This is a genomic window from Nocardia goodfellowii, assembly GCF_017875645.1.
Taxonomy (GTDB): domain Bacteria; phylum Actinomycetota; class Actinomycetes; order Mycobacteriales; family Mycobacteriaceae; genus Nocardia; species Nocardia goodfellowii.
Genome location: NZ_JAGGMR010000001.1, coordinates 4218360 through 4274193 on the forward strand (window position 1 = coordinate 4218360; position 55834 = coordinate 4274193).

The 55834-nt window shown below is 66.9% G+C and carries 59 protein-coding genes (2 of these 59 only partly in view); 31 read left to right on the plus strand and 28 right to left on the minus strand.

The features are described 5' to 3' along the window. Positions 1–29, plus strand: the end of a protein-coding gene (locus BJ987_RS19340; protein WP_209891916.1) for an SDR family oxidoreductase. It extends 748 nt beyond the left edge of the window; 29 of the gene's 777 nt are visible here — the last part of the coding sequence; its start codon lies off the left edge, out of view; the stop codon is at positions 27–29. After that, entirely contained in the window at positions 26–490 is a 465-nt protein-coding gene (locus BJ987_RS19345) for a nitroreductase family deazaflavin-dependent oxidoreductase (RefSeq protein ID WP_209891919.1), read from the plus strand. The genes BJ987_RS19340 and BJ987_RS19345 overlap by 4 nt, the downstream gene beginning before the upstream one ends. 63 nt (positions 491–553) lie before the next feature. On the opposite strand, the gene BJ987_RS19350 is transcribed toward BJ987_RS19345, so the two are convergent. The 6 genes from BJ987_RS19350 to BJ987_RS19375 all read right to left on the minus strand — a co-directional run bounded on the left by BJ987_RS19350 (position 554) and on the right by BJ987_RS19375 (position 6922). Further along, positions 554–1462: a LysR family transcriptional regulator gene (locus tag BJ987_RS19350; protein WP_209891922.1), complete on the minus strand. Its 909-nt coding sequence runs from the start codon at positions 1460–1462 to the stop codon at positions 554–556. Between the two features lie 83 nt (positions 1463–1545). Then, positions 1546–2421 carry a membrane protein insertase YidC gene (gene yidC, locus BJ987_RS19355; protein WP_209891925.1) on the minus strand — a complete coding sequence of 292 codons (876 nt, stop codon included), beginning with the start codon at positions 2419–2421 and terminating at the stop codon, positions 1546–1548. 82 nt (positions 2422–2503) lie between these two features. Further along, positions 2504–2803, minus strand: coding sequence for a DUF6412 domain-containing protein (locus BJ987_RS19360; protein ID WP_209891928.1), 300 nt, complete (start codon positions 2801–2803; stop codon positions 2504–2506). Positions 2804–2854: 51 nt separating this feature from the next. Continuing rightward, complete coding sequence (locus tag BJ987_RS19365; protein ID WP_209891931.1) at positions 2855–3658, minus strand: helix-turn-helix domain-containing protein; 804 nt, start codon at positions 3656–3658, stop codon at positions 2855–2857. Positions 3659–3827: 169 nt separating this feature from the next. Beyond that, positions 3828–5051, minus strand: a complete 1224-nt coding sequence (locus tag BJ987_RS19370; protein ID WP_209891933.1) for a PucR family transcriptional regulator — start codon at positions 5049–5051, stop codon at positions 3828–3830. A 41-nt stretch (positions 5052–5092) separates the two neighbouring features. Beyond that, positions 5093–6922, minus strand: coding sequence for an AMP-dependent synthetase/ligase (locus BJ987_RS19375; protein ID WP_209891936.1), 1830 nt, complete (start codon positions 6920–6922; stop codon positions 5093–5095). A 357-nt stretch (positions 6923–7279) separates the two neighbouring features. On the opposite strand from BJ987_RS19375, the gene glnA reads away from it, so the two are divergent. After that, complete coding sequence (glnA, locus tag BJ987_RS19380; protein ID WP_209898721.1) at positions 7280–8713, plus strand: type I glutamate--ammonia ligase; 1434 nt, start codon at positions 7280–7282, stop codon at positions 8711–8713. 32 nt (positions 8714–8745) lie between these two features. Here the strand turns inward: glnA and BJ987_RS19385 are convergent, their stop codons facing one another. From BJ987_RS19385 to BJ987_RS19415, 7 genes are all read right to left on the minus strand, one after another. After that, positions 8746–9501, minus strand: coding sequence for an aminoglycoside phosphotransferase family protein (locus BJ987_RS19385; RefSeq protein WP_209891939.1), 756 nt, complete (start codon positions 9499–9501; stop codon positions 8746–8748). A 48-nt stretch (positions 9502–9549) separates the two neighbouring features. Further along, positions 9550–11109, minus strand: coding sequence for an MDR family MFS transporter (locus BJ987_RS19390; RefSeq protein WP_209898723.1), 1560 nt, complete (start codon positions 11107–11109; stop codon positions 9550–9552). A 37-nt stretch (positions 11110–11146) separates the two neighbouring features. After that, positions 11147–11641: a MarR family winged helix-turn-helix transcriptional regulator gene (locus tag BJ987_RS19395; RefSeq protein ID WP_209891942.1), complete on the minus strand. Its 495-nt coding sequence runs from the start codon at positions 11639–11641 to the stop codon at positions 11147–11149. Positions 11642–11775: 134 nt separating this feature from the next. Then, positions 11776–12312, minus strand: coding sequence for an NUDIX hydrolase (locus BJ987_RS19400; RefSeq protein ID WP_209891945.1), 537 nt, complete (start codon positions 12310–12312; stop codon positions 11776–11778). Continuing rightward, positions 12309–13796: an alkaline phosphatase family protein gene (locus tag BJ987_RS19405; protein WP_209891949.1), complete on the minus strand. Its 1488-nt coding sequence runs from the start codon at positions 13794–13796 to the stop codon at positions 12309–12311. Before BJ987_RS19405 ends, BJ987_RS19400 begins: the two co-directional genes overlap by 4 nt. Positions 13797–13974: 178 nt before the next feature. Continuing rightward, complete coding sequence (locus tag BJ987_RS19410) at positions 13975–14415, minus strand: hypothetical protein (RefSeq protein WP_209891952.1); 441 nt, start codon at positions 14413–14415, stop codon at positions 13975–13977. A 106-nt stretch (positions 14416–14521) separates the two neighbouring features. Next, the gene (locus BJ987_RS19415; RefSeq protein ID WP_209891955.1) at positions 14522–15727 is read right to left on the minus strand and encodes a DUF418 domain-containing protein; all 1206 of its coding nucleotides are present in this window, start codon (positions 15725–15727) and stop codon (positions 14522–14524) included. A gap of 198 nt (positions 15728–15925) precedes the next feature. Between BJ987_RS19415 and dop the strand changes: the two genes are divergently transcribed. The 5 genes from dop to BJ987_RS19440 all read left to right on the plus strand — a co-directional run bounded on the left by dop (position 15926) and on the right by BJ987_RS19440 (position 20855). Then, positions 15926–17425, plus strand: coding sequence for a depupylase/deamidase Dop (gene dop, locus BJ987_RS19420; RefSeq protein ID WP_209891958.1), 1500 nt, complete (start codon positions 15926–15928; stop codon positions 17423–17425). Positions 17426–17571: 146 nt separating this feature from the next. After that, entirely contained in the window at positions 17572–17766 is a 195-nt protein-coding gene (locus tag BJ987_RS19425; RefSeq protein WP_194813738.1) for a ubiquitin-like protein Pup, read from the plus strand. A 14-nt stretch (positions 17767–17780) separates the two neighbouring features. Beyond that, positions 17781–18659, plus strand: a complete 879-nt coding sequence (prcB, locus tag BJ987_RS19430; protein WP_209891961.1) for a proteasome subunit beta — start codon at positions 17781–17783, stop codon at positions 18657–18659. Next, positions 18656–19438 (plus strand): proteasome subunit alpha, encoded by a 783-nt coding sequence (gene prcA, locus BJ987_RS19435; RefSeq protein ID WP_209891964.1) that lies wholly within the window; start codon positions 18656–18658, stop codon positions 19436–19438. Before prcB ends, prcA begins: the two co-directional genes overlap by 4 nt. 499 nt (positions 19439–19937) lie before the next feature. Beyond that, a complete protein-coding gene (locus BJ987_RS19440) occupies positions 19938–20855 on the plus strand; it encodes a helix-turn-helix domain-containing protein (protein ID WP_245366043.1) in 918 nt (305 codons plus the stop codon). A gap of 64 nt (positions 20856–20919) precedes the next feature. On the opposite strand, the gene BJ987_RS19445 is transcribed toward BJ987_RS19440, so the two are convergent. Continuing rightward, a complete protein-coding gene (locus tag BJ987_RS19445; RefSeq protein WP_209891970.1) occupies positions 20920–21141 on the minus strand; it encodes a DUF397 domain-containing protein in 222 nt (73 codons plus the stop codon). 89 nt (positions 21142–21230) lie between these two features. On the opposite strand from BJ987_RS19445, the gene BJ987_RS19450 reads away from it, so the two are divergent. The 4 genes from BJ987_RS19450 to BJ987_RS19465 all read left to right on the plus strand — a co-directional run bounded on the left by BJ987_RS19450 (position 21231) and on the right by BJ987_RS19465 (position 26740). Next, positions 21231–22220 (plus strand): AfsR/SARP family transcriptional regulator, encoded by a 990-nt coding sequence (locus tag BJ987_RS19450; RefSeq protein ID WP_209891973.1) that lies wholly within the window; start codon positions 21231–21233, stop codon positions 22218–22220. Positions 22221–22921: 701 nt separating this feature from the next. Next, positions 22922–24265 carry a hypothetical protein gene (locus tag BJ987_RS19455; protein ID WP_209891976.1) on the plus strand — a complete coding sequence of 448 codons (1344 nt, stop codon included), beginning with the start codon at positions 22922–22924 and terminating at the stop codon, positions 24263–24265. Continuing rightward, on the plus strand, positions 24262–25404 hold the full coding sequence (locus BJ987_RS19460; protein WP_209891979.1) for a hypothetical protein: 1143 nt from the start codon (positions 24262–24264) through the stop codon (positions 25402–25404). Before BJ987_RS19455 ends, BJ987_RS19460 begins: the two co-directional genes overlap by 4 nt. Beyond that, positions 25394–26740 carry a DUF4407 domain-containing protein gene (locus BJ987_RS19465; protein WP_209891982.1) on the plus strand — a complete coding sequence of 449 codons (1347 nt, stop codon included), beginning with the start codon at positions 25394–25396 and terminating at the stop codon, positions 26738–26740. Before BJ987_RS19460 ends, BJ987_RS19465 begins: the two co-directional genes overlap by 11 nt. A gap of 26 nt (positions 26741–26766) precedes the next feature. On the opposite strand, the gene BJ987_RS19470 is transcribed toward BJ987_RS19465, so the two are convergent. Next, positions 26767–26934 (minus strand): transposase, encoded by a 168-nt coding sequence (locus BJ987_RS19470; RefSeq protein ID WP_209898726.1) that lies wholly within the window; start codon positions 26932–26934, stop codon positions 26767–26769. A 215-nt stretch (positions 26935–27149) separates the two neighbouring features. On the opposite strand from BJ987_RS19470, the gene BJ987_RS19475 reads away from it, so the two are divergent. From BJ987_RS19475 to BJ987_RS19485, 3 genes are all read left to right on the plus strand, one after another. Further along, positions 27150–27296, plus strand: a complete 147-nt coding sequence (locus BJ987_RS19475) for a hypothetical protein (RefSeq protein ID WP_209891985.1) — start codon at positions 27150–27152, stop codon at positions 27294–27296. Positions 27297–27628: 332 nt separating this feature from the next. Next, complete coding sequence (gene pafA, locus BJ987_RS19480; RefSeq protein ID WP_209891988.1) at positions 27629–28987, plus strand: Pup--protein ligase; 1359 nt, start codon at positions 27629–27631, stop codon at positions 28985–28987. 28 nt (positions 28988–29015) lie between these two features. Further along, positions 29016–29381 (plus strand): nuclear transport factor 2 family protein, encoded by a 366-nt coding sequence (locus BJ987_RS19485; RefSeq protein ID WP_209891991.1) that lies wholly within the window; start codon positions 29016–29018, stop codon positions 29379–29381. A 22-nt stretch (positions 29382–29403) separates the two neighbouring features. Here the strand turns inward: BJ987_RS19485 and BJ987_RS19490 are convergent, their stop codons facing one another. Together BJ987_RS19490 and BJ987_RS19495 are read right to left on the minus strand one after the other, a co-directional pair. Continuing rightward, complete coding sequence (locus BJ987_RS19490) at positions 29404–30210, minus strand: dihydrofolate reductase family protein (protein ID WP_245366044.1); 807 nt, start codon at positions 30208–30210, stop codon at positions 29404–29406. Between the two features lie 66 nt (positions 30211–30276). Next, positions 30277–30573 (minus strand): MTH1187 family thiamine-binding protein, encoded by a 297-nt coding sequence (locus tag BJ987_RS19495; protein WP_209891997.1) that lies wholly within the window; start codon positions 30571–30573, stop codon positions 30277–30279. A 67-nt stretch (positions 30574–30640) separates the two neighbouring features. Between BJ987_RS19495 and BJ987_RS19500 the strand changes: the two genes are divergently transcribed. The 7 genes from BJ987_RS19500 to BJ987_RS19530 all read left to right on the plus strand — a co-directional run bounded on the left by BJ987_RS19500 (position 30641) and on the right by BJ987_RS19530 (position 38744). Then, on the plus strand, positions 30641–31636 hold the full coding sequence (locus tag BJ987_RS19500; protein WP_209892001.1) for a helix-turn-helix transcriptional regulator: 996 nt from the start codon (positions 30641–30643) through the stop codon (positions 31634–31636). Positions 31637–31680: 44 nt separating this feature from the next. Beyond that, complete coding sequence (locus tag BJ987_RS19505) at positions 31681–32715, plus strand: helix-turn-helix transcriptional regulator (protein WP_209898729.1); 1035 nt, start codon at positions 31681–31683, stop codon at positions 32713–32715. Beyond that, on the plus strand, positions 32712–33752 hold the full coding sequence (locus tag BJ987_RS19510) for a 2-dehydropantoate 2-reductase (protein ID WP_209892004.1): 1041 nt from the start codon (positions 32712–32714) through the stop codon (positions 33750–33752). The genes BJ987_RS19505 and BJ987_RS19510 overlap by 4 nt, the downstream gene beginning before the upstream one ends. Before the next feature lie 106 nt (positions 33753–33858). Then, the gene (gene tatA / locus BJ987_RS19515; protein WP_209892007.1) at positions 33859–34116 is read left to right on the plus strand and encodes a Sec-independent protein translocase subunit TatA; all 258 of its coding nucleotides are present in this window, start codon (positions 33859–33861) and stop codon (positions 34114–34116) included. Between the two features lie 79 nt (positions 34117–34195). Next, the gene (gene tatC / locus BJ987_RS19520; protein WP_209892010.1) at positions 34196–35140 is read left to right on the plus strand and encodes a twin-arginine translocase subunit TatC; all 945 of its coding nucleotides are present in this window, start codon (positions 34196–34198) and stop codon (positions 35138–35140) included. A 21-nt stretch (positions 35141–35161) separates the two neighbouring features. After that, positions 35162–37882 carry a DEAD/DEAH box helicase gene (locus tag BJ987_RS19525; RefSeq protein WP_372446946.1) on the plus strand — a complete coding sequence of 907 codons (2721 nt, stop codon included), beginning with the start codon at positions 35162–35164 and terminating at the stop codon, positions 37880–37882. Between the two features lie 148 nt (positions 37883–38030). After that, positions 38031–38744, plus strand: coding sequence for a DUF4333 domain-containing protein (locus BJ987_RS19530; RefSeq protein ID WP_209892014.1), 714 nt, complete (start codon positions 38031–38033; stop codon positions 38742–38744). A gap of 59 nt (positions 38745–38803) precedes the next feature. Here the strand turns inward: BJ987_RS19530 and BJ987_RS19535 are convergent, their stop codons facing one another. Next, positions 38804–39760, minus strand: coding sequence for a 5'-3' exonuclease (locus BJ987_RS19535; RefSeq protein ID WP_307869678.1), 957 nt, complete (start codon positions 39758–39760; stop codon positions 38804–38806). Positions 39761–39817: 57 nt separating this feature from the next. Then, a complete protein-coding gene (locus tag BJ987_RS19540; protein ID WP_194813723.1) occupies positions 39818–40069 on the minus strand; it encodes a hypothetical protein in 252 nt (83 codons plus the stop codon). 120 nt (positions 40070–40189) lie between these two features. Here BJ987_RS19540 and BJ987_RS19545 point away from each other — a divergent pair, with 120 nt between their 5' ends. After that, on the plus strand, positions 40190–41317 hold the full coding sequence (locus BJ987_RS19545; protein WP_209892019.1) for a M24 family metallopeptidase: 1128 nt from the start codon (positions 40190–40192) through the stop codon (positions 41315–41317). 20 nt (positions 41318–41337) lie between these two features. Here the strand turns inward: BJ987_RS19545 and BJ987_RS19550 are convergent, their stop codons facing one another. Next, positions 41338–41913: a dienelactone hydrolase family protein gene (locus BJ987_RS19550; RefSeq protein WP_209892022.1), complete on the minus strand. Its 576-nt coding sequence runs from the start codon at positions 41911–41913 to the stop codon at positions 41338–41340. Positions 41914–42000: 87 nt separating this feature from the next. Further along, complete coding sequence (locus BJ987_RS19555) at positions 42001–43098, minus strand: sulfatase-like hydrolase/transferase (RefSeq protein ID WP_209892026.1); 1098 nt, start codon at positions 43096–43098, stop codon at positions 42001–42003. A gap of 224 nt (positions 43099–43322) precedes the next feature. On the opposite strand from BJ987_RS19555, the gene BJ987_RS19560 reads away from it, so the two are divergent. Next, positions 43323–44249 (plus strand): LysR family transcriptional regulator, encoded by a 927-nt coding sequence (locus BJ987_RS19560; RefSeq protein ID WP_307869679.1) that lies wholly within the window; start codon positions 43323–43325, stop codon positions 44247–44249. Here BJ987_RS19560 and BJ987_RS19565 read toward each other — a convergent pair. Beyond that, the gene (locus tag BJ987_RS19565; protein ID WP_307869904.1) at positions 44215–44493 is read right to left on the minus strand and encodes a VOC family protein; all 279 of its coding nucleotides are present in this window, start codon (positions 44491–44493) and stop codon (positions 44215–44217) included. The genes BJ987_RS19560 and BJ987_RS19565 overlap by 35 nt on opposite strands. A 266-nt stretch (positions 44494–44759) precedes the next feature. On the opposite strand from BJ987_RS19565, the gene BJ987_RS19570 reads away from it, so the two are divergent. Further along, complete coding sequence (locus BJ987_RS19570; protein ID WP_307869680.1) at positions 44760–45443, plus strand: cyclodityrosine synthase; 684 nt, start codon at positions 44760–44762, stop codon at positions 45441–45443. Then, positions 45427–46629: a cytochrome P450 gene (locus BJ987_RS19575; RefSeq protein WP_209892033.1), complete on the plus strand. Its 1203-nt coding sequence runs from the start codon at positions 45427–45429 to the stop codon at positions 46627–46629. The genes BJ987_RS19570 and BJ987_RS19575 overlap by 17 nt, the downstream gene beginning before the upstream one ends. Before the next feature lie 147 nt (positions 46630–46776). Here the strand turns inward: BJ987_RS19575 and BJ987_RS19580 are convergent, their stop codons facing one another. Then, positions 46777–47187 carry a PPOX class F420-dependent oxidoreductase gene (locus BJ987_RS19580; RefSeq protein ID WP_209892036.1) on the minus strand — a complete coding sequence of 137 codons (411 nt, stop codon included), beginning with the start codon at positions 47185–47187 and terminating at the stop codon, positions 46777–46779. Positions 47188–47236: 49 nt separating this feature from the next. On the opposite strand from BJ987_RS19580, the gene dprE2 reads away from it, so the two are divergent. The 4 genes from dprE2 to BJ987_RS19595 all read left to right on the plus strand — a co-directional run bounded on the left by dprE2 (position 47237) and on the right by BJ987_RS19595 (position 50716). Further along, entirely contained in the window at positions 47237–48001 is a 765-nt protein-coding gene (gene dprE2 / locus BJ987_RS19585) for a decaprenylphospho-beta-D-erythro-pentofuranosid-2-ulose 2-reductase (protein ID WP_209892039.1), read from the plus strand. 31 nt (positions 48002–48032) lie between these two features. After that, on the plus strand, positions 48033–49274 hold the full coding sequence (gene cbiE, locus BJ987_RS19590) for a precorrin-6y C5,15-methyltransferase (decarboxylating) subunit CbiE (RefSeq protein ID WP_209892043.1): 1242 nt from the start codon (positions 48033–48035) through the stop codon (positions 49272–49274). A gap of 99 nt (positions 49275–49373) precedes the next feature. Continuing rightward, positions 49374–49973, plus strand: coding sequence for a DUF8020 domain-containing protein (locus BJ987_RS37340; RefSeq protein ID WP_245366045.1), 600 nt, complete (start codon positions 49374–49376; stop codon positions 49971–49973). Continuing rightward, complete coding sequence (locus tag BJ987_RS19595; RefSeq protein ID WP_245367265.1) at positions 49970–50716, plus strand: cobalt-precorrin-6A reductase; 747 nt, start codon at positions 49970–49972, stop codon at positions 50714–50716. Before BJ987_RS37340 ends, BJ987_RS19595 begins: the two co-directional genes overlap by 4 nt. 12 nt (positions 50717–50728) lie before the next feature. Here BJ987_RS19595 and BJ987_RS19600 read toward each other — a convergent pair whose 3' ends face one another. The 5 genes from BJ987_RS19600 to BJ987_RS19620 form a co-directional block, all read right to left on the minus strand. Then, positions 50729–51259 carry a PadR family transcriptional regulator gene (locus BJ987_RS19600; RefSeq protein WP_209892049.1) on the minus strand — a complete coding sequence of 177 codons (531 nt, stop codon included), beginning with the start codon at positions 51257–51259 and terminating at the stop codon, positions 50729–50731. Between the two features lie 81 nt (positions 51260–51340). After that, positions 51341–52159, minus strand: a complete 819-nt coding sequence (locus tag BJ987_RS19605) for a MerR family transcriptional regulator (protein ID WP_209892052.1) — start codon at positions 52157–52159, stop codon at positions 51341–51343. 55 nt (positions 52160–52214) lie between these two features. Beyond that, positions 52215–53759, minus strand: coding sequence for a precorrin-2 C(20)-methyltransferase (locus BJ987_RS19610; protein WP_245366046.1), 1545 nt, complete (start codon positions 53757–53759; stop codon positions 52215–52217). Further along, a complete protein-coding gene (locus tag BJ987_RS19615) occupies positions 53756–54391 on the minus strand; it encodes a precorrin-8X methylmutase (protein ID WP_209892055.1) in 636 nt (211 codons plus the stop codon). Before BJ987_RS19615 ends, BJ987_RS19610 begins: the two co-directional genes overlap by 4 nt. A 32-nt stretch (positions 54392–54423) precedes the next feature. Then, positions 54424–54861 (minus strand): Lrp/AsnC family transcriptional regulator, encoded by a 438-nt coding sequence (locus BJ987_RS19620; RefSeq protein WP_209892058.1) that lies wholly within the window; start codon positions 54859–54861, stop codon positions 54424–54426. 138 nt (positions 54862–54999) lie between these two features. Here BJ987_RS19620 and ddaH point away from each other — a divergent pair, with 138 nt between their 5' ends. After that, positions 55000–55834, plus strand: the 5' portion of a protein-coding gene (gene ddaH / locus BJ987_RS19625) for a dimethylargininase (RefSeq protein WP_209892061.1). 14 nt of this gene lie beyond the right edge of the window; 835 of the gene's 849 nt are visible here — the first part of the coding sequence; it begins with the start codon at positions 55000–55002; its stop codon lies off the right edge, out of view.

Here is a 55834-nt window from a genome sequence, read left to right on the forward strand (position 1 = left end):
TGCCGGTCCCGGCCCGAGCCACGCTATGACGCAGCAGCACCTCGGTCCCACGGTGCACGACAGTCCGGATCCCTTGGTCGCCGAACACGTGCGGCGCTATCTGGCCACCGACGGGGCCAGCGGTTACCGAGAGGGTGGTGTCACCAACCTGGTGCTCACCCACCGCGGCCGTAAGACCGGAAAGCTACACCGCACCGGCTTGTTCTACGGACGCGACGACGACCGCTACATTCTCATCGCCTCGGGTTCGTCCATCACCCACACCCACCCACAGTGGTATCTCAACTTGATGGCGAATCCCGAGGCCGAGGTGCAGATTCTCGCCGAACGATTCACCGTCCGCGCTCGCGGCGCCGAAGGCGCTGAAAGACAACGTCTCTGGGGGCTGATGACCGAGCTCGCACCGGTCTATCACACCTACGAGGCCCGCAGCCGCCGGGTCATCCCGGTGGTTGTCCTCGAGCGGGGAGAATCCGCGCAACCCGGATGATCGGCCCGCACCGACGACACCCACCCGGCCCATCAGGGCTGGGCGCTCCACCCTAGGTCGCCGTCAAGATATCCGGAGGCGCTGAGGCTCTCGTCGCGCGATCCGGTGGACGGTGTCGACGAAAGCACGGACGGCCGCGGTTTCTCGCTCCGCCGGCCACAGCAACGCGTATTCGAATGGCGGCGCCTCGGTCAGCGGCAGGTAGGCTACGTCATGGCGGGTGTGGTAATCCTGTGCTGCGCGGGCGACGACGGTCATGCCCTTGCCCTCGCCGATAAAGCAGAGCGCTTCGGGGAAATGCATTTTCACCGGTAAGTGGTGGACGACGGCGCCCAGGGGCGTCCGGTGCGGATAGTGCAGGTCGCGGAAAGACTGTGACAGGCCGGAGAAAGTGATCAGCGGAGCGCGCGCGAAGTCCTCCGGCGAGGCCGAATCCTGCTGCGCCAGCGGATGTTCGGCTGGTACCAGCAGTGCCGGCGGCTCGGAGAACAGAACCGGGCCGACAGCCATGTCCGGCTCGTCGCAGGGGTATTCGCTCAGTTGTACCTGGACCTCGCCGGCTCTGATGGGCCCATAGGAGTCGACGAGCGACATTTCCCGGATCAGCACCTCGCAGTCCGGGTACTGCGCCCGAAAGGCATCGGCGGCCTGGACTACCAGTTTGCCGGACCAGGGACCGGAGAATGCCACCCGGACCGGGCCCTCGACGCGCCGCGCGGCATCGGAAGCGTTTCGAATCGCGCGTTGGATTTGGCGGCAACCGGGAAGCAACTCATCGCGGAAACGCTGTCCGACCTCCGTGAGGGTGACCTGGCGACTGGTGCGCACGAAAAGTGAGCTGCCGAGACGGCGTTCCAACTGCTTGATGGTCTGGCTGACCCGGCCAGGGGAAATCCGAAGCCGTTCGGCGGTCCGGGCGAAATGCAGTTCTTCGGCGAGGGTGAGAAACGTTTCGATCTCGTACCGCTCCACCAATACCCCTCAGTCCAACCGCAGGCCGCCCACCCTATCGCCGCCTTTCTCGCTTGTCGACAGTTCGCTCGCGGAGTTCCCGCCTAGCGGCGGCGCGGTTTCACTCCCGGTTTCGGCGCCGTCGCTTTCCGGACCACCACTTCCGTTGTCGCGGCGGCTGATTCGGCGTCCAGCCGCCGGTAGACGAAATGCTGCTGGGCCAGTGTCCACGCGTTGTTCGAGACCCAGTACAGCAGGATCGCCACCGGCAGCAACGCGCCACCGACCAGCACGCCCGCCGGGAACACCCAGAGCATGAGCGTGTTCATCATGGGTATCTGCTGTGCGGCCGGGTCCTGCCGGGCGATCGACGCCCGAGCCGTGAAATGCGTTGCGACCGCGGCGATCAGCATCAATGTGACCACGACCGCGCCCATGGCGACGGTCGGATGCCCGGCCGGCGTGCCGGACAGCGGCGCGCCGAACAGCTCGGCCTGTAGGAACGATCGCACCTCGGCGGCGTCGAAGAAATAGTTGGCGGTGGCGGCGTTCTGCTCCACCGTCATCGGCGCCGGGGTCGAGCCGAACGGCAGATGTCCGGCGGTACCGGTGCGGTCGAACGAACGCAGCACGTGGAACAGGCCGAAGAACACCAAGCCCTGGCCCAGCGCGGGCAGGCAGCCCGCGAGCATGCTGACACCGTGATCTTTGCGCAGCTTCCGCGTTTCGAGGTACTGCTGTTGCTTGTCCTCGGGATATTTCTGCTGGATGGCCCGCAGCTGCGGCTGCAACCGCTGCAGCACGGCCTGCGTGCGCGCCTGTTTCACGAACGGGAACAGCAGCACCGCGCGCAGCGAGGCGACCAGGAACACCACCGCGAGCACCCAGGCCAGGCCGCTGGCCGGGCCGAGCACGGCGGCGAACGCGGTGTGCCACAACCAGAGCACAGCCGATACGGGGTAATAGACGAAATCGAACATGAGAGAGCACCTGACTGCGGGCGTGCGTGAACCGCACGGAATCGGAAATGGTCAGCGAGCCGACGACCCCGCGGGGGAGCCGTCAGGCGATGACCAGACCGGGTGCTCGAGGACGCGGACGACCGGGGGTGTCCGGATTGCTCTGCCGCAGATACGAACCACGACGGCGACGCTGCGCGGACGGCGGCGGCCCGCAGCGGGCGAGACGGACAGGCCGCAGGCGGGCCGACCGCAGCGAGACCAGCGCGAGCAGCGCGGACGCGGCGACGACACCCAGAACCGCCAGTGCGGCGGACTCGTTCGCGGGGGCCGCGAGCAGCGCCAGCGCGGGCAGCAGGCAGGCGAGAACCGCCAGCACCCTCAGCTGCGACCGCGTGACCATGAGCCCGAGCCTACCGGTTGGCCGGCGACGCGGCCGGGCGACGGCGAACGGCTAACCGCCGTTGGCGGATTGAGCGACCTGCTGCCATGCGCCGTCGCCCAGGTCCCACTGAGCGGCCCGGTTCAGGGCGGCCGGGAAGAAGCCGAAGGTGCGGCGGCAGGTCCGGGTGAGGTGGGCGGTGTCGTCGAAACCGGCGGCCGCGGCGGCGGCGGCGAGGTCGTCGCCGGCGTGCACGCGGATGATGGCCACGCGAAGGCGCAGCCAAAGAATGTAGGGGCGCAACGGAATTCCGACCTGGGCCGCGAAGAGGTGGGACAGGCGGGCGGGGGAGAGACCGACCCGGCGGGCCACGTCGGCCCCACGGATCGAGCGGTCCGGCACCAGCGTGGGCAGCACGCGCAAGGCCTCGGTGACGGCGGGGTGGCGCGCGCCGCCGGCGGGTACGGAGTTGCGCCGTAACTCGCCGATGATGGCGGCGACCTGGTCGGCCAGCGCGGCACGGGCGAGGTCGACGGGCAGCGGGTGCTGGGCTGGGGCCCAGCCACTTTCGTGCGCCCGGCGATCGGCGGCGGCCCCGGCGACGGTTTCCGGATCGAGGTAGAGGGCGGCACCGTGGTCGGCGCCCGCGTCGATGCGGTGCGGGGCGTCGGCGGGGACGATGACCTGGGTGCCGCGGTGCCGGGTGCCACTGGCGTCCATCACGGTGATCGGCGTGGACGCGGTGAGGACCTGGACGGCGTGATGGGCGTGCAGATCGGACGGGGCGATGGCGCCGCCGAATGCGAGGATGCCGGGGCGCAGCAAAGCCGTCGCGGTCCGCGCGGACACCCCATCGGTGACCAGAGCCTTCTCCATCGGACGCTCCCGGAAGATGCCGCGAATCCAGAATCGGATCCATGGCTGAGACTATCGGGACGTTCCGGGCTCGGTGCGGGTTTCGGTGAGCTGAGGGGGAATTCGCTATTCTTCGAAAAGTCCCTGGCGGAAACCCGCCAGCGATTTCCGTGCGACGCACAACGCGCGGCTAGGGCGCGAAGGACGCGGACTCGAGCCGCCGCGCGAGCCGGGCCGCGGACAGCGTCATGGCGTCGGCGGGGCGATGCGGATCGAGTCCGGTGAGTTCGTTCACCCGGGAGAGCCGATAGGTGACCGTATTGCGGTGCACATTGAGCTGGCGCGCGGTGGCCAGTTGATTGAATCCGCTGTCGACGAACACCTCGAGCGTTTCGGCGAGCATCGGCTGCGCGTCCAGCGGCGCCAGCACCGCGGCCAGTCCCGGACGGGCCGCGTCACTCACCGCGACCGTGTACTCGAACTGCAACTGGGTGCGGCGGCACAAGATATCGCGCCGACCGAGACAGCGGCCGAGTTCGGCGAGCACCCGGGCCTCGGCGTACATCGCGGGGATCTCCGCACGGCTGCGGGAAGCACCGACCCCGACCCAGTACGGCGGGGCCTGCCCGGACTGCTGGGCGGGCAGACGGGCGGTGAGGCCCGCCAAGGTGCCGGCACCGTCGTCGCCGGGCTGCAAGGGGATCAGCGCCGTCCAGCCGCCCGCGTCCAAACGCAGGAACACCCCGGGGATCGCCTCGACCCGGTGGCGTAGCGCCGAGGCGGGTCCGCCGTTGGTGCCGCACAATCGGAAGACCGCGACCAGGAACGCTTCCGCCACCGGAATCACCGGATCGTTGGCCCACTCGACCGGGTCCTGGCCGGTGAGCAGCGCGTCGGCGATGCCGCGGCGGCGTTCCAGCAGTTCCCAGCGCGGATCGTGCGAGCGCTGGGTGGCGGCCGCGGCGATCCGGGCGGTCACCAGCGTGACGTACTTCATCAGCGTCAACGACACATCCAGCAGCGCCTCGAGTTCACCCGGCCCGGCCGTCTCCCGCAATCGCTCGAACAGGAAGGTCGCGCCGAGCCGGTAGCGGTCGAGCACATCGGGCAGCGGCGTGCCGTCGCGGACCCGCTCCATCGCGATCTCGACCAGCTCACGGGTGTCTTCGTCGGAAGGTTCCGCGCCGTGACGCAGATAGTCGAAGAACAGATCCACGTTGAGTTTCGTACCGCGGGCGAAGTCGGTCTCCACCAACGACTGTGGCATCTGGTCGTAGGGCGGAAGCGCGGAGTAGAAGCCGTCGACCATCGCAGCGGCCCGCCGATGCAGTTCGTCGAAGAGACGGATGCCCGCGGGCGACGTCACGCGCACCCGGTCGGCGCCGCGGCGCGGGGCCTCGCCAGTACTACTCATCCGGACCTCCAGGTGCGCGATAGCTCATTGCCGTCCCCCGCTCACTTGGCGTAAAGATCCTCGATGGTAGCGGTGTACCGGGCCGAAATCGGGTTCCGCTTCAATTTGCCGGTGGCGGTGAGGCAATCCCCGCCGTTCTCCCACACCTCCGGCAACACAAGGTACTTCTTGACCTGCTCCACCCGGGACAGTTTGCTGTTGGCCGCGCTGACGCCCTGCTCGATCGCGGCCAGGACCCGCGGATCCTCGGCCAGTTCGGCGGTCGAGGTAGCGGTGCTGCCGTGCCGCCGCGCGAAGGCGGCGGCCAGCTCCGGATCCAGGCAGATCAGCGCGGTATTGAACGGGCGCTGCTCACCGATGACCACCACGGTGCCCGCGAGCGGGGTCGCGGCGGCGATGGTGTTCTCGATATTGGACGGCGACATGTTCTTGCCGGCCGCGTTGATGATGAGTTCTTTCTTGCGGTCGATGATGGACAGGTAGCCGTCGGCGTCGATGGTGCCGATGTCGCCGGTGTGCAGCCAGCCGTCCGCGTCCACGGTTTCGGCCGTCTGCACCGGATCGCCGCGATAGCCGCGCATCACCATCTTGCCGCGGACCAGCACCTCGCCGTCGTCGGCGAGTGTGATCTCCGCACCCGGCAGCGGTGTACCGACGGTGCCGATCTTCACCCGGTCGGGGCCGTTGAGCGTGGCGCCCGCGGTGCACTCGGTCATGCCGTACCCCTCACACAACGGCAGGCCGAGGCCGAGGAAGAACTCGTGCACCTCCGGCGGGATGGCTACCGAGCCGGTGACCGCGACGCGCACCTTGTCCAGACCCAGCTGCTCCCGAATGGGCAGCAGGACAAGCCTTTCCGCGATCCGGTACCGGAGTCGCTCGATCGCGCCGAGCTCTCGTCCGTCGGAGGCGGCGCGGGCGCGGGCCCGGCCCACGCCGACGGCCCAGTGGATGAGGCGGCGCTGCGGCGGCTTCGCGCCGGCGAAGCGTTCCTCCAGCGCCCCTTTGACTTTCACCCACACCCGGGGCACGCCCAGGAACACCGTCGGATGCACCTCGGTCAGTGCGGCCGCGACCTGTTTGAAGTCCGGCACGGTGGTGATCTGGCCGCCCTCGAGCATGGTCAGGTAGTGCGCGAACCAGCGGTTGGCGGCATGCGCGTCGGGCAGGTAGGAGATCACCCGGTCGTCCAGGCCGCCGCCACCGAATTGTTTGATGACCCGGGCGTTTTCGATGAAGTTGGTGTGCGTGAGCTCCACGCCCTTGGGTGGCCCGGTGGTCCCGGAGGTATATACGATGGTGAGCAGGCTCTCGGGATCCACCGCCCGCCAGGTCGCCTCGAAATCGAAGTCCGCCTTGGGATTCGCCGTCACCTCGGCCAGCGACAGCGTGCCCTCGACCGCTTCGTCGACGCAGAGCACATGCTCGACCCGCGCGCCCTGCCCGGCCGCCGCGGCCACGGCGGCCAGAACCTGTGGCGCGAACTGCTTTTCGCAGATCACCACCTTGTTGCGGGCGTTGCCGAACTGGTAGGCCAGCAGATCGACCGGGTTGGTGTTGTACACCGAGAACGGGGTCGCGCCCGCGTGCAGCACACCGGTATCGCAGAGATGGAACTCGGGCCGGTTGGTCATCATCAGCGCGACGGTGTCGCCCGGCTCGACGCCCAGCCCGGCCAGTCCCGCCGCGATCGCGCGGACCCGATCTCCGTACTCCCGCCAGGTCAGCGACTGCGCACCGCCCATGGTGCGCAGGGCGACCGCGTCGCCGTACTTCGCCACGTTCGCCTGGAAGGCGGCGCACAACGTGGCCGGACGGGGTCTGGCCGCCGGGACTGTCGATGAAACCAAAACTCGAACCTGTCTACTCATCGTGGTCGAGGCCACACGGTTGCCGGTCGAACGGTGCTGACCTCAGCGTCTCCTCAAGCAGAACGCACCGAGCGCGCCTTCGGCTAGCGGCAATGACGAAGACTGTTCGCCACGCGTTTGTGCACTCGACCAAACGGCCGTGTACTTGGTTCGCCGTCCAGTGGGGTCGGCAGGACGCCGGACATCTATGTGCCGCACGCCGATTCCGGCTCCGCCGTCCATGCGTAAGTCGTATGGTGAAATCGGCGAGCAGCACCTGCCGTGACCCGCAGCGCAGCGGTCCGGTCGTATGGGACGGTCGCCTCGCCGATCCGCGGATGTCCATGAGCCGCGCGAGCGAGGAGCGAAACCGTGTCGATTGCCCACACCACCGAAGGAATCCTGGACTTCATCCGTGCGGCGGAAGTCGAATACATCGACATCCGATTCTGTGATGTACCCGGTGTGCAACAACACTTCTCGGTTCCCGCCGTCATGTTCGGCGACGACCTCGTGCAGAACGGTCTCGCCTTCGACGGATCCTCGGTGCGCGGATTCCAGTCCATCCACGAATCCGACATGCTGCTGCTGCCGGATCTGCGCACCGCGCAGTTGGACCCGTTCCGGGGCGCGAAAACCTTGAACATGAACTGTTTCGTGCACGATCCGCACACGCGCGAGGCCTACAGCCGCGACCCACGCAACGTAGCGCGCAAAGCCGAGGATTATCTGCGCAGCACCGGTATCGCCGACACCGCCTACTTCGGGCCGGAAGCCGAGTTCTACATTTTCGACACGGTGCGCTACAGCACGTCGATGAACAGCGCCTTCTACGAGGTGGATTCGTCGTCGGCGTCGTGGAACACCGGCGAGAAACTGAACCCCGACGGAACGTTGAATCGGGGCTACAAAGTCCGGCCCAAGGGCGGCTACTTCCCGGTCGCGCCGTACGACCACGACGTCGATCTGCGCGACGAAATGTGCACCAAATTGCAGGCCGCCGGCCTGGAACTGGAGAAGGGACACCACGAGGTCGGCACCGCCGGGCAAGCCGAAATCAACTACAAATTCAACACCCTGCTCGCCGCGGCCGATGATTTGCAGCTGTACAAGTACATCATCAAGAACACCGCGTGGAACGCCGGGAAGACCGTCACCTTCATGCCCAAGCCCCTGTTCGGCGACAACGGTTCCGGTATGCACGTGCATCAATCACTCTGGAAAGACGGCGAACCGCTCTTCCACGACGAAGCGGGCTACGCCGGACTGTCCGATCTTGCCCGCCACTACATCGGCGGCCTGCTCCGGCACGCCCCGTCGCTGCTGGCGTTCACCAACCCGACCGTGAATTCCTACAAACGCCTCGTCCCCGGCTACGAGGCGCCGGTCAACCTGGTCTACAGCCAGCGCAACCGCTCGGCCGCCGTCCGTATCCCGGTCACCGGCAGCAACCGTTTCGCCAAACGCCTCGAATTCCGTTGCCCCGACTCCTCCGGCAATCCCTATCTGGCGTTCGCCGCCATGATGATGGCCGGCCTGGACGGCATCAAGAACAAAATCGAACCGGCCACCCCCATCGACAAAGACCTCTACGAACTCACCCCGGAGGAATCCGCCGAAGTCACCCAGACCCCGGCCAGCCTCGAAATCGTCATCGACCGTCTCGAAGCCGACCACGACTACCTGACCGAAGGGAACGTCTTCACCGAAGATCTCCTGGAAAGCTGGATCCGGCTCAAGCGCGAGACCGAAATCGCCGAAATCAACGTCCGGCCACACCCTTACGAATTCGATCTGTATTTCGACGTGTAGGCGTTCACCCGGGTTCGAGCATGTGCGCGGCCCTACAGCCTGGCTAGCACCCCGGCCAATCCGCTGTGCCGGACGGTGCTGTCGCCGATGTCCATGCCGTAGGTCACCTCGTGCCACGGCCCGAGCCGATGCCAGGCCAGTGCCCGCCGGCGCAGCTCATCGGTGACTCCGTACGCGGCGGCGACCGCCGTCGCGAAGTCGGGCGGCGCGCCGTGCAGCGCCCAGGCCAGGTCGATCGCCGCATCGCCGAGATGGGCGTCCCCGAAGTCGATCACTCCGGATACCCGGCCGTCGTCCTCCAGCACATGGTCGGGCCCGAGATCGCCGTGCACGACCGTGTCCGCCGGGAATTCTCGTACTGCCTCGAGCAGTGCCAGCGCCGAATCGTGTTGTGCGACAGGGAGGAACGGCACCACCTCGGCCCGGAACCGGGCGAGCTCCGCAACCCGGCTGCGTTCGGTTTCCGTCGCGGGAGGTAACCCGTGCCGGACCGCTTCGGCCGCGGAAATGTCGTGCAGCGCGCGCAGAAACGTCCCCACCGCCGCACCGTGCTCGGCATTCGGTGACTCGAGCGCCGCACCCGGGACGAGTGCGTGCCGCACGACCAGCGGTGCCTCCGTCACGATCGTCGGGACCGGCACCGGCAGCGGCAGTAGCGGCGCTAGCCAAGGCAGCAGCCGAGTTTCCCGCCGCAGCTGATCGGCGACCTCCGGCCGTCGCGGTCGCCGCTCCACCCAGTGGCCGTCGATCAACGCCACGAAGCTGTCCCACCCTTGCGCGAACTCCATGACCTCACGGTAATGGCGCGATCGGACAGCTCAGGCGGTGGATGACGTTCATGCCGAGACGGGCTGCTTCGCCGTGCCGATCTCGGTCTCGGCCATCGGGTCGAGCGACGGATCGATGTCGATCGTGCGCCGGAGCGGACGGTTCGGCAGCAGGGTGGTTGCCAGCAGGGCAACGGCTGCGGCTACCGCGGCGATAAGGAAGATCCGGCCGGTCGCGTCGCCGTAGGAAGCGCGAACGATGGTGGCGATGGGTTCGGGCAGGGCCGTGATATTCAGGTTGCTGCCGCCGGAGGCGCTGGTCTGCACGCCGATTTGGGCGAAGCCCGCGGCGGACAGATCACTTACCCGAGTGGCGAGGATCGACCCGAGCACCGAAACGCCGATCGCGCCGCCGAAGGTGCGGAAGAAGGCGACGCTGCTCGACGCCGAACCGATGTTGTGCACGCTGACGGTGTTCTGCACGGCGAGCACCAGGTTCTGCATCATCATGCCGACGCCGAAGCCGACGATGGTGATGTACAGCCCGACCAGCCACAGGTTCGTGGCGTGATCGATGGTCGAGAGCAGCGCGAAACCGAGCACCAGGAGCGCGCCACCGGTGACGACGAACCCCTTCCACTTGCCGAACCGGGTGATCAACTGCCCGGAGCCGACCGAACCGACGAGCATGCCCGCGACCATCGGGATGGTCAGAATGCCCGCGACGGTGGGGGAGTAGCCGCGTGCGGTCTGGAAGTACTGGCCGAGGAAGGTGGTCGCACCGAACATGCCGACACCGACCGCGATCGAGGCGATGATCGCCAGCCCGGTGGTGTGTTCGGTGATGATCGGCAGCGGGATGATCGGCGACTTGGCGCGGGATTCGACCCACAGCGTCGCGAGCAAGAGCAGCACACCCGCACCGACGTAGAGCGCCGATTCCCGGGAGAACCAGGCGTAGTGACCGGCCTTGCCCGCGAACGAAACCCAGATGAGCAGTACGGAGACACCGCCGGTCAGCAGTGTCGCGCCGAGCCAGTCGATCGAGACGCCCTGCTTGGTCTCGGTGGGCAGCCGCAGGGTGCGCTGCAACAGCACCAGCGCGATCACGGCGAGCGGAACACAGACGAAGAAGGTCCAGCGCCAGCCGAGCGGACTGTCGACGATGACGCCGCCGAGGATGGGCCCGCCCGACATCGAGACGGCCATGACGGCACCCATATAGCCGGAGTACCGGCCGCGTTCGCGCGGCGCCACGATCGAACCGATGATGGCGACGGTGAGTGCGGTCAGCCCGCCCATGCCGACGCCCTGGATCGCGCGGGCGACCAGCAGCACCGGCACATTGTGCGCGATTCCCGCGATGATCGAGCCGGCGACGAAGATGACGATCGCGGACTGGACCAGCAGCTTCTTATTGAACAGGTCGGCGAATTTGCCCCAGATCGGCGTGGAGGCGGCGTTGGCCAGCAGCGCTGTCGTGATGACCCAGGCGTACGCGGTTTGTGAACCCTCCAGATCACCGATGATCGTGGGCAACGCGGTCGCGACGATCGTGGTGCTGAGCAGGGCTGTGAACAGCGCGGCCAGCAAGCCGGTCATGGCTTCCAAAACTTCGCGGTGGGACATTGCGTACGGATCGCGCGGCGTCACCGCCTTGACTGAACTAGACATTCACTTCCTGACTCTCGCTCGAAACGGGCCGGTGGCTCGCCGCGGTGTGGTGCACATGGGTGGTCAGTGCGTTCTTGAGGTTTTGCACGGTCGCGCGGGCCTGCTCGGCTTCGTCCTCACTCCAATCGGAGAGGACGGCTTGTAGCCCGCGCGCTCGCGCCAGCCGAACTCGATGCAGCAGGTCGCGGCCTGCTTCGGTGACCTGGACGACATTGGCGCGGCCGTCGTCGGGGTCGGCGTGGCGACTGATGAAGCCGGATCGGACCAGCTCCGCGACCTGCCTGCTCAGCACCGACGGGCTGATGCACAGGTGGATGGCCAGGTCGCCCTGCCTACTCGGTCCTTTGGCTTCGAGAATGCCCAGCACCGCAACCGCGCCCGGAAGCAGTTCATCTTCCTCCGGGTGCAGCAGCGCGAGGCGCATTGCCCGGCCGACCAGGTAGAGCTCCCTGATCAGGCCCTCAGCGGTATCGGCGGACACGGCCATGGTCACTCCAAGCACAAGTTGGTTGTTGCAATACACAACTATAATTCATTTACTTGTACTAAGCAACTACATCTCGATGGATCTGTCCCGCGGGGGGGGTGTGCTGAGAGTTTGCTCGGTGTTGGGTAGGGGCCTCAGGCCTCGAGATTTCGGTGCAACTCGACGGCCAGCCGCACCAATTCGGGCATGTGGTCGCCGTCGGTCGCGGACAACCGGATCGCTTCGTCGACAGGGAAAGCGCGGACTTCCAGAATCTGTTCGCCGTCGGGCGGATTGGTGGGAGTCGAGTCGACGACGACGTCAGCGGTGCACCACAGCCACGCCTTGTGCGGATGAGCTTGCCAGGGGAGATAGGGGTGCGGGTGGTCGCTGGTGGCGTGGTGGGCGCCGATGCGGTGGATCGGACCGATCGGCCGCGCGCCTGCCTCCTCGAGGAGTTCCCGGCGGACGCAGGTATCGATCGGCTCGTTCGCTTCGCGGGTGCCGCCGGGCACCAACCAGATGTCGCGATCGTCGCGGCACAGCACGATCCGCTCGCCCGCGAAGCAGACGACGTGCACGTTCGTGACCAGTTCGTCCGCCGGGAGCTCGGTGGAGAATCGCACGTCGAGGCCGCCCCACTCCCAGCGGGCGGGCTTGTGCAGCAACGGATATCGCTCGGCGAAGCTCACCTCGACCACGCTATCTCAGCGCCGGGACCGGAGGCGACGATCGACGGAGCGTCGACGGCCCAGTACCAGTCGTTGTTGCCGCCGGTGAGTTCCCAGGCCACCCGCATGGTGCAGGCGCCGGCGGGGACCGAGACCTCCAGCTGTTCGAGTTCGGCGGTCACGTCCCCGGTGTAGGTCAGCACCGGCTGTGCGGGTCTGTCATCGAAAGTTACGGTCACCGTGGCTGTTTCGGCTCGGTGCTTGCGGTAGTGCGAGACGAAGGAGATCGTCGCGGTGGCATTGCCGGAGACCGGCACCGGCGGCGCCACCAGGCGGGAGTTGAAGCGTCCGCGGAAGATCTTGTCGGCCCACTCGTCGGAATCGGCGACCGCGAACACCCCGCGCGCCCGCACATTGGATTCCCGGGACTGGCCGCGCTGCGCGGCGGTCCAGAATTCATCGGTCGTGAAAGACCAGCCCCGCCATTCGGTGACGCCGCCGCGCATACCCGTGTTGTCGATGCTCCAGCCCGCGGGCGTGGCATGCGTCCAGCCGTGCAGTGCCGCCGCGATGTCGGGTTCGTCGACGCGCGTCCGCAGGCCGGGGGCGAGGGTGTCGAACGGATCGGCGGACGGTTCGGTGATCGGCACACCGTCCAGGCCTGCTCGCGCGACGCCGAGAAAGTTCAGCGCTGTCGCCGCGACATCGACGATCCGTGGTTCGATTCGCGGTTGGACGGGTGCGATGCCCGCACCCGCCGCGATGATGAACGACTGGCGTTCGGCGTGGGAGTTGCCGCCGTGCCCGCCGGCGGGCGTGTGGCCGTGATCGGTCGTCACCAGGAACAGCCATTCCTCGGCGTCGAAATCCGGCCGCCGCTGGATCGCACTGATGATCTGCCCGATCTGCCGATCGACCGCCTCGATCGCGGGCCGGTAGCAGGAGCCGGCGGTCCCGCAGGTGTGGCCGGCCTCGTCGACATTGCCGAGATAGACGAAGGACATGGCCGGGCCGTGCGCGGGGATCCAGGCCGCGGCGTCATCGGCGACCTTCTGGTCGTTGACCTGATAGTCGTCCCGCAGCACCAGCTTTCGATCGATCGCGTCGCCCAGAATGAAATCGTCGATGTGCTGCCAGTCGACTGCCGCATAGGTGGTCGCGCCGGGGACGGCTGCCGCTACCCGGCTCAGCACATCGGGATAGCGTCCGAGATCGTGTCCGGCGAAGTCGTTGCCGAGCACCCGGTGTTTGTCGGGCCAGACTCCGGTGAGGATGGTGGACCAGCCGGGCCCACTCACCGTCGGCGCGAAAGGCGGTGCGTAGAGCCAGCTCTGCGCGCTGTAACCGGTGGCCGTCAGCCTGTCCAGGGTGGGTGTATCGGCGGACGGCAGCGAATCCCAGGACAATCCGTCGATGCCGAACAGGACGACATGACGGCTGCCTGTCTGGGTGTGGCCGGTGGCCGGGGTCAGCGTCGCCAGCAGCGCGAACACGAGCGCGGCCAACGGGAAAATTCGAGGGCGCCGGTCGCGACGAGGCATACACCTCGTTGTACCCAGGTGAGATGGAGGCGCTGTGACCGCCGCCCATCTCCTCGGTGAAATCGACCCGAACCCCCGCGAGTTCGCCACCCGCACCTCGTTGTACGGGCAACCGGCAGTGCTGTGCAGGGCTTTCCGGTTATCAGCGAACTCGCAGGAGCAGGGCTTCCGGGTCGAGGTTTTCGCTCTCGACGCGGAAGGCATTGCGGAACAACTGCTGGTTGCGGTCGTTGCGGCGCGGCATGCGGCCGCTCTCGGGATTGATCCGGCAGGTGGCCGCGCAGCGCAGCCAGTCCCGGGTGCAGGCGGCGTCCTGGAAACGGGGGAAATGGAACTTGGGCCCCATCGCCCAGCCCATGGACAGCAGCCCGAGTTGCGCGTCCGCCGGCCAGGAGTTGAAAGCGGCGAAGGGCATGATGACCGAGCCACTGTGGTGGCGCACCATCCGACCGCGTAACAGTGTTTCCAATTCCGCCAATTGGCGGAATACGGCGGCCGTCTCGTCCGGATCGGGAGCGCCAGTCCATGGCGCTCGCAACGGCGCGTTGAACGCCGGCCAGACCTCGCGGACCGAGGCTTTCATGCAATCTCCTTGTGGACTAGACGCTTACAGCGTGCGCCCCACACCGGCGAAAAACACGAGTAGCGCACTACTCGTGTTTCGCGCCGGGATCAGGTGATCGCGGGTGTCAGCGCTCCCGGGCCAGAACCCGATAGCTGGTGTGCCACAACCACTCCACCGGTCCGCGTTCGAAACGACGCAACCACAGGTGCGCGGCGGTCACGATGATCAGCGACACCAGCACGTACATTCCGACGGTGAACGGAACGTAGGCGCCGGGGGAGACGCGGGCGGCGAGCCCGAAACCCCACCCGTAGCAGAACACCGACGCCACCAGGTTCTGCAGGATGTAGCAACTCAGCGCGGTTCGCCCGACCTCGGTGAGTCGCCGGCCCACGAACCCGACCCGCGGCCGCCGCACATAGAACTCGGCGACCAGGGCCAGCACCCCGAAGGCCACGAACGGCGCGGTGCCGTACCGGGTGAACACCACGATGTCGCCGCCCACCGCGATGCCGGCCGCGAGGTCGATGGGCGCCGCGACGGCGCCGGCGATCATGAGCCGCTTGCGGATTCGGGCACCCTCGACGGTGAACAGACCGGCCCGGAACAGCCGCGCACCCGCCAGGAACAACGCCACCGACATGGCGAACACGAAGATCGCCTCGATTCGGAACGCGCCCGCGTTCTCCAGCCGGAACACCATCAGATCCCAGAACGACCCGTCCGCGTACGGATTCGGATCCAGCGGCTCGCGCGGCGTGGGCTCCTGCTGCGGCGCGAAGGCCAGAGCCAGGCCGATCAGCGTCAGCATCATGGTGTGCACGCCGGCCGCGATGATCAGCCAACGACGTTGCGCCCGTTCACTGGTCGCGAGCACATAGGCGACCACGAGACCGGTCGCCGCGTATCCCATCAGCACGTCGAATTCGGCGACGAGCACGAAGTTCAGCACACCGTCGAGGAACAGCAGCCCGGCTCGCCACGGATACTTGCCCGGCCAGCGCCGCCCGCCGCGTACCGCGGAGCGCTGCTGGATGGCCAGGCCGATGCCGAACATGATCGTCAGCAATCCCAGGAACTTGCCCTGCGCCACCTGCTGTAGCACCCGTTCGGTCCACATCCAGCCGCTCTCGCCCGACCGGCCGAGTTCACTGATGTAGCCGAGTAGCCCCTCCGGATTGGTGAGGATCCAGATATTGGTGCCGAGGGTGCCCAAGAGAGCGATGCCGCGCAGTACGTCGAGCGCGACCAGTCGGGAGGGCCGCGCCGGCTCCTCCGTTGTACGGTGCCGCCCTGCGTCCGGGCGGGGATCGGCAATCGATTCGGTCATGTAATGACTATCGGGTGCCAGCCCTGTGACCAGGGTCCTCCAGAAGTACGACCCCGAGGATGACATCACCGTCCGCCCCTCGTAGGACGCCCGACAGCATCGACTCGGAGACCGGAACATCCCCTGCCGGAATGACATCGGGCGCGCCGCACCCCGGGTGCGACGGGTTCGGGTCATCGCGTCGCCTAGGCTCGAGGTATGCAGCGCATTATCGGTATCGAGGTCGAATACGGCATCTCCACTCCCACCGAGCCGTCGGCGAACCCGATTCTCACCTCCACGCAAGCGGTTCTCGCCTATGCCGCCGCCGAGGGTGTGCCGCGCGCCAAACGAACCCGGTGGGACTACGAGGTGGAGTCCCCACTGCGGGACGCGCGCGGATTCGACCTGTCCCGGATGAACGGCCCGCCCCCGGTGATCGACGCCGACGAGGTCGGCGCCGCGAACATGATCCTCACCAACGGCGCCCGCCTGTATGTCGACCACGCGCACCCGGAGTACTCGGCTCCCGAGGTCACCGACGCGCTGGACGCGGTCATCTGGGACAAAGCGGGCGAGCGGGTCATGGAAGCCGCCGCGCGGCACGCCTCCAGCGTGCCCGGCGCACCGCGCCTGCAGCTGTACAAGAACAACGTCGACGGCAAGGGCGCCTCCTACGGCACCCACGAGAACTACCTGATGAGCCGCGACACCCCGTTCAACCAGATCATCCTCGGGCTCACCCCCTTCTTCGTGTCCCGCCAGGTCATCTGCGGCTCCGGGCGGGTCGGCATCGGGCAGTCCGGTGACCATGCCGGGTTCCAGCTGTCCCAGCGCGCCGACTACATCGAGGTCGAGGTCGGCCTGGAGACCACGCTCAAGCGCGGCATCATCAACACCCGCGACGAACCGCACGCCGACGCCGACAAGTACCGCCGCCTGCACGTCATCATCGGTGACGCCAATCTGGCCGAGATGTCGACGTATTTGAAGGTCGGCACCACCGCCCTGGTGCTCGACTTGATCGAGGCCGGTGAGGACCTCTCGGATCTGCAGCTGGCCCGTCCGGTCACCGCGGTGCACCAGATCAGCCACGACCCCACCCTGCGCGCGACCGTCGCGCTCGCCGACGGCCGGGAACTGACCGGTCTGGCCATGCAGCGGCTCTACCACGAGCGCTGTGCCAAGTTCATGGATCGCGAGGGCGTGGACGACCCGCGCGCCCGCGACATTCTGGACAACTGGGCCATGGTGCTCGATCTGCTCGAACGCGACCCGATGGACACCTCGGACCTGCTGGACTGGACCGCCAAGCTGCGCCTGCTGGAGGGTTACCGGCAACGTGAGGGCCTGGCCTGGTCCGCCCCGAAGCTGCACATGATCGACCTGCAGTACTCCGACGTGCGGCTGGACAAGGGCCTCTACAACCGCCTGGTCGCGCGCGGTTCGATGAAGCGCCTGGTGTCCGAACAGCAGGTGCTCGACGCGATGACCAACGCGCCGACCGACACCCGCGCCTACTTCCGCGGCGAGTGCCTGCGCCGCTTCGGCGCCGACATCGCGGCCGCCAGTTGGGATTCGGTGATCTTCGATCTCGGCGGTGACTCGCTGGTGCGCATTCCCACGCTGGAACCGCGCCGCGGCACCAAGGCCCATGTGGGCAAGCTGCTCGACGGGGTGAATTCGGCGGCGGATCTGGTGGAACAGCTGACTACGTGAAGGCAGCGCTGCGAATTGAACACAGATCCGCCATCCAGTCGGAGTTGCTGGGTAGGGTTGAAGGACGAGCACGCACATTGCTCATGATCGGGACCGTGCTCATACTTCAGTTCCGGTCATGATGAGGACAGAGGAGGTCGGCTGCCATGGCACAAGAGCAGACCAAGCGCACCGGGGGCGGCGACGAGGACGAGGGTCCCGAGGGTGTAGACGCCGCGGGCCAGGAGCGCCGCGAAAAACTGGCGGAGGAGACCGACGACCTGCTCGACGAGATCGATGACGTGCTCGAAGAGAACGCCGAGGACTTCGTCCGCGCGTACGTGCAGAAGGGCGGCCAGTGACAGCAGGTGACCCGATGCGTCTCCAGCCGGGGCACGCGCTGTCCTCGTTCATCGAGCATCTGCGTCAGCACGCACCGGAGTTGTTGCCGGGCAACAGGTTTGCCGCGATCGATGGAGCCACCGCGATGAACTCCAGCGCCACGCAGGACCTGGCCCCGCACGGCACCACCATCGTCGCGGTCAGTTACCGCGGCGGTGTGCTGATCGCGGGCGACCGCCGTGCCACGCAGGGAAACCTGTTGGCCAGCAGGGACATCGAGAAGGTGCACATCACCGACAGCTACTCGGCGGCCGGCATCGCGGGTACCGCGGGCCTGGCCATCGAGATGCTGCGATTGTTCGCGGTGGAGTTGGAGCACTACGAGAAGATCGAGGGCGTCTCGCTCACCTTCGACGGCAAGGCCAACAAGTTGTCGAAGATGGTGCGTGACAATCTCCCCGCCGCCATGCAGGGCCTGGCCGTGGTGCCGGTGCTGGTCGGCTACGACGAGCACACGGTCGATCCGGACCGCAAGGGCCGGATCATCACCTACGACGTGGTCGGTGGGCGCAGCGAGGAGCGCTTCGGGTACGCGGCGGTCGGCTCCGGGTCGATGTTCGCCAAGTCGTCGCTGAAGAAGTTGTACGCCAAGGGCATCGACGAGGAGCGGGGGCTGCGGATCGCGATCGAGTCGCTGTTCGACGCCGCCGACGACGACACCGCCACCGGCGGCCCGGATCTGGTGCGCGGCATCTTCCCGACGGCGGTCCTGATCAACGAGGAAGGCGCGGACGAGGTGTCCGAGGAGCGCCTGGCCGCGATCACCCGTGCGATCGTGGCCGACCGTGAGGCCGCGGAAACCGAGCCGGCGGGTCGTGCCGCGGGCTCCGCTCCAGGAGGTGCCACCGCATGACACTGCCGTATTACGCCTCGGCCGAACAGATCATGCGCGACAAGACCGAGCTCGCGCGCAAGGGCATCGCTCGCGGTCGCAGTGTCATCGTGCTGGCGTACGACAAGGGTGTGCTGTTTGTCGCGGAGAATCCGTCGGCGACCTTGCACAAGGTGAGTGAGCTCTACGACCGCGTGGGTTTCGCGGCCGTGGGCAAGTACAACGAGTTCGAGAATCTGCGCCGCAGCGGCATCCTGCAGGCCGACCTGCGCGGTTATCAGTTCGACCGGCGCGATGTCACCGGCCGGGCGCTGGCCAACGCCTACGCGCAGACGCTCGGCGCCATCTTCACCGATCAGCTCAAGCCCTACGAGGTGGAGATCTGCATCGCGGAGGTGGGGTTCCCGGAACAGCAGCCCGAATCGGTGCTGTACCGGATCAACTTCGACGGCTCCATCGCCGACGAACGCGAGTACGTGGTGATGGGCGGCACAACCGAGCCGATCGTCAGCGCGTTGAAGAGCTCCTACCAGGCCGGCCTGGACCTCACCGGCGCGCTCGGTGTGGCGGTGCAGGCGCTGCAGGCCGCGGTGCCCGACGGACCGGAAAAGCGGACCATCGGGGTAGCCCAGCTCGAGGTGGCGACGCTGGAGCAGGCGCGTCCGCGCCGGGCGTTCCGGCGGGTGACCAATTCGGCACTGGAAAAGTTGCTCAATCCGGGCAAAACCGCGGCTCCGGCCGGGGCGAAGTCCGCGGCGAGCGAGGCGGAGGACACCGGAGACACGCCGAAGCCGGAGTAGTCGAACAGCTGTGAGCCCGGGCCCGCGACGGCGTCGATCCGTCGCGGGTCCGGGCTTTTCGCGCGGTGTCGCGCCGGTCAATCGTTGTGAACCCGTATGGCAGGTGTTGTCCGAGCCCCATATGGAGGCCTTGGCTGCAGCTGACACCGATCCCGCATCGCTGTTGTCTCACGAGCCGTACCGGACGGCGGGTGACGGCTACGGCCAAAACGCATCTCTATCCACGACCTATCAGCACCTGCCCAACCAGATTCCTCCGTTGCACCCCTTTCCCCGTTCGACGGTCTAGCGCGAGAACGTGTGAAGGCAGTCGCTGGCTTCGGCGGCGCAGCAGTACTACCGCGAGTATCCGATGGTCAGCATCCGCGTGGCCATTGTCCAGCGACCGGCATCAAACTTCGCCTCGCCCGGAGGTATTCGAAACGTCTCTACTCCTGATTCCCAGTAGAGAGCCGCCCTATTGACAGCGATGAATCACCGTGGTTCGCTATGAATCGTTATGGGTCATGAGAATCATCAAGAATCAGAGTTCGGGGCGGTGGAGGCAACCGCCTCGCATCCAGCCAGCTCCGCTGCCGACGCACGCCGACTACTTGCGGCCGAACTCCGGCGCTTGCGCGACCTGGCGGGAATATCGGGCCGAGATTTGGCTGGCCGGGTGGGGATCAGTCAGTCCAAGTTGTCCAGGATCGAGACCGGCACCACCGTCCCATCCGTTCCGCAGGTGCAGGCCTGGTGCGCCGAAGTCGATGCGTCTCCCGAGATCCACGCCGCCCTGCGGCAACTGACCGAAGCCGCGCATTCGGAGGTGAGCACCTGGCGCTCCGCGTTGCAGACACGTGATCACCTGCAAGATGACGTGGCGGATCAGGAGGCCGAGGCCCGGCTGATCCGAAACTTTCAACCCTCGCTGGTGCCGGGCCTGCTGCAAACTGCCGAGTACGCCCGGCGGGTATTCGAAAAATTCCAATTGACTTACACCAGAGAGCGTCTCGCTGCTGCCACCGCCGCACGGCTGCATCGCCAGCTGGCGCTCTTCGATCCGGAGCGGCCGTTCGAATTCCTCATCACCGAGGCCGCACTGCGACTGCGGCCCGGACCGCACCGAATCCTGCTGGCCCAACTCGATCGAATCGCGTCGATCAGCACTCTGGACAACGTCTCGGTGGGGCTGATCCCCCAGGACGTCGAGGCAACTACGACGATCCCGCACGGATTCGTGATCTACGAATACGGCGACAGCGCACTGGTTTCCACCGAAATGGTCGACGCCAGCAGATTCATCCGCGAGCCCAAGGAAGTCGAACTGTATCGCGGGCGCTGGAATCTGCTGCGACAGATGGCGGTATTCGATGACGAGGCGAGGGACTTCCTGAAAGCGCTCGCCATCGAAATCCGCAGATCAGTGGACGGTTGACATGCCGGGCGTCGAGCGAGGGGTGATGGTGCCGCAGCCAACCGGCTGCGGCACCTCCTCCAGGCTATTCGCCGAAATCGAACTCGCCCGCTCGCACGCCGGCGATGAAGGCCTTCCACTCCGAGGGCGTGAACCACAGCACGGGGCTGAACAGGTCTTTGGAATCACGCACCGCGACCCAGCCGTCGAAGACCGCGACTTCGACGCAATCGCCGGCGCCGTCGCTGAAGCTGCTCTTTGCGAACTTCGGTTTGCGATCTCCGTCACCGAATGTCTTGTTACTCATGACTTCTCCTTCATGTCCGGAAGCCCGTTGCCTCCGTCTCGATATCCAGGAAAAGCCCTCGCGATGAGTCGACGACTCGAAAGCGATAGGTGCGCAGCTGGATTCGAATGGGTGCTCAGCTAGTCAGGTACACACAGATGAGGAACAACTACATGGGAGCCGAACCGCGCGTGCCGTCGCGGCCGTTGGTGCGATTCAAACTGCTCGGTTCGGTCGAGGCCGAGGTCGACGGCGGCCTTGCCGATCTCGGGAGTCCGCGCGAGCGTCGCCTGCTGACAGCGCTGCTGTCGGCGAAAGGGCGACCGGTCTTGCGGAACGTACTGGTGGACTGGGTCTGGGACGATCTGCCGAAGGACCCGGGGCAGGCGTTGAATGAAGTGGTCAGCAATCTGCGGACGAAGCGGCTCAAGCCGATAGGTCTCGGTGACGCTTTGATCAATGGTGGCGGGACGTATCTACTGAAGGTGCCCGTCGAATGGGTCGATGTGCACCGATTTCATACGCTACTGGACCGAGCTGCCCAGCTCGATGGCAATGAGGCACGCGACTTGCTCTATGCCGCAGTGCAATTGGGCAGCACCACACCGCTGGCCGGAATCGACGGCCGAAAAATCGATGCTTATCGGGAACGCCTGGCAGCCGACTATCGCAACGCGCAGATCCGATTCTGCGCTATCGAGGTCGGCGCGGGCCGGGTGTTGGAACGAATTCCCCAGCTGGAAAGCCTGTTTCGGGAGATGCCCGACGATGCTCTCGTCACCTGGATTTACATGTCCGGACTGCACAACGTCGGCCGCACCGATCGAGCGCTCGGCGTATACGGCGAACACCGCAGGCAGGTCATCGAGCTCGGGTTAGAGGTCGCCCCCCAAGTTAGCCAGCTCCAGACGCGGTTGCTACGCGAAATCCCCGCCCTGCCCTACAACTACCCCGAGGAAACCATGTCCGACACCACGACAGACCACGACGAAGACACCGCTCCCGAAGCCGACGAAGAGTCGAAGCCCAACGTGGTCACTCATGTCGGTGCCGTGCACAGCGAGAACGTCGTGTTCGGCATCCAGTATCAGAGGCGCTGATGACCGCGTCACAGGACACCGAATCGCCGCTGCCCGGACCGGAAGACGTGGCAGGTAGCAGTGAACAGCCGACCACGTCGAGCGGCGACCACAACACTGTGTACACGACCGTGCAATCGGCGGTGTTCGAAAACGCGGTCTTCGGTTTTCAAACCCAGGCCGCCGAACGCCCTGCACGGGCCACTGGAAAACTGCCGACGAGCGAGGTCGACGAGGCGATCCGCGGGTTCGTCGCGCCGGACTGCTACACCGTGGCCGTGTCGGCGTTGACCGAGTGTCGCTTCGTCGTGCTGTATGGCCCGACGGGTACTGGTAAACGCACCGCCGCGATGCACCTGCTGCGCGATCGAACCGAAGAACAGCTCATCTCGCTTTCACCGCAGCTGAGCATCGCCGAATTGGCCAACCGCAAGTACGAGCCGACCGGTTACGCGATCTTCGATCACAGTGTCGAATTCGACTCGGCCCAGCACGCGCAGAACGGATTCGAATTGGGTCGGCTGCGGGACCGGCTGGCCGAATCGAATGCGTACCTGGTTGTGACCACCGGCGGCAAACCGCGTACCAGCTCCGACGTGCTCCGTTCCGTGTCGTGGTCTGGACCAGACCCGATAGCCGTCGTCGAATCGCGCCTGTCCACCCCGCTCACCGCGGACGTCCGAGCCACACTGCGCACCCTGCTGACCGACACCGCGAGTTCGATGCGCGATCTGACCGATCTGGCCGATCGGCTGGCCGGCGATATGTCACTCGACGAGGCCGTCGGCCATCTCGACATCACCGCGAGAAAAGCCGTCGCCGATTGGTTCGACAAACAACCCGAGCGACGTCCGGTCGCCGAGGTGACGGCGCTGTGCTTTGCCCTCGGTGCCGATGTGCGCACCTTCGAGACCATGCTCGTATCCTTCGAACGCAGGCTTGGCGAGCATATGCCGGAACCACAAGCCACCGTTGATGTCCCACCGGAGACAGGGTTGCGGCAGGTGCGTCATGCGCGCAATCGTCCGGACAGCTTGATCGTTCGCGAGCGGGGCGAGTCCGCTGATGGTCTGGGCACCGGAATGCGGTTTCGTTCGTCTGGCTACCAACGACATGTGCTCGGAATGCTCTGCGACCGTATGGATGTCGAATTCTGGAATGCGGTGCGGGTCTGGCTCGACGATGTCGATATCGGTTCCGACCACAGCAGGCCGCTGGTCGCCGATGGGCTGACGACACTGGCGGAGGTTGCCTTCGATGAAGCCTTCGATGTGCTCGAACGCTGGTCGGCGGGAGCCCGCGGCAGAAACGGACAAATCGTCGCGGCGATCGTGCTGTCGTCGATGTCCTATCGCGATCACCTGGCACCGCGCGCACTGCAGATCGCAACCACCTGGATCACCCGCAAAAACGGGGCCAGGCAATGGGTCGCGGCCGTGGCTTTCGGGAACGCGCTCGGAGTCCGCTATCCACACGAGGCTATCGCGCGACTGTGGACGTTGTGTGCGCAAGCCCATGCGGCACAACGGGATATGACCCCCATCATCGGGATGTTGTTCACCGATCTGGTCGTCGAGGCGGGGGACCCGGGCATAGTTTTGCGCACCATCACCAAGGCGGCTGGACGCCAAGGGGCCGCCCGCAACATGTCCCGCCGCCAGATCGCAATCGCGGCCGGCACGGCCATACTTTCCGCACGAGACGTGCACGGCAGAACGGCGGTTTCGCTGTTCCTCGAAAGGTTCCCGGACAAGACAGCCGAGATCGCAGGGTTGTTGGCCTGCGTCCTCGGCAATCGCCCCACCCGGATCGAGGCCATCCGCGCGATCCGCCGGGCACTGCAGGACTTGGTGAAACACACCGACCGACCGGAAACGATCGCGCACCGACTCGGCGATGCGCTGGCCGCCGAAATGACCATCTCCGAAGGCGAACAGTTGAAAGCCGAGATCGCCCGGGTGCGCACTCAGCGTGGTCGCACCGATAGCGACAAGACCGCAGCGGCACTGGCTGCGCTGCTGGCACGACTTGAGCGAAATACCCCAGATAACAAGGAGACCCAATGACACCGCAGTATCCGATAACGGACCAGCGCAGCCTGGATCCGGTGCCGAAAGGCAAATGGCTCGGCCCGAGACGAACCCGAACCACGGATGAAATCCCGCGAGGTCGGGCCGATCACAGGTTGGTCTACCGGGTCGATGGCGACTACATCCTCGACAATTTCGCGCTCCCACTCGACTCTCCGACCGTGCTGGCCGCTACCCACGTGAGCCTGGTCGATTTGTCGCGGAATTCGCCGGTGACCGTCGAATTCGAGATTCCGTCCATGGACGCGAGCTCCTTTACCGTCCGAGCCACGTTCCTGTGCTCGGTCACCGACGCAGTCGCGGTAGTGCAGGAAGGCTCCGCCGACGTGACAACCACACTGGAGGTCTACCTTTCCGGCCACTACCCGCTCGAGGAGATCGGCCGGTCGCACAACCTCGACGAGATCAATAGTGTCCGCCGCAAGCTCAATGCGCGGACCGAAGCCTTCACGACCTTTATGCCGCCCAAACTCGCGGGCATGCACGTGGAGTTCGCCAGCGCGCAGGTACTCACGCCCGATGACGTGAAGAACTTCTACGGTTCGGTGCGGGAGGAAACTTTCCGCGCCAAACTCGCACGCCTGCAACAACAGAATTCGCAGCAACAGCAGTTGCATCGCACTGATTTCGAACAGCAGGAGGCCGATCTGGCCCAGGCGCATCGCAATCTGATCGAGCGCAAACAGTTGCGCCACGATCTCGACCGCTACCAAGAACTCAGCGCCGAGGTATCCGACGATCCGCGGGATGTCATGCGTCACGCTCTCTCCACGGGCCGGATGACTCACGCCGAGTACATCGAGGTGGCCCGGCAGATGCAGCAGGGCAAGGATGAGTACGACCGCGAGATGAGTCGGCGCCAGTGGGAGGCCGACCGGGTGGACAGCCGCGCTGCGATGCAGGCCAAGGTCGATGTCGTGCGCGGCCTGATCGAGCGTGGCCACGTAGACACCATGGCCATGCATGGCCTGGAATCCGCGATCGACAGTCTGATCAACGGAGCACCCACCTCCTCTGTCGATGGCGCCGCAACGCGCCCCGGCCTCGCTTCTCCTTCGTCGGAGTCCGCCGACGACAACGAGACCGTGGAGGTGAGAGAAGAAGATGGCTCCTGAGCTCAACGGTCACTCGGTACCGCTGCAGAAGGCGAAGGCGACAGAGGATCGAGAACGACCGGCACCTCCGAGTACCGGGATATCGCGTTGGCTGCGGTCGCTGACCGGGGTCTCCGAGGAGATCCTCGACTGGGCGGCAGAGGAGCGGCCACGCTATACGCTGCTGGGTGCGATCATCCTGAACACCGGGGTATTGGCCGGTCTGTCACTGATCGTCGCCCTTGCCAGTCTGACCCCCGGCTGGTGGTTCGTCCTGATCCCGTTCGGTGTGCTGTGGGGCCACCTGATCATGACCTTCGATCGGTGGTTGATCGCCAGCACACACGGCCTTTCGCACCGGTCGAAGGCCGCCGTCTTCGGACCCCGGCTGGCGCTGTCGGTCCTACTCGGCGTTGCGATCGCCGAACCGCTGGTGCTGTGGGTATTTCAGGCACCGATCCACAACGAAGTGGCCGAATATCGCAAGAACGAGATCGAACGATACGAAGGTCTGCTCAAGGAATGTAATCCAGTGGCGGGCTCGCCGACCCGGACCGATTGCGGGAACCATCGCGTTAATATCGCGCATCCGCCAGAGGCGGTCGAAAACGAGTTGGCGGAAGCGACCGCTCAGTTGGCACGTTCGTCGGCGGCGGTCACCGAGATCGACCACCGACTCGATGAGCTGGAGCGGTTGGCGCGTGAGGAGTGCGCGGGCACGGCGGGCCCTGGTTTGACCGGCAATATCGGCGAGGGCGGGGAATGCCTGCGCAACCGCGCGAAGGCCGACCAATACCGGCTGGATACGCAGATCGATAAACAGCATGCGGATCAAATCGCGCTCCAGCTCAAAGTCGACGATCTGAACCGGCAACTCGGCGAAGCACGAGAGCGTAGCGGCGGTGAGATCGCCTCGGAGATAGCCATCAAGGTCGACGAAAAACGCGAGAACCTCAAGGAGCGTGGGATTCTCGACGATATCGATGCACTCGGACGATTGTCCTCCGACAGTCACGCGGTATGGCTGGCCAGCTGGGTACTGCGGTTGCTGCTGATCGCGATCGACTGTATGCCGGTGCTCGGCAAGCTACTCGGCGGCACCACGACCTACGACAGGATGGTTGCGCGCCGGTTGGCGTCGGCGAATCGCAAGCACAGCAGAGATACTCGGCTCGACGAACGCGAACACACCGTGGATATCGAGCTCGGCAGTCAGCAAGTCGAACAGAGACTACGTAGCAACACGAAGAATCTGGTAGATATCGACCGAATCGACCAGGCTCGGCGCACCACGACGCTTAACTCCCAAATGGATGACTTCGCCGCGCAACTGGAGCATAGCTACCGCCACCGCTAAGACCGTGTCTCACATTGCTGATCTCGTCACGACCTTCTTGTAGCCGTCGGCGTCACGGCGAGAGTGAGGAAGGCCAGGAAGTGAGTGGCCTTGCAGTCGTAGCGGGTGTTGAGGCGGTGGTAGCCGGGGAGCCAGGAGATTGTTCGTTCTATGACCCATCGGTGCCGGAGTCGGTCGCCGGGTTCGATACCCAGAGTCGAGGTCCGATGTCAGCGGAGGTCGCCGACAAGTATGCGATCCATCCGTACTTTTCTGAGAAACCGCGCCCCTCGAACCTGAGGAGACGCTTCGGTACCAGGCGTTGGAGGCGGCTCACTTCGGAAAGCGTCGATGTCGGACAGGGGAGGGGTAGCCGGAATACGCGCTGCTTGCGTATGAGCTGGCAGCGCGGCCCGGCGAAGGCCTCGCGGTGCGAGGGGACGATATCGATCTCGGTGCCGGAACGGTGCGCATCGTGGGCACCATAATCGGCCGTGAGCTGCGGGTATGCAAGATGTCGCTGATCACCAGCTCGCCGGTCTTTCCGAGCAGCGTGGGCAAGGTCCCGAGCGGGTGAAGGTGGCTGCTGCGTGGCATCCCCTGGTGAGGTACACCGAGTTGTCGTGGTCGACGTTGAAGACGCCGCGAAGCACCGGGGCCGCCCAAATCGCTGAAGTCCACGCAATCCCCGCCGCCCGGCTCATCATTACGAGGACTCAGCAATCACCAAGCAGTCCTATGTGAACGTGGAACGACCTGTGGTCGACTTCGCCGACGTCGGGTGAAAACGTTCGCAAAACGTTCACAGGGCCGATTTCGGGGCCGCTCGGTCGAATCGTTGTCAACTTGAGCAGGGCGTGTTGCTCGCAGCCCCGCGGAAGTGCATGACATGGCTGTAATGTCGAAGATGTGCAGCGACGAATCATGGGGATCGAGACCGAGTTCGGTGTGACATGCACCTTCCACGGTCACCGTCGGCTGTCCCCCGACGAGGTGGCCCGGTACCTTTTCCGCCGGGTGGTGTCCTGGGGTAGGAGCTCGAATGTGTTCCTGCGCAACGGGGCTCGGTTGTACCTCGATGTGGGTTCGCATCCGGAGTACGCCACGGCGGAGTGCGACAGCCTGCATCAGCTGGTCACCCATGACCGCGCCGGTGAGCGCGTGCTCGAGGAACTGCTGATCGACGCCGAACAGCGTCTCGCCGAAGAAGGCATCGGCGGCGACATCTACCTGTTCAAGAACAACACCGACTCCGCGGGCAACTCCTACGGCTGCCACGAGAACTTCCTCGTGGTCCGCGCCGGCGAGTTCTCCCGGATCTCCGATGTGCTGTTGCCGTTCCTGGTGACGCGCCAATTGATCTGCGGCGCGGGCAAAGTGCTCCAGACGCCGAAGGCCGCGACCTTCTGCCTGTCGCAGCGCGCCGAGCACATCTGGGAGGGCGTCTCCTCGGCGACCACCCGCTCGCGCCCGATCATCAACACCCGCGACGAGCCGCATGCCGACGCGGAGAAGTACCGCCGCCTGCACGTCATCGTGGGCGACTCGAACATGTCCGAGACCACCACCATGCTGAAGGTCGGCACGGCGGCGCTGGTGCTGGAGATGATCGAAGCCGGTGTGTCGTTCCGGGACTTCGCCCTGGACAACCCCATTCGCGCGATCCGCGAAGTCAGCCACGACATGACGGGACGTCGTCCGGTGCGGCTGGCGGGCGGACGGCAGGCCAGCGCGCTCGACATCCAGCGCGAGTACTACACCCGCGCCGTCGAGCACCTGCGCAACCGCGACCGGGACCCGCAGATCGACCAGGTCGTCGACCTGTGGGGCCGCACCCTGGACGCCGTCGAGGCCCAGGACTTCGCCAAGGTCGACACCGAGATCGACTGGGTGATCAAGCGCAAACTGTTCCAGCGCTACCAGGACCGCTACAACATGGAGCTGTCCGACCCCAAGATCGCCCAGCTGGATCTGGCCTACCACGACATCAAGCGCGGCCGCGGCGTCTTCGACCTGCTGCAGCGCAAGGGTCTGGCCAAGCGGATCACCGAGGACGAGGCCGTGGACGCCGCGGTGGACACCCCGCCGCAGACCACGCGCGCCAAGCTGCGCGGCGATTTCATCACCGCCGCGCAGGAGGCGGGCCGGGACTTCACCGTCGACTGGGTGCACCTCAAGCTGAACGACCAGGCCCAGCGCACCGTGCTGTGCAAGGACCCGTTCCGTTCGGTGGACGAGCGCGTCGATCGGCTGATCGCCTCGATGTAGTCCGCCGCTTCCTGGGTATATCGGCCCCATGGAACTGAAGGAATTACTCGACATCGAACGCCAAGGCTGGGACGCGCTGTGCGACAGCACCGGTGCGTCCTTCTACGGCGAACTGATGACCGACGACGCGTTGATGATCCTGGCCAACGGCATGGTGCTGGATCGCGCGGGGGTGGTCGAATCCCTGCGTGCCGCGCCGCCGTGGCGGGCCTACGAGATCCAAGATCCGCGCCTGGTCGACGTCGGCGCGGACAGCAAGGTTCTGGTCTACCTCGGCGTCGGCTACCGCGACACGGCAGAACCGGCATTCCGCGGCGTCATGTCCAGCACCTACGTGTTGACCGCGGGCGGTTGGCGACTGGCCTGCTATCAGCAGACCCAGCTCGCACAGTAGGCAATCCCCGGAACCGGCCGGATCAGGACTGGCTGCGCGGGTGGTCAGCCGTGGCCAGCTTGTGGCCGGAGCGCTTCGGCTCCGGCGTCGGCTCCCGTTCGACGGCGTAACGGACCAGCACCCGCCCGTGCGGCCTGGCTTCGACGCCGAGACAGCGCATGCGCGTCGGTCGCGTCGTGCGATCCAGGTCGGGGGCGGTGAACATCATCGGGGTGCGGGTGCCGCCGACCGCGATCGGCACGATCTCGGTCTCGATCTCGTCGATCAATCCGGCCCGCAACAGTGCCCCGCCCAATCGCGCGCCGCCGGTAGCCACCACGGTGTCCACCGCGAACCGGGCCCGCAGCACCTTCAACGCCGCGGTGAGGTCCACGTGCCGCCGTCCGACGACCAGATACGGGATCTGCTCGCGTCGCAGATATGCCAGGTACCGCAATGGAGTCGCGACGGCGACGAGGACCAGCAGGTGCCACCCCGCCATGTCGTCGCCGGGAAATTCTTTGTAGGTCCAGCGCACCCGGCCGCGGCTGTCGGGGACCACGAACCACCCGGCGCTCGCCTTCGCTCGCACCTCGGCGGGCAGGTAGTCGGTGCCCAGCACGTGTGGTGGCAGTTCGGCGGGCGGTAGCGGCTCGGGCCGCTGATCATCGGTCACCAGGGAACCGCTGCCCTCCAGCAGCACCTGCGGCTGATGCCGGCGCAGGATGTCCAGATAGCCGTCGCCGCCCTCGGGCCAGCGCTCGTCCAGCATCAGCAGGGTGCGCGGGGAAACCGCCAGCCTGCCGTCCACCGAGACGACATTGTGCGTGATCACTCGAGGCCGTTGCATCATCGCCTCCCATCCAGTTACCGGATACCCGGCACCGCTGGGGCAAACCCGCTGGCCCGCCGGGGGTTACCCGTCCGCGAGATAGCGCTCCACCGTCTGCACCTTCGACGTCATCGCGTCGGTGACGCCGGGCCGGATATCAGCCTTCAGCACCAGGCTGCATCGCGGCGCTACCGCGAGCACCGCGTCGCTGGCCTGCTTCACCACCGCCATCACCGCATCCCATTCGCCTTCGAGCGTGGTGAACATGGCATCGGTGCGATTCGGCAGGCCACTGGCCCGCACCACCCGGACGGCTTCGGCGACGGCACGGCCGACATCGACACCGGTACCGAGCGGGGTGACAGAGAAGGCGACGATCATGGTTCCATCATGCGGGATGTGTGCGCCGCCGCGCGTGCCGCGCGCCGGGGCTATTACGCTCTACCGGGTGGCGATATCCAAGGTCGAGCGGCTGATGAATCTGGTCATCGCGCTGTTGTCGACCCGGCAGTTCTTGACCGCGGAGCGGATCCGGGACAGTGTCGCGGGGTACGAGGAGTCCGCGAGCGACGAGGCGTTCAGCCGAATGTTCGAGCGGGACAAGAACGAACTGCGTGACCTGGGCATTCCGCTGGAAATCGGACCGGTGGGCCGGTATTCGAGCGTCGAGGGGTACCGGATCAACCGGGACGCCTACGAGCTGCCCGAAATAGATCTCAGTGACGAGGAAGCGGCGGCGGTCGCGGTCGCGGTGCAGATGTGGGAGTCGCCGGAGCTCGCGGCGGCCGCGGAAGGCGCGCTACTGAAGCTTCGTGCCGCGGGCATCCACGTCGAAGCCGATGTCGCGGTGGCCGCGCCGGCGGTGCCCGCCCGCACGCGCGGTTCCGAACCGGTGCTGGGCAAGTTGCTCGCGGCGATCGATGCCGGGCAGGCGGTGCGGTTCGAGCATCGCGGCGCGGTGAACGCGCCCTATCTGATGCGCGATGTGGAGCCGTGGGGTGTGGTGACCCGGCACGGCCGCTGGTACCTGGTCGGGCACGACCGTGACCGCGATGACGTCCGCAGCTTCCGGCTGTCCCGGATCGGGGACGAGGTGACGCCGTACGGTCCGCCCAACACCGTCCGCAAACCCGACGAGGTGGACCTGCGGGAGATCGTGGACCGTGTCACCAGCCACACCCCGGTCAGCGGGTCGGCCACGGTGTGGGTGGCCGACGGACGTGGCCAGGAGATTCGCCGGCTCGGCCTGGTGCTGGAAGAGCGAATGATCGGCGAACGCGGTGGGATGGTGGTGCAGGTGCCGATCCGGTCGCGAGATTGGCTGGCGCGCTTGATCACCGGTCTCGGCCCGGACGCGCTGGTGCTGGCGCCGGAGGATCTGCGGGCCGATGTGGTCGCGCGGCTGCGCTCGGTGCTCGATCGTACGGAGGTCGCTCTTTCGTGAGTACGAATTCTCGGCTCTCCGTACGGCTTTCGCGGCTGCTCAACATGATCCCGTACTTCATCGCCAACCCCGGCATCAGTGCCGCCGACGCGGCCGCCGATCTCGGTGTGACCACCAAGCAGCTGATGAGCGACCTGAACCAGCTGTGGATGTGCGGTCTGCCCGGCTACGGGCCCGGCGATCTGATCGACCTGTCGTTCTCCGAGGAGAGCATCGAGGTCACCTTCTCCGCGGGCATCGACCGGCCGCTGCGGCTGACCTCCACCGAGGCGACCGCGCTGCTGGTGGCGCTGCGCTCGATCGTGGACATGCCCGGCATGGTCGACCCGACCGCCGCGCACGCCGCCATCGCCAAGATCGAAGCCGCCATCACCGGCGGCCGCAACGCACCCGCCGTAGCGGTGGACGCGTCGGCGCGGAGCGCGCCCGCGCGGCCGGTGGACGCTCCTGCGGCGAGCGGGTCCGCCCTGACGACGGACGCTCCGGCGGCGAGCGTGCCCGCGCAGCCCGTGGACGGGAAAGACGCGGTCGCGACGGTGCGCGCCGCGCTCGCCGACAAGCGCGCGGTGCGGATCGTCTACTACTCGGCCAGTCGTGACGTGGTGTCCGAACGCGTCGTCGACCCGATCCGGATCGTGCTCGTGGACAACAACAGTTACCTGCAGGGCTGGTGCCGCGAGGCCGAGGGCGTGCGGTTGTTCCGGTTCGACCGGATCGAGGCGGCCACCGAATTGGACGAGGCGGCCCGGCCGCCGAGCCACGCCACCGCCGAGGCCGCCGCCCTGGATCTGTTCCAGGACGATCCCGCGGTCCCGTTGGCGCGCTTGCTCGTTCGGCCGGACTACGGCTGGGTACTCGACCAGTACCCGATGCACCGGATGGCAGTGCACCCCGATGGCAGCCTGGAGGCGACGATGCGGTTCGCCACCCTCGACTGGATGGCCCGGCTGCTGCTCGGCTTCGGCTCCGGCGTGACCGTGCTCGGGCCGCCGGAACTCGTTGCGGCCGTCCGGGAACGGTCCAATGCGGCGCTCGCCGCCTACGCCGCCGCCGGGTACACCGAGGCCGGCACGCCGTGAGCCGGGACCGATTACCCCACCGCGTGCTGGTGCTCGGCGCGGGGAGCATCGGCGTATTCGTGGGCGGGAAGCTGGCGGCGGCCGGCGCGAAGGTCACCTTCGTCGGCCGGCCGCGGGTAATCGACGGGATCAGCGCTACCGGACTGCGCCTCACCGATCTGGACGGCGGCGAGGTCACCGTCGGGCCCGACCGGTTCGAGGTCGCCACCGAACCGGACGAGGCCGGCTCCGCGGATCTGGTGCTGGTGACCGTGAAATCGGCGGCCACCGCGGACGCGGTGCGCGGGCTGACCGGCAAGATCCGGCCGGGCACCGTGGTGCTGAGCCTGCAGAACGGGATCGGCAACGACACGGTCATCCGCGAGATCCTGCCGACCTGTGTGGTACTGGCCGGGATGGTGATGTTCAACGTCGTGCAGCATCCGGCGGGCCGGTTCCACCGCGGCACCGAGGGTGAGATCGCGATTCAGGACGATCCGGCGCTCGCCGACTTCGGGGAGCTGTTCGACCGGTCCGGACTCGGCTGGCGCCGGCATGCGGCGCTGCTGCCGGTGCAGTGGGCGAAACTGCTGCTGAATCTGAACAATCCGATCAACGCGCTGTCCGGCCGTCCGCTGCGCGAGCAACTGGGCGACCGCGACTATCGGCGCTGCCTGGCGCTGACCCAGCGCGAAGCCCTGGCGGCGATGAACCGGGCGCGCATCGAGCCCGCACGGCTGACGCCGCTGCCGCCCGCGCTGATGACGCGGTTGCTGACCGTCCCCGATGGTGTTTTCCGGCGGGTCGCGGGTAAGATCCTGGCCATCGATCCGATGGCGCGCTCGTCCATGGCCGATGATCTGGCGCTCGGCCGGAAGACCGAAATATCTTGGCTCTGCGGCGAAATCGTGGGCTTGGGCGCTATGGTCGGCATGCCGACGCCGGTGAATCAGCGACTGATCGAACTGGTCGTGGCGGCCGAGCAGGGTGACAAGCGGACCTGGACCGGAGCCGAACTTCTCCAGCAACTCCAAGCCGCGGCCGCGACAGCGCGTTAACGCTTGGCAAACGTCGATCTACCGGGGTGTTCCGGCGGTGGGGCGGACGAATTCACCGCTCATAGTCCGGTAGCATCAAAACCACCACAGTCTTGGGAGGTACACCATGGGCCAGTTCAGCATCTGGCATTGGCTGATCGTCGCAGCGGTTTTCGTGCTGTTCTTCGGCGCGAAGCGTATGCCGGACGCGGCCCGCGGCCTGGGTCGTTCGCTGCGCATCTTCAAGAGCGAGGTCAGTCAGATGCAGAACGAGGGCAGCTCCTCGGCTCCCGCCGCGCAGCCCGCTCCGCAGCAGCTGCCGTCGCCGCAGCCGGCGCATCCGGTCGCGCAGCCGCAGGCACAGCCCGAGTCGAAGTCGCTGTAAGAGCCGGAGGCTCCACCCGGGTGAGTTTCGCTCACCCGGTTCCGTGCTGTTCAGCTGACGCGAGGGACCGACCACACCTATGCGAATCCCGTTCGATCCCCGGCGCAGCAAGCGCCGGACCAATCCCGACGGCACCATGTCGTTGGTCGAACATCTCCAGGAACTGCGCACCCGGCTGCTGATTTCCCTAGCGGCCATGATGCTCACCACGATCCTCGGGTTTCTCTGGTACGCGCACTCGTTCCTCGGTGTGGAGAGCCTCGGCGAGATCCTGCGCGGCCCCTACTGCGCCCTGCCCGCCAGCGCGCGGGCGACGCTGACCCCCGACGGCGCCTGCCGCCTGCTCGCGACCGCGCCGTTCGAGCAGTTCATGCTCCGGTTGAAGGTCGGTTTCACCGCCGGTGTGGTCATGGCGGCGCCGATCTGGCTGTACCAGCTGTGGGCGTTCATCACCCCGGGCCTGTACGCCAAGGAACGCAAGTACGCGGTCGGTTTCGTCACCTGTGGCACCGTGCTCTTCGCCACCGGTGCGGTGCTCGCGTATGTCGTTGTGGCTCATGCCTTGGACTTCCTGCTCACCATCGGCGACAACGTCCAGATCACCGCGTTGAGCGGTTCCGAGTACTTCAGCTTCATCATTCAGTTGCTGATTATTTTCGGGGTCAGCTTCGAGACGCCGTTGATCGTCATCGGGCTCAACCTGATCGGCGTGCTGCCCTACGAGCGCCTCAAGGCGTGGCGGCGCGGCATCGTCTTCGGGCTGTTCGTGTTCGCGGCGATCGTGACACCGCAGGATCCGTTCTCGATGCTGGCGCTGGCGCTGGCGCTGACCGTGCTGTTCGAGGTCGCGGTGCAGTTCGCCCGGATCAACGATCGTCGGCGCGCCCGCAAGGCCGAACAGGCGCTCGCGGACGACGAGTCGTCCTCGATCGCGGAGCCGGAGCCGGTCACGCCCGCGGAGCCGATCACCGAACCCGCCGGAAAATCCACGCGACCGGTGTCGGACTACTCCGATACGCTCTGAAATGTGACAGATCATGCGGGGCTGGACGCCGGTGCGGCCGGTGCGGCGGGGAAGCCGAGCTCGTCGAGCGAGCTGGCGAAGTTCTCCGCCGAGCTGAGCTTCTCCCTCGATCCTTTTCAGCGCGACGCCTGCGTCGCCCTCGAGGCCGGGCACGGCGTGCTCGTGTGCGCGCCGACCGGTGCCGGTAAGACCGTGGTCGGCGAATTCGCCGTGCACCTGGCGCTGGCCTCCGGCGGAAAATGCTTCTACACCACGCCGATCAAGGCGCTGTCCAACCAGAAGTTCGCCGACCTCACCGAACGCTACGGGCGCGACAGCGTCGGTTTGCTCACCGGTGACCAGTCGCTGAACCCGGACGCGCCGGTGGTCGTGATGACCACCGAGGTGCTGCGCAACATGCTCTACGCGTCCTCCGACGCGCTGCGCGGGCTGTCGTATGTGGTGATGGACGAGGTGCACTACCTGGCCGACCGGTTCCGCGGCGCGGTGTGGGAGGAAGTCATCCTGCACCTGTCGCCGGACGTGCGGTTGGTCAGCCTGTCCGCGACTGTCAGCAATGCCGAGGAGTTCGGCGCCTGGATGGAGACCGTGCGCGGCAACACCTCCGTCGTGGTGGACGAGACCAGGCCGGTGCCGCTGTGGCAGCACGTGATGGTCGGCCGGCGCATGTTCGACCTGTTCGACTCCAGCTCCAGTGAACAGAAGGTCCTCGTCGACGAGGACCTGGTCCGCTATATCCGGCAGCGGGAGTCCGCGGATCGGATGAACGGCTGGGCGCCGCGGCACCGCGGTGGCGGCCCGCGCCGCGATTTCCGTCCGCTGCCGCGCCCGGAGGTGCTGGCCAAACTCGACGACGAAGGCCTGCTGCCCGCGATCACGTTCATCTTCAGCCGCGCGGGCTGCGATGGAGCGCTGGCCCAGTGCTTGCGTTCGCGTCTGGACCTGAGCCGGCCCGAGGAGTCCGACGAGATCGACGCGATCATCGAGAAGCACACCGGCGATCTGCCCAAGGGCGATCTGGAGGTGCTCGGCTACTGGGAGTGGCGCGAGGCGCTGCATCGCGGCTTGGCGGCGCATCACGCCGGCATGCTGCCCGCGTTCCGGCACACCGTCGAGGAACTGTTCGTGCGCGGACTCGTCCGGGCCGTATTCGCCACGGAGACATTGGCTCTGGGCATCAACATGCCCGCCCGCACAGTGGTGCTGGAACGTCTGGTGAAGTACAACGGCGAATCGCACGCCGAATTGACTCCCGGCGAATACACCCAGCTCACCGGGCGCGCCGGGCGCCGCGGCATCGATATCGAAGGTCATGCGGTGGTGCTGTGGCAGCCCGAGGTCGACACCAGCACCGTCGCCGGTCTCGCCTCCACCCGCACCTACCCGCTGCGCAGCTCGTTCAAGCCGGGCTACAACATGTCGATCAACCTGATCGACCGGATGGGCGCCGACGAAGCACGCGCGCTGCTGGAACGCTCCTTCGCCCAGTTCCAGGCCGACCGTTCCGTGGTCGGGCTGGTGCGCGGCATCGAGCGCAACGAGGCGCAACTGCGCAAGCTGCGCGGTCAGCTCGGCGGCGAGGAAGGCGGCTTCCTGGAATACATCTCGCTGCGCGAACGGATCAAGCAGCGGGAACGGTCGCTGGAGCAGCAGAAGCGGTCCGATCGGCGCGGCGCGTCGGTGAACGCGCTGGTGCGGCTGCGGCGCGGCGATGTGGTCGCGATACCGTCCGGGCGCCGGCAGGGGCTCGCGGTCATCCTGGAACCCGATGCGACGCCCGGTGATCCGCGTCCGCTGGTGCTCACCGAAGATCATTGGGCGGGCCGGGTCTCGGTCGCCGATTTCCCCGTCCCCGCCGAAGCGCTGGGGCATATGCGGTTGCCGCGCCGCGTCGACCACCGCACCGCGCGCACGCGCCGCGATCTGGCCTCCGCGCTGCGCAGCACCGGTATCGAGGCGGCCGGCCGGAAACGGCGCGACAAGCGCGCGGTCGCGGCGGAAGACCGCGAACTGGACACCCTGCGCCGTTCACTGCGCTCGCACCCGGCACACGCGCGGCCCGACCGCGAGCAGATGAGCCGCATCGGCGAGCGCTACAACCGGGTGCTGCGGGAGACCGAGTCCATGCGCCAGAAGGTCGCCGCCACAACGAATTCGCTGGCGCGCACCTTCGACCGGATCCTCGGACTGCTGGAGGAACGCGGCTTCGTGCACGAGGGCGAGGTCACCGAGGACGGTCGCCGCTTGGCCCGCATCTACGCCGAAGCCGACCTGCTGGTCGCCGAATGCCTGCGCGACGGGCTGTGGCGCGGCCTGGGCCCGGCCGAACTCGCGGCCGTGGTGTCTGCCCTGGTATACGAATCCCGTTCGGAGGGCGGCTATCTCGGCGTCTCCGGGCCCACCGAACCGATCCGGCGGGCCGTCGGCGCGACGGTCGCGGTGTGGAGTCAGCTGCGGACCGACGAGTCCCGGCACAAGCTGCCGCCCACCCGCGAACCCGACCTCGGTTTCGTCACCGGCGTCTACAAGTGGGCGCGCGGCGATGGATTGGCCGAATCGCTGCTGGCCAGCGGCGACCAGGGCAGTCCGCTCTCGGCCGGTGATTTCGTGCGCTGGTGCCGGCAGGTCATCGACCTGCTCGACCAGATCCACAACACCGCCGACGATGTGGAGGTGGCCGGTACGGCGGCGAAAGCGGTGCGTGCGATCCGGCGCGGCGTGGTCGCGGTGGACGCGGCCTGACGAGGCTGAGGTGGTATGCGCGCGGCGTCGGACACGGCGGATTCGATTGTGATTTGATTTCTTTCGCGTACCGACCGTGGAGTAGTCGCATGGCGACGAGTCTCGCGCGGGGGGCTACCGTATGTATAACGATGCGAGTGGAGGCAAGATGAGCGGCCCGTACGGACCGAACGATCCCGGGGAGGGACGCAACGATCCCACCCAGCACTGGGGCGCGGACCAGACTCCCGGCCCAGCCGGCCCGACCCAGCAGTGGGCCGGCCAGCAGCCCGGTCAGGCGCAGCCGACCCAGCACTGGGGTGATCAGACACCGCCTCCGCAGCAACAGCAGTGGGGCCAGACCCCTGGTCAGTCCCAGCCGCAGTGGGGCCAGCAGACCGGTGGCCAGCAGTGGCAGCCGGCCGCGGGCCAGCCGCAACCGCAGTGGGGGCAACAGCCGCAACAGGATTGGGGTCAGCAGACCGGTGGCCAGCCGCAGTGGGGTCAGCAGCCGCAGGGCCAGTGGGGCCAGCCCGGCCAGCCGATACCACCGCAGCAGACCCCGGCGAAGAAGAGCAAGAAGGGCCTGATCGTCGTCCTGTCGATCGTGGGCGTGGTGGTGATCGGCGTGATCGTCGCCGGTGTCCTGCTGCTCACCGCCAAGGACAAGCTGGACCAGTCCGCTGTCCAGGACGGCGTCAAGAAGGTGCTCACCGACTCCTACGGCATCTCCGACGTCACCGAGGTCTCCTGCCCGTCCGGTCAAGAGGTGGAGGTCGACGCGACTTTCGAGTGCACCCTGAAGGTCAGCGGCGAGCAGAAGAAGGTCAACGTCAAGATCACCAAGGATGACGGAACCTACGAGGTCGGCCGCCCGAGCTAGGCGTTATCCCACCGAGGCAGCCCGCGCTTCGGCGCGGGCGTCCTCGCTGCGCAAAAGAATCAGCGGGAAGTGAGTGCGGTGATCAGGCGGGTGACCGGACTCTCCGCGTTGTAGGCGGTAGCCAGCTTCCGCAAGCACTCCAGGTCGGCAGGGGCGGCGGGGAGCAGGTCGGGACGGGAGAGTTCGACATCGGCGTCGCGCACCACGCGCACCACCGGGGCCGCCGCTGTCAGATAATCGTGTGCCGCACGGAGTTTGGCGCGCATGCCCGCCGCGAGGTCGGCTGCCGGGTCGTCGACGGCGGCGACCAGGGCCTCCAGCGAACCGAAACGGTTGATCAGGGTGGCGGCGGATTTGTCGCCGATGCCGGCGACACCGGGCAGACCGTCCGAGGCGTCGCCACGCAAAGTCGCCATATCGGCGTAGGCCGGGCCCGCGTTCTCCAGCGGCACACCGTATTTCGCGGACACCTCGGCGGGGCCGAAGAGTTCGGCCTTGGCCAGGCCCCGGCCCGCGTACAGCACCCGGACCGGCGGGGCGGGATCGTCACGGACCAGCTGCAGCAGATCGCGGTCGCCGCTGACGACGACCACCGGGTCGGTACGTTCCCGGGTGGCGAGGGTGCCGAGCACGTCGTCGGCCTCCAGGCCCGTCGCGCCGCCGGTCGCGATGCCCGCTGCCGCCAGCACCTCGAGGATCATCTCGACCTGCGGTGTCAGCAGGTCCGGTACCTCCTCGGCGCCCACCGCGGCGACACCGGAGGTATCCAAGCGGTGGGTCTTGTAGGACGGCACCAGATCGACCCGGAACTGCGGGCGCCAATCCAGATCCAGGCACACCACCAGCCGGCTGGGGGAGTGCTTGGTGATGAGCGAGGCGACCATATCGGTGAAGCCGCGCAGCGCGTTCACCGGACGACCGTCCGGGGCGGTGATCTTGTCCGGGATCGCGTAGAAGGCACGGAACCACAGACTGGCGCCATCGAGCAGCAACAGAGGCCCACCGGTAGAAGTCACGGCGCTGAGGCTACTCGCCCGGTCCGACAAGCTCAGCGGCCCATGGCGCGACCGGCATCAGCCCCAGAGATCCCGCAATTCCTTGCGGAGGATGTCGACCTGGACGGTCAGCGCGCCGAGCAATTCCTCGCGATTGAGACGGTTGGTGGTGCGGAACGCCCAACTGGCGTTGCCCTGTGCGTCGATGAGTTTGACGAGGACGAAGGCTTCGATCGCTGTGTCGCCCGGCTCCAGCGGGTGGATTTCCAGACCCCGCAGGACATCGTGGATCGGAACCCGCGGCCCGCTCGCCCCTGAGTGTCTTTCCATGCTCCCATGGAAACATCCCCGGCCGATCGGGACGAGAGCCGGGAGGTAGCGAGTGCGCCTCGATGCGGTACGGGTTCGCGCTGTGGTGAGCGTTGCGGGCGGCGAGTAACGTCGAAGGCTATGAGTTCGCAGACGAAGGCCAGGTTCGCGGCGGATGTGTACCGGGACCGGTTGGAACGGGCAGTGGAACTGATGCGGGCGGCGTCCCTGGACGCCCTGCTCATCACACCGGGGCCGGATTTACGGTATTTGATCGGGTCGGATGCCGAATCCTTCGAACGGCTGACCTGCCTGATCATCACTTCCGACAAGGCGACCCCCGCGGTGGTGATCCCGAAATTGGAGCTCGCGTCGCTGTCCGGTTCCGCCGCAGGTGAACTCGGCCTGCGCGTGCTGGACTGGGTGGACGGCGTCGACCCCTACGAGCTGGTGCGTTCGACCCTGCATGCCGGGTCCCGGATCGCGGTAGCCGACGCTATGCCCGCGCTGCATCTGATTCCCCTGGCCCAGTCCACCAGCGGGTTGCCGGTCTCGGCGACCCCGGTGCTGCGCGAGCTGCGCATGATCAAGGACGAGGCCGAGATCGACGCGCTGCGCCGGGCCGGCGCCGCTATCGACCGGGTGCACGCCCGGATGGGTGAGTTCCTGGTCGCCGGACGGACCGAAGCCGAGGTGGGCGCGGACATCGCGGCGGCCATCGTCGAGGAGGGCCACAGCGAAGCGGCGTTCGTCATCGTCGGGAGCGGCCCGCACGGCGCCGACCCGCATCATGGCGTCTCCGATCGGCGCATCGAACGCGGCGATATCGTGGTCGTCGATATCGGCGGCCCGGTCGACCCCGGCTACTACTCCGATTCCACCCGCACCTACAGCATGGGTGAACCGAGTGCGGACGTCGCCGCGAAGTTCGCGGCCCTGGAACGCGCCCAGGCCGCCGCGGTGGCGGCGGTCCGTCCCGGTGTCACCGCCGAAGCGGTCGACGCCGCCGCCCGGAATGTCTTGGTGGAAGCCGGATCCGGGGATGCCTTCGTGCACCGCACCGGCCACGGCATCGGCCTGTCCGTGCACGAGGAGCCCTACATCGTCGCCGGGAACGACCTGCCGCTCCAGGAGGGCATGGCGTTCAGCATCGAACCCGGCATCTACTTCCGTGGCGCGTGGGGCGCCCGCATCGAGGACATCGTCGTGGTCACCGCGGACGGCTGCGAGTCGATGAACAACCGCCCGCACGGCCTGACCGTTCTCTGAGCCGTACCGCGGTCCGCGCGCTAACTCGCTAATTCGTCGAGGAAGCCGAGCGCCAATTGCCACGTCCGCTCGGCCGCCTCGGCGTCCCAATCCGGTAACCCCGGGTCGGTGTAGAGATGTCCCGCGCCGCGGTAGCGGTAGACCTCTACATCGGCCCCGGCGCGCTGCATATCCAGATACCAGCTGTTCAGCCAGTCATCGGTTTCGTACAGATCCGGCTCGGCCACGTGCAACTGCGCCGGCAGTCCGTCCACCGAAATGTCTTCGGGCACATCCGAAGTCCCGTGCAACAGCAGCAGCCCGCGCGCTTTCACATCGGCCAGCCCGATGCTCCCCGCGAAGAACGCCCCCAACGAGAACCCGGCATACACCAGCCCCTTCTCCGAATGCGGCGCCGCCGCGACCACCGCTCGCCGCAGCAACTCGTCCTGCCCGATCTCGTCCCGGATCACCACCCCCTCCTCCACGCTCTCGGCGGTGCGCCCGTCATACAGATCCGGCACGTACACCGCATGACCGGCGGCCCGCATCCGCTCAGCGGCCTCGTGCACGGCGGGCCGCAGCCCGCACGCGGAGTGGAACAGCATGATCTCCATGGTGCTTCATCGTGCCAGCGGTCCGGGTGTAGGTCGCCGCTCGGGCTGGCTACCGCAGTGTGCTGGCCGGTGAGAAGGCGAGCGGTTCTAACGCGCGGAAGGATACTCGGGCGCCGGTCCGATGCGGGCGTCACCGAGTGCACGATGGAGATAGTCGAGCACCTTGGCGTTGTCGGCGATGAGCCGATCCAACGATCCCGCGCGGGACCATTCGGCGATCCGTTCGATGCCATAGAACTGTGCGCCGGGCGGATCGAGCAGTCCGTTTTCGGTCCTCATGTACGCGGTATCCAGGAGCGGATTCGCCGCGCCGTTCAACAGCACCCAGGACCGCAGCCGCAGGTGCTCGCGGATCTGCTCGTTCAGGTGCGCCAGTTTGCGCGGTCGCCGATCGTCGACCGCGTCGCCTGGGCGCACCGGCAATACGATCCCGGTTTCCACCTCGCCCGCGTTCGGGGCGGTGACCCCGGTGAGCGCCGCGACGGTCGGCGCGATGTCGGTCGCCTCCGCGTAGGGCAGCACCCGACCGGCGGCGATTCCGGGACCGGCGAAAATCACTGGTGCGAGGGCGGATTCCTCGCTCTGCACCGGGTGCCAGCCCGTGCTCGCCTGTCCGTCCGACAGCAATACGACGATGGTGTCGTCCAGCCGGTTTTCGCGTTCGAGCCAGTCGAGGAACTCGCCCAGTAGTCGATCGGCGGAACGGAGCGCGTCGATATACGGCGAACCGGCGGCCCAGATATCGCGCGCCCACGGCTCACCGCCGCGGGTATCCGCCACCCGTTGCGACGCGGAACCAGTGTCCTGCAACACGATTCGAATCATGTCCAGATCCGGATGCGCGCTGAGCTGTGCCATCGCGTCCCGCACCACATCGGTGTCGGTGTCCTCGCGCCGCAGCCGGGTGTATTCGTAACCCTCGTTGAGCGACCGGTAGGCGGTGCTGTTCGCGATATGCGCCTGATAGCCGGGGAACTGCTCTTGCAGGTACTCCTCCCGCGCCGACGGTTCGAGGAAGACGGTTCCGGCGTAGGTGACCGGGTTCGGAAACGAGGTCGTGCTCAACTCCGCGAATCCGTTCGTTGTCGGATGCCAGGGAATCGGAAGTTGCAGCCTCGGCACACTGGTGCCCCGGGCTGCCAGCCGCTGCACGTTCGTCAACCCGAGCCGCTGTGGCGCATCCACGTGCAACCCATCGATATGGAAGAACACCACCCGCCGCGACGGCTCACCGTCGGGCTCGGACGAACAACTCGTGCCAACCACCGCCGCCAACGACACGACAACCAGAGCGACCGCCCTGCGTATTGATCCATAACCGCGCATGGTTACGAGCTAACCGCAGTCATCCAGTGGAAATCGGACGAGATTCGACAGGATTGAGATGTATCCGATGGATAATCGGGTGCGTGGATTTGCAACTGTTACGAAAGTTCCTCGTAGTCGCCGAGGAACTGCACTTCGGCCGCGCGGCGACCCGTCTGCACATCGCGCAATCGCCACTGTCGCAACAGATCCGGAGACTGGAAACCGAACTGGGCGTCACCCTGTTCACCCGGACCACCCGAAACGTCACTTTGACCGCGGCGGGGGAAGCGTTCATGCCCGAGGCTCGAGCCCTGCTCGCTCACGCGGACCGTGCCCGCGAGATCGCGGCCGCGCACGCCACCGGTAAACGCGGGCGACTGCGCCTCAGTTACGTGGGCAGCGCCGCATTCGAGGTGCTGCCGCGACTGCTGCGCAGCTACCGGCGCAGCGCCCCGGACGTGGAGATCGACCTGCGCGAACACACCACCGCCGAACAGCTCGACGCCCTCGCCGCCGGGAACACGCAGATCGCGCTACTCCGTCACACCCCGGTGCTCCCAGGGGTCAGCTCCTGTCTGCTGCGCACCGAACCGCTGCTCGCTGCCCTGCCTACGGGTCACCGGCTCGCCGGACGAGCCGTACTCCCTGTCGAGATGCTCGCCGAAGAATCGTTCATCCTGTTCCCCCGCGACCAAGGTCCGACCTTCCACGACCAACTGATCAGTCTCTGCCATCAGGCCGGATTCGCTCCCCGCATCCGGCACGAAACCCGGCACATGGCCACCACCGTCTCCCTGGTAGCCGCCGGACTCGGTATCTCACTGGTCCCGGCATCGGTGCGCGCCCTGCGTACCCAGGACATCACCTACGTGCCGCTCGCCGACACCGCCGCGGGAATCGACCTGACCATGGCGTGGCGCACGGATGCCGCCGGTCCCACGGTCCACCGATTCATCGAATGTGCCCGAGCGTGGATCGACCACGGGGAGATTGCTACGTCCAGGGCCGGCGCTGCCCCAGCAGGTTAGGGCATTCGGTTCGCAGCACGCAGAACTCGTTGCCCCAAGGATCGCGCAGTACCCAGAAGTCGTAGCCGCGCTCCCGTTGGTGGTCCCACCTCGTTGCGCCGAGTGCTTCGAGCCGGCGAACCTCTGCTTCCATGTCGTCGGTCTCGATGTCGATGTGCATGCGCTCCTTCGACATCTTGTCGTCGGCGGTCGCTTGCAGCAAGATCCGAACCTCGGAATCGCTCAGACGCAGGCGTCGGTAGATATGACGGCTGCCGGGGGAACCTACAGAGCTGTGATGTGTTGTGCCGCTTCACCATTGGGTTAATGTCCATTGACTATAACGGATCGGTTACATGGCGTCGGGTGTCGTGTCGATCGGACTACCGTCCGGGGTGTTCCAACTGGTGGTCGCCGGAGCCCACAGCGAATAGCAGCAGGGGAAGATCAAGGGGATTCGTGTTGACGGCTACCGCCTCGACGTCTGTGTATCCAGTGTCCGAAACAATTTCTACGCGCGAAGGTTTCCGAGTGCGGCCGTATACCTCGCATTGCCGGGTCATTTACGGCGACGGGGATCATGCGATAATCGGGATATCTCCCGGCAACAGCTATTTTTCGCGCCATCGCATCCGTGATCTCGCCGCCTGGGGTCTGAGTCATTTCGATCGGGTGGACCTCGTCTACACCGATGTGCATGTCGCCGAAATGCACCAGGCGCTCGGGTATTCCGCGGATGACGCGCGCCGGAAAGCGGTGAAGAATCTGCGGGGCGTGCGGGCGAAGGTCGCCGCGACCAGGGAGGAACTCGACCCTTCGGGGCAGCGTCTGCGTGCCCAGGGTATGTCGGAGTTCCGGGCGAACGACGGTTATCGGGCGTTGTTCGATGACCTCGTACAGCGCCTGTCCGGCGACGAGGAATTCCGCATCATCTGCGATGCGCTGGTGGATCGCTTCCTGTCGACGAAAATTCTGGGTGGAGCGAAACCCACCGCACAGCAACGGCAGGTGTGCCGGGATTACATCTGTGCGGAGGCGCCGCTTTTCCTCGACACTCCAGCGATTCTCGGCGTGCCTTCGTCGTTGAATTGCTACCACCAGCTGCTGCCGATGGCGGAATTGCTGTATTCCCGAGGTTCCGGTCTGCGGGCCTCCCGTAACCAGGGCCATGCCATCGTGACGCCGATCGGAGATACCGATGACCACCGCAAGTGAGCAGATTGTGGATTTCCCGTTCGATTCCCGCGGCGATCGCATTCCCGCGGCGGTGGCCGAACTGCGGGCCAACCGGCCGGTGTGCAAAGTGCGCACCATCGCCGGTGCCGAAGCGTGGCTGGTGTCCTCGCACGCCCTCTGCCGAAAAGTGCTGGAGGACGAGCGGTTCTCGTTGAAGGACACGTCGGCGCCGGGCGCGCCGCGGCAGTACGCGTTGACCATCCCGCCGGAGGTGGTCAACAACATGGGCAATATCACCGGGGCCGGTCTACGCAAGGCGGTGCTGAAGGCGCTCAACCCGAAATCGCCTGGGCTGGAACAATTCATGCGGCACACCGCGACCGGGTTGGTGGACGCGATGATCACCGCCGGGCCGACGGCGGATCTGCGCAACGATTTCGCCGACCCGTATTCGGCTGAGACGCACTGCCACATCCTGGGCATCCCGCCGGACGACGCGCCGAAGTTGACGCGCAGCCTGCACATCGCGTTCATGAATTCCGCCGAGCCGATCCCGGGCGCGGCGCTCAACTGGGATCGCGACATCGCCTACATGGTCGAGCGCCTCGACGACACCGCCACCACGGGTCTGATGGCCGACCTCGCGGCTTTGCGCGGCGACCCGGACTATGCCCATCTGACCGACGAGATGCTGGCCACGGTCGGTGTGACCATGTTCGGCGCGGGGGTGATCTCCACCGCTGGATTCCTCACCATGGCGCTGCTGTCGCTGATTCAGCACACCGAGTTGAAGGAGCAGCTGGCCCGGGATCCGGCGCTGATCCCGGCCGGTGTCGAGGAACTGCTGCGGATCAACCTGTCCATCGGTGACGCTCTGCCGAGAGTGGCGCTCGAGGATGTCGAGTTAGGGGAGGTGCTGGTCCAGAAGGGAGAGTTGGTGCTGGTCTTGGTGGAAGGCGCCAATTTCGACGCCGACGCGTTCGACCGGCCCGAGGAAATCCAGCTGAACCGGCCGAACGCCACCGCGCACTTGTCGTTCGGTGGTGGCCGGCACTACTGCCCGGCCACCGCGCTGGGCCGCCGGCACGCGCAGATCGGGATAGAAGTGCTGCTCGAGCGGATGCCCGGCTTCGACCTCGCGGTGCCGATGGATCAGCTGGTGTGGCGCACCCGATTCATGAAGCGGATACCGGAAAGGCTGCCCATTCTGTGGCCGCGCACCTGAGCGGGCGGCCGCGCTGGGCCACGGACCCAGCGCGGCTGGTGGCCTACGACACCAGCGGTGTTCCGGCCGCACCGATCTGGATCTGACCGGCTACGGCGGTCGGCTGGCTTCCCTTATCCAGGATCAATCGATGGGTGACGCGGCGACTCACGCGGTCCGGGTGCGCAGGTTGCGGCTGCACAGGACGCGGCTGACCTGAATGGCGATGACGACGCGGGTGGGGTTCTCGCGGGGGGTCTTGTAGCGGGCGGCGTAGCGGTGCTCGGCTTCGTGGACGCTGTCGGGGTCGTCGAGGACGGTCGCGGGTCCTTCCAGGGTCAGGTAGCGGGCGCCGTCGACCTGGCTCACCGCCGCGTAACCGGTCTTGCGGACATTGCGGGCCTTGGTGGTCGCGGTGTCGGTGATGATGCGCGCGATCCCGGCTTCCTGGTCCCAGCTGAAGCCGACCGCGACCACGTGCGGGGTGCCGTCGGGGCGCAGCGTGGTGACGGTGGCGAGGTGGCGCTCGGTCAGGAACTCGAGTGCGGCGGGAGAGAGGTCGGCGGCGGTGATCGGCATGGCACGACCGTAGCGTCCGGTGGGACCGGGGCAATGACAGACTGGGCGCATGGGATTGCGAGGAGGGCGCGGTGTCGCCGCGGGGCCGGTGCTGGTGCTCGGTGGGCGTAGTGAGATCGGGCTGGAGGTGGCGCGACGGTTGGCGCCCGGCCGGGTGGTGATTCTGGCGGCGCGGCGCAGTGCCGCGTTGACGGCGGAGGTGGCCGCGCTCGAGGCGGCCGGGGCGACCGCGGTGCACTGTGTCGAGTTCGATGCCGACGACACGGCGAGCCACGCGGCGCTGCTGGAGAAGATCGCGGCCAAGCACGGCCGGATCGGGGTCGCGGTGCTCGCGTTCGGCATTCTGGGCGATCAGGCTCGCGCGGAAGAGGATCCGGCGCATGCGGTCGCGGTCGTGCACACCGATTTCGTCGCGCAGGTCAGTGTGCTCACGACACTGGCCGGTCTGCTGCGGGCGCAAGGCGACGGACAGATCGTGGTCTTCAGTTCGATCGCGGGGGTGCGGGTACGGCGCGCCAATTACGTCTACGGTTCCGCGAAGGCCGGATTGGACGGGTTCGCCTGTGGTCTCGCGGACGCGCTGCACGGCAGCGGCGTGCAGCTGCTGCTGGTTCGCTCGGGTTTCGTCGTCGGCCGGATGACCGCCGGGATGGACGCGGCTCCGTTTGCTAGCACACCGGGCCAGGTGGCCGATGCGGTCGTCGAGGGATTGCGCAAGCACTCCGCGCGGATCGCGGTGCCCCGAATCCTGAACCTGGTGTTCCTCGCGACACGTTTTGTGCCGCGGTCGATTTGGCGGCGGATGCCGCGATGAACCGCGCGGGTCAGCCGAAGGCGCGGCAGTCGTGACGCTCGACTGGTCCGGCGCGCCGATCGCGGTCGTCGGGATCGGCGCCGACGGATGGGACGGTCTGGGACGGGCCGCGCAGGACGCGGTACGGCGCGCCGAGGTGGTTCTCGGCTCGGTCCGGCAGTTGGGTTTCGTGCCGGAAGAGGTTGCGGGCGAGCGTGTTTCGTGGCCGTCACCGCTGGTGCCCGCGCTGCCGGAGCTGTTCGAGCGGTATGCGCGGCGGCGAGTGGCGGTGCTGGCCAGCGGGGACCCGATGTTCTACGGCATCGGAGTGACGCTGGCGCGGTTGTTCGGGCCACAGGCGTTGCGGGTGTTGCCGCAGCCGTCGTCGGTGTCGCTGGCCGGTGCGCGGCTGGGGTGGTCGCTGGCGGAGACGCCGGTGGTCAGTGTGGTCGGGCGGCCGCTGGAAACGATCTTGCCGGAGCTGGCCGACGGACGGCGGGTGCTGGTGTTGAGCGCCGACGAGAACACGCCGGTCCAGCTGGCGGAATTGTTGGCGCGCAATGGTTTCGGAGCTTCGCGGCTGACGGTGCTGGAGCAATTGGGTGGCCCCGCGGAACGCGTCTATTCCGCTGACGCGCAGGAGTGGAAGCACGAACCGGGCGACCCGCTCAACATTGTCGCGATCGAGTGCGTAGCCGATCCCGGGCATCCACGGGCCACGCGCATTCCCGGCTTGGCGGATTCCTGGTACGCCGGTGACGGCCAGTTGACCAAGCATGAGGTCCGGACGTTGACGCTGTCGGCGCTGGCGCCCGCGCCGGGGGAATTGCTGTGGGATGTCGGCGGCGGTTCGGGGACGGTGGCGATCGAATGGTGCCGGACACATCCGGCCTGCCGGGCAGTGAGCTTCGAGCGGATCGAGTCCCGGCGACGGCAGATCACCGCCAACGCCGCCACGTTGGGCGTCCCGCACCTCGAGGTGCGGGGCGAGGTGCTGGCCGAGCTGGAGAAAACCGCCGCATTACCAACCCCGGACGCTATTTTCGTCGGGGGCGGACTGACCCAGGATGGCTTACTCGAGACATGCTGGTCACATCTAGGCCACGGTGGTCGCCTGGTCGCGAATGCGGTCACGGCGGAATCCGAAGCGCTGCTTCTGAATTGGGCGACCGCGCAGGGCGGTGAACTGCGGAAGTTTCAGATTTACCGGGCGGAACCGCTCGGTGGTTTCACCGCGTGGCGACCGCAACTGCCGGTCACTCAGTGGTCGGTGCGCAAGGCGGCCACCGGGTGAAGTGCCCGTCGCGCGGGTGAATCCCGCGCGTGGCCCCGGTAGGGTCGGCCCCGAGATCCGACTTTGATCTTCGGGTCCGTATTCCTGACGGGGAGATTTATGAAGTACAAGAAATTTGCCGCCACCGCGATCATCGCCGCCGCCGCCACCGGCATCGCCGCCGGAACCGCCGGTGCGGCTCCGGCGGTCCCGGCGCCCGCCGTGCAGAACCAGGGCGCGCCCGCCGTGCAGGGCCAAGACCAAGGCGTGAACTACGCGGTGCAGGTGGCCGACAAGTCGATCGTGGCCGCCCTCACCGGTGGCGCGTTCAGCCTGGACGAGGACAAGAAGTACGTCACGGTGAAGAACGCCGAGGGCGCCGTCGTCACCCAGATCCCGCTGGCCGCGCAGGTCGGCGAGCAGCTGATCCCGATCGCCGCCACCATCGACGAGGCCGGCCAGAAGCTGACCCTCACCCCGGAACTGAAGGACGTCGTGCTCAGCGCCGACGCGCCGAAACTGCAGGCCGAGGCCATCGGCTCGCAGGAATGGTTCTTCTCCGAGCTGCAGCGCGCCTCGCTCGGCGCGGTCATCGGCGGCATCATCGGCTTCTTCTTCCTCGGCGTCGGTGTCTTCCCGGGCGCGCTCATCGGCCTGCTCATCGCCGGTGGTCCGAGCCTGATCAACGCGGGCATCGCCTACTTCAGCGGGCAGCCCTGAACGTCCTGATTCTGGGCGGGACCCGGGAAGCCCGGGAACTGGCCGATCGCGCGTCCGGCGAGCGAGGATTCGATATCGTTTCCTCGCTCGCCGGACGCGTTAGCGACCCACTCCTGCCCCCCGGTGCGGTGCGCATCGGCGGTTTCGGGGGAGCCGAGGGTTTGCGAGAGTGGCTGGCGGACAACAAGATCGATGCCGTCGTCGATGCCACCCACCCCTTCGCCGGGACCATGAGCGCCCACGCCGCCACCGCCGCGGGTGCGCTCGGTGTGCCGCTGCTGCACGTGCGCAGACCCGGCTGGACCGAGCAACCCGGCGACCACTGGATCCGAGTCCCCGATCTGGCCGCGGCCGCCGAGGCGCTCGCGGATCTGGGCGAGCGCGTCTTCCTGACCATCGGCCGCCAGGGGGTGGCCGCCTTCGCCGGTCTGCATCGGCACTGGTTTCTGATCCGTGCCATCGATCCGCCCGAGGGTGCGGTGCCGATCCGGCACCAATTGCTGCTCGCGCGTGGGCCTTTCCCGGTGGCCGAGGAGGCCGGTTTGCTCGCCGAGCACCGCATCGAGGTCCTGGTCACCAAGGACAGCGGCGGTACGCTCACCGACGCCAAACTCACCGCCGCCCGTGCCGCCGGTCTGCCGGTGGTGATGGTCGACCGGCCCGCGCTGCCACCAGGGGGCGCGGTGGTCGATTCCGCGGTGGAGGCATGGAACTGGTTGCGGCGCAAGCAGACCGAGAAGTAGAGCGCCCACCGCTCAGTCGGCGAGCAGATCCGGAAGTCGCTCGAACCAGTCGAGGACGCTGCGCTCATAGGTGATGCCGAAGGCGAGGGTGGCGCGCAGGTGCGGCGGCATCTCGGTGGACTCTTGGGCGAGGTAGCCGTCGAGCCGTTTTTGGTGAATCGTCCTGTTGGCGGCGATGATTCGATCGCGGTGCCCTGGCTCCAAGTGGTCCCCGAAGGCCAGCGTCAGCAGCAGCGGCACCCGGATGGTTTCGGCTCCGGGATCACGAGAGATCCACTCGCGGAACGCATCCCGGCCCGACTCGGTGATCTGGTAGGGCGTGCGATCGCGAGCGCCGACCGCCCCCTTCGTCACCAGTCCGGCGGCGTCCATCGCGGCGAGCTCCCGGTAGACCTGGCTCTGCGTGATGGTCCAGAAATCGCCGATCCGATCCTGTGCCATAGTGGTCAGGTCCCACCCGGACATCGGCCCCTCGTGCAGGAAGCCGAGCAGTGACGCCGCTGTGGAGTTCAGCGGTTTGCGCCGAGCCGCGGTTTCGCTCACCGTCGGGCTCCCAGCACCAGTCGATATTCCATAGTGGAATATTACCGGACCGATGCCGGGAAGCCGACGGCGACGCTCCGGTTACGGCTTGCTGATCTGAATTTGGATCTCGGTCACCCAGTCCGCGACGTCCTCGGGGCAGTGCAGGTAGACCTCGCGCCCGAACCCGTGCTGCTGATAGCCGTTGTCGGCGATCCAGCGTGCGACGGCCCGATACGTCTCATCGATCAGGTCCATCGACCCGCGGTGGATCGCGGTCGCGGCCTGGTCGATCGCGGGCAGGTCGACGACCTCGACATCCGCCGCCGAAGCGGGTCGCTCGGCGACCTGCATGCCCGCGTGGACGAGCACGCTGTCACCTTCGGCCGGCTCGTAGGTCGCGATGCCGGGACCCGTGATCGTGGTGCCCGTGCGTTCCAGTCGCCCACAGATCTCCTGGTAGAGCGGCTGGATGACCGGGCCGATGTCCTCAGGTGCGAAGGACGCGGCCTGCTCGGTGAGCCGCGCGACGCGGACGGAATCGACTTTCTTCACCACAATGTCGTCGGTATGCATGATGCCTTCGCTTTCGATTGCTCGAAGACGTGCCTCCACCCGGCGCAGCCTGGCCTCGTCGAGGGCGATCTGCTGACGCAGTTGGGCGCGCCGAACCAACAGCGTGCCCCGCAACTGCTCCAGCGAGATCTTCTCGTCGAGTACCACCTTGACCTGCTCCAGTGTCAGGCCGAGGTCTTTCAGCGCGACCAATCGGTTCAGTCGTGCCAGCTGGGCGGCTTCGTAGTGGCGGTAGCCGGTGGCCGGGTCGGTGTGTGCGGGTGGAAGCAAACCGACCGCGTCGTAGTGACGCAGCATCCGCACCGATACGCGACCGAGGTGGGCGAAGTCTCCGATAGTGAACATGACCGCTTCTGTCTACGGGCTGACACCGTGTCAGGGTCAAGATCGGTGTGCTGGTCTAGGTGCTGTAGCGGCGCGAGGTGAAAACGCGGGGGCCGTCCGGCGACTCGACAACCGTGGTGGTGGACGCGCCGATGATGAGCAAGGTGCGCATGTCCACGTCGGCCTGTTCGAGTTCCGACAGGGCGACCACGCGCACCGATTCGGTGGGACCGCCGACGTCGCGGCCGAGCACCACGGGGGTGTCCGGCTTGCGGTGTTCCAGCAGCAGATCGCGCATCGCGCCGACCTGCCAGGTGCGCTGGGAGGACGCCGGGTTGTAGATCGCGATGGCCATATCGGCGGCGGCGACCGCCGAAAGGCGCTGTGCGACAACCTCCCACGGCTTCAAGCGGTCGGAGAGGGAGATCATGGCGTAGTCGTGGCCGAGGGGCGCGCCGACGCGGCTGGCGACCGCGTTGGCCGCGGTGAGGCCCGGCAGCACCCGTACCGGGACATCGCGCCACTGCGGGTCGGCCGATTCCTCCAACACCGCGGCGGCCATGGCGAAGACGCCGGGATCGCCCGAGGAGACCACCACCACCTTCGCGCCGTTCTTCGCCAAATCCAGTGCCATGGCGGCACGTTCGGATTCGACCTTGTTGTCGCTGGCGTGCCTGCGCTGGCCCTGCCGTTCCGGAACTCGATCGATATAGGTGGTGTAGCCAACGAGATCGGTAGCTCGCGCCAGCGCCTGCCGGACCTCCGGCGTGGTCCACTCCGGTGAGCCGGGACCGAGCCCGACCACCACGACCTCGCCGGTGCTCGCACCTGTGGCGGCGGACCGGCCGGCATCTGGTTCCGCGGCGGACTTCGCACGCGGCAACCGGGTGGTCGGTGTGGGGCCGGGAACCAGGGTGATCGAGAAGTACGGCACGTCGGCGTCCTCGACCTCCGCGGCCGCGAGCACGCGCTGACGGGTGGAACTCGCGCGTTCGATGTAGTAAGCGTCGTCCAGGCGGCCGGAATCCGAGAGTGCCTGGCGCACACCGGGATAGGTGCGGCCGAGTTTCATGATGGCGGCCGCGTCGGTGTCGCGCAGACGACGGGTGAGCTCGTCGGCGGGCAGGGTGCCGGGCAGGACGGTGAGGACCTGTTCGCCCTCGACCAGCGGGGTGCCCAGCGCCGCCGAGGCCGCGCTGACCGAGGTGATGCCGGGAATGATCTCGGCTTCGAACCGGTCGGCGAGACGCCGGTGCATATGCATGTAGGAGCTGTAGAAGAGCGGGTCGCCCGCGGCGAGCAGGGCGACGGTTCGTCCCGCCGAAAGATGAGCGGCCAGGCGTTCGGCGGCGTCCGCGTAGAACTCGTCGATCGCGCCCTGATAGCCGCCCGGATGATCGGTGGTTTCGGTGGTGACCGGGTAGACCAGGTGCTCCTCGAGTTGCCCCGCGCGCATGTACGGCGCGGCGATGCCACGGGAGATGCTGCGGCCGTGCCGGGCGCTGTGAAAAGCGATGACATCGGCCGAGGCGATGATCTTGGCGGCCTTGACGGTGACCAGTTCCGGGTCGCCCGGGCCCAGCCCGACACCCCACAGTTTGCCGGGCATGATGTCGCTCATTCCTGTTCGCTCGCAATCGCGTTCAATGCCGAAGCGGTGATCGCGCTGCCGCCGCGCCGGCCCCGCACCGTCAGATATTCGAGGTCGCCGTACTCGATCAGCGCGTCCTTCGATTCGGCGGCGCCGATGAAGCCGACGGGGATGCCCAGGACGGCGGCCGGTCGCGGCGCGCCCGCGTCGAGCAAGTCGAGCAGATGGAACAGGGCGGTGGGGGCGTTGCCGATCGCCACGACCGCGCCGTCGAGGCGGTCGCGCCACAGTTCGAGGGCGGCGGCGGAGCGGGTATTGCCCAGGGCCGCGGCCAGTTCCGGCACCCGGGGGTCGGCGAGGGTGCAGATCACCTCGTTGTCCGCGGGCAGGCGCTTGCGGGTGACGCCGGAGGCGACCATGTTCGCATCACAGAGAATCGGCGCGCCCGCGCGCAGTGCCGTGCGCGCGGCCGCGACCACGCCGGGGGAGAACGCGATGTCCTCGGCGAGGTCGACTTGCCCGCAGCCGTGGATCATTCGCACCACCACCTGCGCCACGTCCGCCGGGAACCGGCTCAACTCGGCCTCCGCACGGATCGTCGCGAACGAGCGCCGATAGATCTCGGCCCCGTCGGTGAGGTAGCTGGCACGCACGTCGGACATGCGCACCACCCTATGAGGGACGCCGATTCGGCTCAGGTGCGGGGGCGCTCCAGGAGGCGGGACATGACGATGGAACTGCGGGTGCGCCCGACGCGGGCGTTCTCCCGGATATGTTCCACGGTCGATTCGATCTCGGCCATATCCTTCGCCATCACGTGCACGAGTGCGTCGGCTTCGCCCGCGATGGTCCACACGCCGATGACCTGGGAGATCGGTTCCAGGCTGCGACGCAGTTCGGCCGGGGAGATGTTGTCGCGGTAGTAGACCTCGACGTAGGCCTCGGTGGTCCAGCCCAGCGCGGCCGGGTTGACCAGTGCGGTGAATCCGGTGATCTGCCCGCTGGCGACCATGCGGTCGACCCGCCGTTTCACCGCGGGCGCCGACAGGCCCACCGCCGAGCCGATTTCCTGGAACGAGGCGCGCGCGGATTTCAGCAAATGGCCCAGGATTCGGCGGTCGAGGTCGTCCACGTCACACTCTTTCGCGTCAAGCGCAATGAATCGCCGTTTTCACGATCAACTGCGCAACAAATTGATGTTCCTGACGCAATGGTAGGTCATTTACCGTCGTTGCTGCCTGCATATTCCGCGCCGACTTCGGGAGCCACGATGACTTCTGTAGCCACCCTGCCCGCCTCCGACCCGACTCCGGCGCGACAACCGTCCGCACGCCGCTTCGTCATGTGCCGCCCAGACCATTTCGCCGTCTTCTATGCGATCAATCCGTGGATGAACCCGGCTGAACCCGTCGACCGCGCCTTGGCCATCGCGCAATGGGAGACCCTGCGCGCGGTCTACGAACAGTACGGTCACCAGGTCGATCTGGTTCCCGGCGAACCAGGCCTGCCGGACATGGTTTTCGCGGCCAATAGCGGTCTGGTCTACGGCGGCCGGGTGATGTCGGCCCGCTTCACCCATCCGGAACGCGCCGCCGAAGGTCCCGCCTACCACCACTGGTTCGCCCAGCGCGGTTTCGGCGAGGTGGTCGCGGCGCGCGAAACAAACGAGGGCGAAGGCGATTTCATCCGTGTCGGCCCCCGGATTCTCGCCGCCACCGGCTTCCGCAGCTCGGTCGCCGCGCATCGCGAGGTGGAACACTACTTCGGCCGCCCCGTTGTCTCGCTCGAGTTGGTCGACCCGCGCTTCTATCACCTCGACACCGCGCTGATGGCGCTCGACGAGGACAACATCGCTTATTTCCCAGCCGCTTTCAGCCCGGACAGCCGCGCCATCCTGAGCGCCCTGTACCCGGACGCCATCGTCGCCACCGACGCGGACGCGGTCGTCCTCGGCCTCAACGGCGTCTCCGACGGCTACAACGTCTTTCTCAGCGACCGGGCCCGCAACCTTCAGGAAGTGTTGCGCGCCAACGGTTACAACCCGGTCGGGCTGGATCTGTCCGAACTCTTGCGCGCGGGCGGTGGCGTCAAATGCTGCACGCTCG

Excerpts from the sequence above, each read along its gene's own strand:
- BJ987_RS19345 (WP_209891919.1), top strand. The coding sequence starts at position 26 with ATGACGCAGCAGCACCTCGGTCCCACGGTGCACGACAGTCCGGATCCC.
- yidC (WP_209891925.1), bottom strand. The coding sequence starts at position 2,421 with ATGTTCGATTTCGTCTATTACCCCGTATCGGCTGTGCTCTGGTTGTGG.
- BJ987_RS19360 (WP_209891928.1), bottom strand. The coding sequence starts at position 2,803 with ATGGTCACGCGGTCGCAGCTGAGGGTGCTGGCGGTTCTCGCCTGCCTG.
- BJ987_RS19365 (WP_209891931.1), bottom strand. The coding sequence starts at position 3,658 with ATGGAGAAGGCTCTGGTCACCGATGGGGTGTCCGCGCGGACCGCGACG.
- BJ987_RS19370 (WP_209891933.1), bottom strand. The coding sequence starts at position 5,051 with ATGAGTAGTACTGGCGAGGCCCCGCGCCGCGGCGCCGACCGGGTGCGC.
- BJ987_RS19375 (WP_209891936.1), bottom strand. The coding sequence starts at position 6,922 with ATGAGTAGACAGGTTCGAGTTTTGGTTTCATCGACAGTCCCGGCGGCC.
- BJ987_RS19385 (WP_209891939.1), bottom strand. The coding sequence starts at position 9,501 with ATGGAGTTCGCGCAAGGGTGGGACAGCTTCGTGGCGTTGATCGACGGC.
- BJ987_RS19390 (WP_209898723.1), bottom strand. The coding sequence starts at position 11,109 with ATGTCCCACCGCGAAGTTTTGGAAGCCATGACCGGCTTGCTGGCCGCG.
- BJ987_RS19395 (WP_209891942.1), bottom strand. The coding sequence starts at position 11,641 with ATGGCCGTGTCCGCCGATACCGCTGAGGGCCTGATCAGGGAGCTCTAC.
- BJ987_RS19410 (WP_209891952.1), bottom strand. The coding sequence starts at position 14,415 with ATGAAAGCCTCGGTCCGCGAGGTCTGGCCGGCGTTCAACGCGCCGTTG.
- BJ987_RS19415 (WP_209891955.1), bottom strand. The coding sequence starts at position 15,727 with ATGACCGAATCGATTGCCGATCCCCGCCCGGACGCAGGGCGGCACCGT.
- dop (WP_209891958.1), top strand. The coding sequence starts at position 15,926 with ATGCAGCGCATTATCGGTATCGAGGTCGAATACGGCATCTCCACTCCC.
- BJ987_RS19425 (WP_194813738.1), top strand. The coding sequence starts at position 17,572 with ATGGCACAAGAGCAGACCAAGCGCACCGGGGGCGGCGACGAGGACGAG.
- prcB (WP_209891961.1), top strand. The coding sequence starts at position 17,781 with ATGCGTCTCCAGCCGGGGCACGCGCTGTCCTCGTTCATCGAGCATCTG.
- prcA (WP_209891964.1), top strand. The coding sequence starts at position 18,656 with ATGACACTGCCGTATTACGCCTCGGCCGAACAGATCATGCGCGACAAG.
- BJ987_RS19440 (WP_245366043.1), top strand. The coding sequence starts at position 19,938 with ATGGGTCATGAGAATCATCAAGAATCAGAGTTCGGGGCGGTGGAGGCA.
- BJ987_RS19445 (WP_209891970.1), bottom strand. The coding sequence starts at position 21,141 with ATGAGTAACAAGACATTCGGTGACGGAGATCGCAAACCGAAGTTCGCA.
- BJ987_RS19455 (WP_209891976.1), top strand. The coding sequence starts at position 22,922 with ATGCGCGATCTGACCGATCTGGCCGATCGGCTGGCCGGCGATATGTCA.
- BJ987_RS19460 (WP_209891979.1), top strand. The coding sequence starts at position 24,262 with ATGACACCGCAGTATCCGATAACGGACCAGCGCAGCCTGGATCCGGTG.
- BJ987_RS19465 (WP_209891982.1), top strand. The coding sequence starts at position 25,394 with ATGGCTCCTGAGCTCAACGGTCACTCGGTACCGCTGCAGAAGGCGAAG.
- BJ987_RS19485 (WP_209891991.1), top strand. The coding sequence starts at position 29,016 with ATGGAACTGAAGGAATTACTCGACATCGAACGCCAAGGCTGGGACGCG.
- BJ987_RS19490 (WP_245366044.1), bottom strand. The coding sequence starts at position 30,210 with ATGCAACGGCCTCGAGTGATCACGCACAATGTCGTCTCGGTGGACGGC.
- BJ987_RS19495 (WP_209891997.1), bottom strand. The coding sequence starts at position 30,573 with ATGATCGTCGCCTTCTCTGTCACCCCGCTCGGTACCGGTGTCGATGTC.
- BJ987_RS19505 (WP_209898729.1), top strand. The coding sequence starts at position 31,681 with ATGATCCCGTACTTCATCGCCAACCCCGGCATCAGTGCCGCCGACGCG.
- tatA (WP_209892007.1), top strand. The coding sequence starts at position 33,859 with ATGGGCCAGTTCAGCATCTGGCATTGGCTGATCGTCGCAGCGGTTTTC.
- tatC (WP_209892010.1), top strand. The coding sequence starts at position 34,196 with ATGCGAATCCCGTTCGATCCCCGGCGCAGCAAGCGCCGGACCAATCCC.
- BJ987_RS19530 (WP_209892014.1), top strand. The coding sequence starts at position 38,031 with ATGAGCGGCCCGTACGGACCGAACGATCCCGGGGAGGGACGCAACGAT.
- BJ987_RS19540 (WP_194813723.1), bottom strand. The coding sequence starts at position 40,069 with ATGGAAAGACACTCAGGGGCGAGCGGGCCGCGGGTTCCGATCCACGAT.
- BJ987_RS19545 (WP_209892019.1), top strand. The coding sequence starts at position 40,190 with ATGAGTTCGCAGACGAAGGCCAGGTTCGCGGCGGATGTGTACCGGGAC.
- BJ987_RS19550 (WP_209892022.1), bottom strand. The coding sequence starts at position 41,913 with ATGGAGATCATGCTGTTCCACTCCGCGTGCGGGCTGCGGCCCGCCGTG.
- BJ987_RS19575 (WP_209892033.1), top strand. The coding sequence starts at position 45,427 with ATGACCACCGCAAGTGAGCAGATTGTGGATTTCCCGTTCGATTCCCGC.
- BJ987_RS19580 (WP_209892036.1), bottom strand. The coding sequence starts at position 47,187 with ATGCCGATCACCGCCGCCGACCTCTCTCCCGCCGCACTCGAGTTCCTG.
- dprE2 (WP_209892039.1), top strand. The coding sequence starts at position 47,237 with ATGGGATTGCGAGGAGGGCGCGGTGTCGCCGCGGGGCCGGTGCTGGTG.
- BJ987_RS37340 (WP_245366045.1), top strand. The coding sequence starts at position 49,374 with ATGAAGTACAAGAAATTTGCCGCCACCGCGATCATCGCCGCCGCCGCC.
- BJ987_RS19605 (WP_209892052.1), bottom strand. The coding sequence starts at position 52,159 with ATGTTCACTATCGGAGACTTCGCCCACCTCGGTCGCGTATCGGTGCGG.
- BJ987_RS19610 (WP_245366046.1), bottom strand. The coding sequence starts at position 53,759 with ATGAGCGACATCATGCCCGGCAAACTGTGGGGTGTCGGGCTGGGCCCG.
- BJ987_RS19615 (WP_209892055.1), bottom strand. The coding sequence starts at position 54,391 with ATGTCCGACGTGCGTGCCAGCTACCTCACCGACGGGGCCGAGATCTAT.